This is a genomic window from Niallia laureatilytica (genome assembly GCF_046613985.1).
GTDB lineage: Bacteria > Bacillota > Bacilli > Bacillales > Cytobacillaceae > Niallia.
Genome location: NZ_JBKKHP010000010.1, coordinates 115344 through 168210 on the forward strand (window position 1 = coordinate 115344; position 52867 = coordinate 168210).

The 52867-nt window shown below is 35.1% G+C and carries 55 protein-coding genes, 2 pseudogenes and 1 riboswitch (1 of these 58 running past the window's edge); of the genes and pseudogenes, 10 read left to right on the forward strand and 47 right to left on the reverse strand.

Annotation, left to right across the window (positions count from 1 at the left end):
• The 6 genes from ACLIJJ_RS20855 to ACLIJJ_RS20880 all read right to left on the reverse strand — a co-directional run.
• Positions 1–12, reverse strand: the 5' portion of a protein-coding gene (locus ACLIJJ_RS20855) for a hypothetical protein (RefSeq protein ID WP_411411545.1). 321 nt of this gene lie to the left of the window's left edge; the window shows 12 of its 333 coding nt (coding positions 1–12); the start codon lies at positions 10–12; the stop codon falls past the left edge of the window.
• Positions 13–25: 13 nt separating this feature from the next.
• Entirely contained in the window at positions 26–1138 is a 1113-nt protein-coding gene (locus ACLIJJ_RS20860; RefSeq protein ID WP_411411546.1) for a DUF2599 domain-containing protein, read from the reverse strand.
• 320 nt (positions 1139–1458) lie between these two features.
• Positions 1459–2772 carry a glycosyltransferase family 2 protein gene (locus ACLIJJ_RS20865; RefSeq protein WP_411411547.1) on the reverse strand — a complete coding sequence of 438 codons (1314 nt, stop codon included), beginning with the start codon at positions 2770–2772 and terminating at the stop codon, positions 1459–1461.
• Between the two features lie 15 nt (positions 2773–2787).
• Positions 2788–4314, reverse strand: a complete 1527-nt coding sequence (locus ACLIJJ_RS20870) for a polysaccharide biosynthesis protein (RefSeq protein ID WP_411411548.1) — start codon at positions 4312–4314, stop codon at positions 2788–2790.
• A gap of 12 nt (positions 4315–4326) precedes the next feature.
• Complete coding sequence (locus ACLIJJ_RS20875) at positions 4327–5439, reverse strand: polysaccharide pyruvyl transferase family protein (RefSeq protein WP_411411549.1); 1113 nt, start codon at positions 5437–5439, stop codon at positions 4327–4329.
• Positions 5440–5461: 22 nt separating this feature from the next.
• Positions 5462–6439, reverse strand: coding sequence for a glycosyltransferase family 2 protein (locus ACLIJJ_RS20880; protein ID WP_411411550.1), 978 nt, complete (start codon positions 6437–6439; stop codon positions 5462–5464).
• 268 nt (positions 6440–6707) lie between these two features.
• Between ACLIJJ_RS20880 and ACLIJJ_RS20885 the strand changes: the two genes are divergently transcribed.
• Complete coding sequence (locus tag ACLIJJ_RS20885) at positions 6708–6836, forward strand: hypothetical protein (RefSeq protein WP_282581406.1); 129 nt, start codon at positions 6708–6710, stop codon at positions 6834–6836.
• 37 nt (positions 6837–6873) lie between these two features.
• Here the strand turns inward: ACLIJJ_RS20885 and ACLIJJ_RS20890 are convergent, their stop codons facing one another.
• Positions 6874–7671: a hypothetical protein gene (locus ACLIJJ_RS20890; protein ID WP_233315771.1), complete on the reverse strand. Its 798-nt coding sequence runs from the start codon at positions 7669–7671 to the stop codon at positions 6874–6876.
• A 333-nt stretch (positions 7672–8004) separates the two neighbouring features.
• Between ACLIJJ_RS20890 and ACLIJJ_RS20895 the strand changes: the two genes are divergently transcribed.
• The 3 genes from ACLIJJ_RS20895 (at position 8005) to ACLIJJ_RS20905 (ending at position 9386) form a co-directional block, all read left to right on the forward strand.
• The gene (locus ACLIJJ_RS20895; RefSeq protein WP_233315772.1) at positions 8005–8250 is read left to right on the forward strand and encodes a helix-turn-helix domain-containing protein; all 246 of its coding nucleotides are present in this window, start codon (positions 8005–8007) and stop codon (positions 8248–8250) included.
• Positions 8251–8416: 166 nt separating this feature from the next.
• On the forward strand, positions 8417–8899 hold the full coding sequence (locus ACLIJJ_RS20900) for a competence protein ComK (RefSeq protein ID WP_233315773.1): 483 nt from the start codon (positions 8417–8419) through the stop codon (positions 8897–8899).
• Positions 8900–8963: 64 nt separating this feature from the next.
• Positions 8964–9386 (forward strand): hypothetical protein, encoded by a 423-nt coding sequence (locus ACLIJJ_RS20905; RefSeq protein WP_285109891.1) that lies wholly within the window; start codon positions 8964–8966, stop codon positions 9384–9386.
• A gap of 41 nt (positions 9387–9427) precedes the next feature.
• Here ACLIJJ_RS20905 and ACLIJJ_RS20910 read toward each other — a convergent pair whose 3' ends face one another.
• Together ACLIJJ_RS20910 and ACLIJJ_RS20915 are read right to left on the reverse strand one after the other, a co-directional pair.
• A complete protein-coding gene (locus ACLIJJ_RS20910) occupies positions 9428–10783 on the reverse strand; it encodes a zinc ribbon domain-containing protein (RefSeq protein ID WP_233315775.1) in 1356 nt (451 codons plus the stop codon).
• A 68-nt stretch (positions 10784–10851) separates the two neighbouring features.
• A complete protein-coding gene (locus ACLIJJ_RS20915; protein ID WP_233315776.1) occupies positions 10852–11661 on the reverse strand; it encodes a zinc ribbon domain-containing protein in 810 nt (269 codons plus the stop codon).
• A gap of 474 nt (positions 11662–12135) precedes the next feature.
• Between ACLIJJ_RS20915 and ACLIJJ_RS20920 the strand changes: the two genes are divergently transcribed.
• Positions 12136–14964 (forward strand): Ig-like domain-containing protein, encoded by a 2829-nt coding sequence (locus tag ACLIJJ_RS20920; RefSeq protein ID WP_411411551.1) that lies wholly within the window; start codon positions 12136–12138, stop codon positions 14962–14964.
• A gap of 125 nt (positions 14965–15089) precedes the next feature.
• Here ACLIJJ_RS20920 and ACLIJJ_RS20925 read toward each other — a convergent pair whose 3' ends face one another.
• The 6 genes and pseudogenes from ACLIJJ_RS20925 to ACLIJJ_RS20950 all read right to left on the reverse strand — a co-directional run bounded on the left by ACLIJJ_RS20925 (position 15090) and on the right by ACLIJJ_RS20950 (position 19317).
• On the reverse strand, positions 15090–15767 hold the full coding sequence (locus ACLIJJ_RS20925) for a class D sortase (RefSeq protein WP_233315778.1): 678 nt from the start codon (positions 15765–15767) through the stop codon (positions 15090–15092).
• 3 nt (positions 15768–15770) lie between these two features.
• Positions 15771–16949: a processed acidic surface protein gene (locus tag ACLIJJ_RS20930; RefSeq protein WP_411411552.1), complete on the reverse strand. Its 1179-nt coding sequence runs from the start codon at positions 16947–16949 to the stop codon at positions 15771–15773.
• A gap of 229 nt (positions 16950–17178) precedes the next feature.
• Positions 17179–17451 (reverse strand): annotated as a pseudogene (locus ACLIJJ_RS20935) (DUF4304 domain-containing protein); the annotation flags it as partial.
• Positions 17452–17819: 368 nt separating this feature from the next.
• The gene (locus tag ACLIJJ_RS20940) at positions 17820–17960 is read right to left on the reverse strand and encodes a hypothetical protein (RefSeq protein ID WP_233315781.1); all 141 of its coding nucleotides are present in this window, start codon (positions 17958–17960) and stop codon (positions 17820–17822) included.
• Between the two features lie 374 nt (positions 17961–18334).
• On the reverse strand, positions 18335–18622 hold the full coding sequence (locus tag ACLIJJ_RS20945) for a hypothetical protein (RefSeq protein WP_233315782.1): 288 nt from the start codon (positions 18620–18622) through the stop codon (positions 18335–18337).
• A gap of 146 nt (positions 18623–18768) precedes the next feature.
• Positions 18769–19317 (reverse strand): hypothetical protein, encoded by a 549-nt coding sequence (locus ACLIJJ_RS20950; RefSeq protein ID WP_411411553.1) that lies wholly within the window; start codon positions 19315–19317, stop codon positions 18769–18771.
• Between the two features lie 284 nt (positions 19318–19601).
• Here ACLIJJ_RS20950 and sinI point away from each other — a divergent pair, with 284 nt between their 5' ends.
• Positions 19602–19718: a DNA-binding anti-repressor SinI gene (gene sinI / locus ACLIJJ_RS20955; protein ID WP_233316137.1), complete on the forward strand. Its 117-nt coding sequence runs from the start codon at positions 19602–19604 to the stop codon at positions 19716–19718.
• A gap of 311 nt (positions 19719–20029) precedes the next feature.
• On the opposite strand, the gene ACLIJJ_RS20960 is transcribed toward sinI, so the two are convergent.
• From ACLIJJ_RS20960 to ACLIJJ_RS21045, 18 genes are all read right to left on the reverse strand, one after another.
• Positions 20030–20929 carry a ketose-bisphosphate aldolase gene (locus ACLIJJ_RS20960; protein ID WP_233315784.1) on the reverse strand — a complete coding sequence of 300 codons (900 nt, stop codon included), beginning with the start codon at positions 20927–20929 and terminating at the stop codon, positions 20030–20032.
• Between the two features lie 26 nt (positions 20930–20955).
• Positions 20956–21810: a class II fructose-bisphosphate aldolase gene (locus ACLIJJ_RS20965; RefSeq protein ID WP_237941986.1), complete on the reverse strand. Its 855-nt coding sequence runs from the start codon at positions 21808–21810 to the stop codon at positions 20956–20958.
• Between the two features lie 18 nt (positions 21811–21828).
• Positions 21829–22911 (reverse strand): PTS fructose transporter subunit IIC, encoded by a 1083-nt coding sequence (locus tag ACLIJJ_RS20970; protein WP_233316138.1) that lies wholly within the window; start codon positions 22909–22911, stop codon positions 21829–21831.
• Between the two features lie 16 nt (positions 22912–22927).
• The gene (locus ACLIJJ_RS20975) at positions 22928–23245 is read right to left on the reverse strand and encodes a PTS fructose transporter subunit IIB (protein WP_411411554.1); all 318 of its coding nucleotides are present in this window, start codon (positions 23243–23245) and stop codon (positions 22928–22930) included.
• Between the two features lie 15 nt (positions 23246–23260).
• Positions 23261–23731: a PTS sugar transporter subunit IIA gene (locus tag ACLIJJ_RS20980; RefSeq protein ID WP_396953783.1), complete on the reverse strand. Its 471-nt coding sequence runs from the start codon at positions 23729–23731 to the stop codon at positions 23261–23263.
• Positions 23732–23768: 37 nt separating this feature from the next.
• Positions 23769–25271, reverse strand: coding sequence for a BglG family transcription antiterminator (locus ACLIJJ_RS20985; protein ID WP_411411555.1), 1503 nt, complete (start codon positions 25269–25271; stop codon positions 23769–23771).
• Between the two features lie 224 nt (positions 25272–25495).
• Entirely contained in the window at positions 25496–26515 is a 1020-nt protein-coding gene (rfbB, locus tag ACLIJJ_RS20990; RefSeq protein ID WP_411411556.1) for a dTDP-glucose 4,6-dehydratase, read from the reverse strand.
• Positions 26516–27370 carry a dTDP-4-dehydrorhamnose reductase gene (gene rfbD / locus ACLIJJ_RS20995; protein ID WP_411411557.1) on the reverse strand — a complete coding sequence of 285 codons (855 nt, stop codon included), beginning with the start codon at positions 27368–27370 and terminating at the stop codon, positions 26516–26518.
• Positions 27367–27933 carry a dTDP-4-dehydrorhamnose 3,5-epimerase gene (rfbC, locus tag ACLIJJ_RS21000; protein ID WP_411411558.1) on the reverse strand — a complete coding sequence of 189 codons (567 nt, stop codon included), beginning with the start codon at positions 27931–27933 and terminating at the stop codon, positions 27367–27369. The genes rfbD and rfbC overlap by 4 nt, the downstream gene beginning before the upstream one ends.
• 14 nt (positions 27934–27947) lie before the next feature.
• Positions 27948–28826: a glucose-1-phosphate thymidylyltransferase RfbA gene (gene rfbA, locus ACLIJJ_RS21005; RefSeq protein WP_411411559.1), complete on the reverse strand. Its 879-nt coding sequence runs from the start codon at positions 28824–28826 to the stop codon at positions 27948–27950.
• Positions 28827–28867: 41 nt separating this feature from the next.
• Positions 28868–30025 carry a beta 1-4 rhamnosyltransferase Cps2T gene (gene cps2T / locus ACLIJJ_RS21010; protein WP_411411560.1) on the reverse strand — a complete coding sequence of 386 codons (1158 nt, stop codon included), beginning with the start codon at positions 30023–30025 and terminating at the stop codon, positions 28868–28870.
• A 17-nt stretch (positions 30026–30042) separates the two neighbouring features.
• Positions 30043–31281 (reverse strand): glycosyltransferase family 4 protein, encoded by a 1239-nt coding sequence (locus ACLIJJ_RS21015; protein ID WP_411411561.1) that lies wholly within the window; start codon positions 31279–31281, stop codon positions 30043–30045.
• Positions 31278–32777, reverse strand: a complete 1500-nt coding sequence (gene murJ, locus ACLIJJ_RS21020; RefSeq protein WP_411411562.1) for a murein biosynthesis integral membrane protein MurJ — start codon at positions 32775–32777, stop codon at positions 31278–31280. The genes ACLIJJ_RS21015 and murJ overlap by 4 nt, the downstream gene beginning before the upstream one ends.
• Before the next feature lie 36 nt (positions 32778–32813).
• Entirely contained in the window at positions 32814–34121 is a 1308-nt protein-coding gene (locus ACLIJJ_RS21025; RefSeq protein ID WP_411411563.1) for a polysaccharide pyruvyl transferase family protein, read from the reverse strand.
• An 18-nt stretch (positions 34122–34139) separates the two neighbouring features.
• On the reverse strand, positions 34140–34766 hold the full coding sequence (locus tag ACLIJJ_RS21030; protein WP_411411564.1) for a sugar transferase: 627 nt from the start codon (positions 34764–34766) through the stop codon (positions 34140–34142).
• A gap of 154 nt (positions 34767–34920) precedes the next feature.
• Positions 34921–35685, reverse strand: coding sequence for a tyrosine-protein phosphatase (locus tag ACLIJJ_RS21035; RefSeq protein ID WP_411411565.1), 765 nt, complete (start codon positions 35683–35685; stop codon positions 34921–34923).
• A gap of 53 nt (positions 35686–35738) precedes the next feature.
• The gene (locus ACLIJJ_RS21040; protein WP_411411566.1) at positions 35739–36443 is read right to left on the reverse strand and encodes a CpsD/CapB family tyrosine-protein kinase; all 705 of its coding nucleotides are present in this window, start codon (positions 36441–36443) and stop codon (positions 35739–35741) included.
• Positions 36444–37175, reverse strand: a complete 732-nt coding sequence (locus tag ACLIJJ_RS21045; protein ID WP_411411567.1) for a YveK family protein — start codon at positions 37173–37175, stop codon at positions 36444–36446.
• Positions 37176–37417: 242 nt separating this feature from the next.
• Here ACLIJJ_RS21045 and ACLIJJ_RS21050 point away from each other — a divergent pair, with 242 nt between their 5' ends.
• Both ACLIJJ_RS21050 and ACLIJJ_RS21055 read left to right on the forward strand, forming a co-directional pair.
• Complete coding sequence (locus tag ACLIJJ_RS21050) at positions 37418–38194, forward strand: SGNH/GDSL hydrolase family protein (RefSeq protein WP_411411568.1); 777 nt, start codon at positions 37418–37420, stop codon at positions 38192–38194.
• Positions 38195–38727: 533 nt separating this feature from the next.
• On the forward strand, positions 38728–40410 hold the full coding sequence (locus ACLIJJ_RS21055) for a methyl-accepting chemotaxis protein (protein WP_411411569.1): 1683 nt from the start codon (positions 38728–38730) through the stop codon (positions 40408–40410).
• Between the two features lie 97 nt (positions 40411–40507).
• Here ACLIJJ_RS21055 and ACLIJJ_RS21060 read toward each other — a convergent pair whose 3' ends face one another.
• The 3 genes from ACLIJJ_RS21060 to ACLIJJ_RS21070 all read right to left on the reverse strand — a co-directional run bounded on the left by ACLIJJ_RS21060 (position 40508) and on the right by ACLIJJ_RS21070 (position 44756).
• Positions 40508–41650, reverse strand: coding sequence for a glycosyl hydrolase family 28-related protein (locus ACLIJJ_RS21060; protein ID WP_411411570.1), 1143 nt, complete (start codon positions 41648–41650; stop codon positions 40508–40510).
• Positions 41631–43094 carry an O-antigen ligase family protein gene (locus ACLIJJ_RS21065; protein WP_411411571.1) on the reverse strand — a complete coding sequence of 488 codons (1464 nt, stop codon included), beginning with the start codon at positions 43092–43094 and terminating at the stop codon, positions 41631–41633. Before ACLIJJ_RS21065 ends, ACLIJJ_RS21060 begins: the two co-directional genes overlap by 20 nt.
• A 1251-nt stretch (positions 43095–44345) precedes the next feature.
• A complete protein-coding gene (locus tag ACLIJJ_RS21070; protein ID WP_411411572.1) occupies positions 44346–44756 on the reverse strand; it encodes a VOC family protein in 411 nt (136 codons plus the stop codon).
• Between the two features lie 181 nt (positions 44757–44937).
• Between ACLIJJ_RS21070 and ACLIJJ_RS21075 the strand changes: the two genes are divergently transcribed.
• The gene (locus ACLIJJ_RS21075; RefSeq protein ID WP_411411573.1) at positions 44938–45240 is read left to right on the forward strand and encodes a hypothetical protein; all 303 of its coding nucleotides are present in this window, start codon (positions 44938–44940) and stop codon (positions 45238–45240) included.
• Between the two features lie 26 nt (positions 45241–45266).
• Here the strand turns inward: ACLIJJ_RS21075 and ACLIJJ_RS21080 are convergent, their stop codons facing one another.
• Positions 45267–46136 (reverse strand): PhzF family phenazine biosynthesis protein, encoded by an 870-nt coding sequence (locus ACLIJJ_RS21080; protein ID WP_411411574.1) that lies wholly within the window; start codon positions 46134–46136, stop codon positions 45267–45269.
• Between the two features lie 271 nt (positions 46137–46407).
• Here ACLIJJ_RS21080 and ACLIJJ_RS21085 point away from each other — a divergent pair, with 271 nt between their 5' ends.
• Entirely contained in the window at positions 46408–46890 is a 483-nt protein-coding gene (locus ACLIJJ_RS21085; protein WP_411411575.1) for a hypothetical protein, read from the forward strand.
• 358 nt (positions 46891–47248) lie between these two features.
• Positions 47249–47330, reverse strand: a riboswitch (cyclic di-GMP riboswitch).
• Between the two features lie 508 nt (positions 47331–47838).
• Here ACLIJJ_RS21085 and ACLIJJ_RS26945 read toward each other — a convergent pair.
• From ACLIJJ_RS26945 to ACLIJJ_RS21130, 10 genes and pseudogenes are all read right to left on the reverse strand, one after another.
• Positions 47839–47898 (reverse strand): annotated as a pseudogene (locus ACLIJJ_RS26945) (hypothetical protein); the annotation flags it as partial.
• A gap of 337 nt (positions 47899–48235) precedes the next feature.
• Positions 48236–48580 (reverse strand): Imm6 family immunity protein, encoded by a 345-nt coding sequence (locus ACLIJJ_RS21090; RefSeq protein ID WP_411411576.1) that lies wholly within the window; start codon positions 48578–48580, stop codon positions 48236–48238.
• A gap of 93 nt (positions 48581–48673) precedes the next feature.
• Positions 48674–49357 carry an SMI1/KNR4 family protein gene (locus ACLIJJ_RS21095; protein WP_411411577.1) on the reverse strand — a complete coding sequence of 228 codons (684 nt, stop codon included), beginning with the start codon at positions 49355–49357 and terminating at the stop codon, positions 48674–48676.
• A 301-nt stretch (positions 49358–49658) separates the two neighbouring features.
• A complete protein-coding gene (locus tag ACLIJJ_RS21100) occupies positions 49659–50054 on the reverse strand; it encodes an immunity 22 family protein (protein WP_411411578.1) in 396 nt (131 codons plus the stop codon).
• A gap of 120 nt (positions 50055–50174) precedes the next feature.
• Complete coding sequence (locus ACLIJJ_RS21105) at positions 50175–50660, reverse strand: immunity protein YezG family protein (protein WP_411411579.1); 486 nt, start codon at positions 50658–50660, stop codon at positions 50175–50177.
• Positions 50661–50870: 210 nt separating this feature from the next.
• On the reverse strand, positions 50871–51602 hold the full coding sequence (locus ACLIJJ_RS21110) for a DUF4261 domain-containing protein (protein ID WP_411411580.1): 732 nt from the start codon (positions 51600–51602) through the stop codon (positions 50871–50873).
• A gap of 68 nt (positions 51603–51670) precedes the next feature.
• Positions 51671–52054, reverse strand: coding sequence for an Imm30 family immunity protein (locus tag ACLIJJ_RS21115; protein WP_411411581.1), 384 nt, complete (start codon positions 52052–52054; stop codon positions 51671–51673).
• Positions 52026–52148, reverse strand: coding sequence for a hypothetical protein (locus ACLIJJ_RS21120; RefSeq protein WP_411411582.1), 123 nt, complete (start codon positions 52146–52148; stop codon positions 52026–52028). Before ACLIJJ_RS21120 ends, ACLIJJ_RS21115 begins: the two co-directional genes overlap by 29 nt.
• A 30-nt stretch (positions 52149–52178) precedes the next feature.
• Positions 52179–52343, reverse strand: a complete 165-nt coding sequence (locus tag ACLIJJ_RS21125) for a hypothetical protein (protein ID WP_411411583.1) — start codon at positions 52341–52343, stop codon at positions 52179–52181.
• A 181-nt stretch (positions 52344–52524) separates the two neighbouring features.
• Positions 52525–52867: hypothetical protein (locus ACLIJJ_RS21130; RefSeq protein ID WP_411411584.1), on the reverse strand; the 343-nt coding region annotated here is incomplete at its 5' end.

A 52867-nucleotide genomic window follows, 5' to 3' on the forward strand; every position in this document is an offset into this window, starting at 1 on the left:
AATTAGCCCCATTGATTTACTCCTGTTAATAATTTTTTTTCGGATTACATGCATCTAAATATGTGTTAAGTAGAGACTTATCAGGTCTCCAAGGTTCTAAGTTCCATGATGTTTTCCAAACAGTACCTGGATTTATCGCATGACATATAAATTGATCTTTCATCCTACCATGTTTTGAGCTCGCTATACTTTTCTTGAAATTTGCATCTGCGGTAACCTCAGACCACATGTCCTTTGCAATAACAGTTGATGCAAATGTCCCTGTTAATGGTGAGCCTAAAACATAGCTTGAAGTTACGAATAATTTTGCACACGTTCTTGTATAAACAGAGAATTTACCACTGCTACTATTTCCAAAATACTTTGAGTCAGTATTATTTATGGTATCTGAACAGAACAAAGGATCAGCTTGGAGAGGGTAACTATCGCCTGTATATTCTACTGTTTGATAGATTGCATTATCCTTGAGAGTATACTGACTTTCTATAAAATCACCTTCATTATCAACAGCCCAAGGCTTCCCAATACTGAATATTATTTCTCCCTTATCATCTTTAACATAATATAATCCGTCTTCTTCAACTAAATATTGGTTTTTCTCTAACTCAATGTCAATTTTAAATTCTTTAGGCGATTCTTCAGATTCCAGTGTATAAATTTGCCTGAAACCTCCATCCAATATTTGGTTTTTCACCTGATAATCTTCATCTTCATTTTCATAAACTATAGTTCCATCATCATTTTCTTTAAACTCTAACTCTTCATCATCTAAAGAAATCTCAATACTATTTCCATCTTCATCTGTAAATTCTATACTACTTTTATCAAAATCTATCTCTGCACTGTATTCTTCTTCCTCCGATATGATACTATCCCTATTTTCTTTATAGTCACTTGTTTCAACATCTTCGATTAAATCGAATGGTAACTCCTCCATATTGGCTGCAAATTCTTCAGGAGATTTGATATTAGAATTATCCTTCGTCTCTGCTCTTGTAATTGGCAGATTAAACATACCTACAAACAGAACGGTAATTACAATTAGACTAAATATTTTTTTAAACATAAGAAATTCCCCCTCAATATTTGTAATACTTAAAGTGAAACATCTTGCTTCATGGATTTTTTTATATTTCATCTGCCCTCCTCTCTTCTTTTTTGGGTTTCTTTATTGAAGCATCCGTTTCCTTTGAGTTCACAAAATGATCATGGAAGATGGGTTATTCACATTAATTAGCACATAGTAGTATTTCTCTAAAATTGAAAGGGAAATTTTTCATTATATTTCTACCTAAGTTAGAAGGAGAATTAATACAAAGCACTCTCTATTAATTGATGGACACAACTAACATAGAGTGCTTTTTTGGATATTTGTTCAAAAGTAAGGATTAACTATCTAAGAATAAATGCTTAGACAAAAAAGATGAGCCCAATAAAAACCGGACTCACCCTTCCTTGTTAACTTTTCTGCACGACAGCTTTCCTGCCCAGATTACGAAGTCTGGACAGCCGTCTTTTAATGACAAATTTCAGCGCTGCATATCGCATCTTTTTATAAATACTTCTGCAGTTTTCCTTTGTCCAATTTAACATCACAAAATAATCATTTGCGTTTTTAGCGGAATATTTTAAGAAGTACATAACTGTAACGTACACACTGTTTCCAAACCAGTCCTCTACTTCTTTGGCATTGTAGTTGAAGTCATTAACAGCCATATTTTTGATTGTCTTTTTTTCGTTTAAATTCTCAATGATAAAGTCACTCTTTAAGTTAAAGGTGATATTATTGCCGTGAATTCGATACACACCTGCGACTGTATCAAGAAAGCCGGCATCGCCAACGAGCAGGGATCTTAAATAGATAGCAGAATCATTGACCATTTTCATGTTTACAATGTCCATCTCAATGAGCGCAGACCGCTTAAAAACAGTTGTTAGTGTGGATGCTGGCTTCGGGTAGCCTTTTTTTTCAAAGTTAATAAAATAATCATATTTTTTGACGATGGTGTTTAGCTTAAGGTCTGAAAGTTTTAATTCGGATTTGTTCGTTTTATCTAAGAATACATTAGCTGCCACAAATGAAACTTCTGGATGCTGTTCATGAAAATGGACTGCTTTGCTTATATAATTCGAATCAATCAGATAATCGTCATCATCTAAAAAGAAAATATACTCGCCGTCAGCATTTGTAACAAAGGCTTTCAACCGGTTCGTGCCTGGTCCTTCATTCTTGTTATTTCTCATATAAATGACATTGGACGTACTAGCATATTTCTTCTCCATTAAAGAGCTTGTTCCGTCCTGGGAGTTATCGTCTATGATGATTAACTCAATATTTGGATAATCTTGCTTTAGAATACTATCAATTACTTGTTCTAGAAATCTTTCTCTATTATACGTAGTAATAATAACATTCACTTTCGGTCCTGATTGGTTTTGGAACGTAATTTCATCATGCAGCGAGCTTTCCTTAAAAGCCTGAAACCTCGTTATATGAGTGAATATTTGTTTAGCAGCTGCTTCATCTAGAAAAAATTGCGCTTCTAAATAGAAAAGAAACACTTCTGCAGACAGCTTTCCTTTTAACAGTGCAAGTAACACTTCGTTAAAATTCTCTAAATAATCCTTTTGTTCGGCAGAGTCAGCTAGTTTTTCACTTAAAAACTTTTGAAGTTGTGCTATATCCACTATAGTGCTCATTTCTTGCTGATTGGTATGGAAAAAGTCAGTAATCACAGTGCCAGTTTGTTTTAGTTCATGCTCCGAATTCATAAACATCCTCCTCTCTTATGTAGAGATAGATTTTTTGCGCTTTTGTTGATTAATAAGTTTAACGATAATATCTCTTGTATATTTAAAAGCCTCTCTGTCGATAACAGCATTAATAGATGCAAATATCACAATCGTTAATCCTAATAAAATAACGGCGCTAAGAATTGTAGTTATATAAGAAGTTGGATGAATGCTCATCGCTTTGGCTGCAGTTACGATGATTGAGAATATCACAATATTTGTCAGCCATCTTCTTATTGTCATCCACGCATTTCTTTCCAGTATCTTTTTGTTCGCATAAAGGACGATATCGATAGAGCGATATAATAATGCTGCGATTGTGCCAAGCAGCACACCATATATTCCTAAAAACTGAACAAGCGTGATGGAGCAGACTAGATTAATCGTACATTCCAATATCGCCCGGCTTTGTGTCTTCTTGAAATGCCCTGCAATATTTATGACATTATTAGAGGTTGCTCGCGCATTCACTAATAATTTAATGATGACAAATAAGGTCGGTATCCAAAAATCAATATAGTTTATATCCTTAATTCCGCTCGTATACAGCTCCATAAATGGCAAGATGAATATATAGGCGACCGTAAATAAGGAGAACACAAAGGACATGAAACAAACTTCGTAAGCATTAAATAGTTTTAAGAACTTATCTTTGCCTTCATGAAAGGTTTGTCCGAGTGCAAATGTGACACTGCTGTTGACGGTGCTGATGACTTTATCTAATACAGAAAACAGCATATTATAAAGCACATAGACACTTACAACCTTTAAATTCGTAAAGATAGTCAGAATAAGGACATCCGTATTGTTAAAGATTAGAGAAGATATTTGGTGAACCATCACTGATTTTTTTTGCGAAATGGCGTCAAAATCTGGTTTAACCTTTAAATCTAGCCATTGATAATTTCTATTAATATAGATTTGATAAATGATAATTTGCACAATCATTAACACAAAATGTGTCGATTGAATCGCAATAAGATTATAGCCTTTAAGGATAAATAGAATCTTTAATCCACTTATCACAATATTAATAAGTGTTGTGATTGATGTATCGACATAGCTTTTTCCTTCTGCAATTAAAAAAACTTTAAAGGTTCCTTGAAAATAGAAATTAATAGCTCCGCCCATACCCGTAACGAGAATTACAAACATAATCGTCATTTTATCGATGGATGAATCAATAAAAAGCGGATAGAAAACGGAAAGCAGGATAATACAGATAAAATAGTAAATACCCGTTTTTTTATAGTAGCTTGATGTAGCTGACAGGATAGAATTTATATTTTCCCGATTTGCACCTGCCACTTGTTTATATAATGCTTGTAAGGAGGCAGCTCCTACCCCTGCTTCTAATAGGGACATATAAATAATAATTTGCCCAACAGAAGATAATAATCCATTTACCTCAGAACCAAAGTTCACCAAAAGTAAACGCGGAATTAAAATGCCCAGTGCTATGATTAGTAACTGACTTATTAACCCTAAGGCTAAATTGATCAGACTTCTTTTGGCTTTCATATTTACTCCTTTTTATTTCCAGTCATTCAACAAGTATTTATCCAGCTGTAGAAACTGCAGGTTAGAATCCTTGATAATATGCTCCATATCCAGTTCTCGATACTCTACCTGTGCAAGTTCTGTAATATCAAGCTTGCCAATATCCTTGATTTCACTGTATTTTCCTTCAAAATTTATATCGTGTAACACATTGGTCATTTTTTTGCTGTAAATTATCGGAAACACTTTTTTCTTAAATAACAACCCAAGAATCATCGCGTGAAATCTTGTGGCATACATTATTTCGACTTTATGAAGCTCCGCCAATGCTGTATCTAAATCATTTTTATAGTTAACTACTTTGATGTTAGGCTTGTATTTATCGTCCATTACTTGCAGCAGCTCAGCGATTGCTTTTTCATCACCTTCATATTTACAGAAGGAAAATAACGTGACTTGATAATCATTGTTAATAAATGATTCACAAATTTCTTTCATCTTCTGTAAATAAGCCGCTTTAAATGGTGCTAGGTTTTCCCGGTTACTCACATCTATCAGTGAAATACCAACCCTTTTCTCCACCTGAATTCCTTGTGCTTGATAATCCAAATTAAACACAACATCTTGTGCTAAGCGGACATTGGGAAGCTCTTTAAACAACTCATATGATTGATTATCTCTAAAGCAAACATCATCATAGTTTGAGAAGATATGTTGATAGCTTTCAAAAAAGCCGCTATTTTCATATGGCCCAAAATTGCAGCCTAACAAAAAATTAGACTTATTATTTAATAGCTTCGCTTTATCCTTTTTTATCTTCATTTTCCAATTCTCTTTTTCGATAAAAAGAGAGCCGCCAATATATACATGTGCGTCCATCGTTAAACCAAGCATCGTTCTAATAAAGGATTTGCTGAATAGTTTATTAGGAATCTTATCAATCACCTTATATAGGATATTCGGATAAATCACATGTAAGTTTTTTATTCCTGTGAAAGCACTAAGCTTCCCTTTATTTTCATAAATATAGAATTGTGTTTGAGGGTATCGCTCACATAAAACTTTAACGAATAAATCATCTCCTAAGTTGTTGTTTAAATATGCTGATATTAAAACCCTTTTCAAAGAAACACCTCGTTTATCCATACAGTTAAGTTAGTTAGCTTTTTTACACAATCTTCTTTTTAAGCTGTTTCGGGTACTTTAATAAAACATCGCCTAGGAGAAACTGACCCTTTAAGTATTGATGAATTACAATTCTTTTCATTAATTTTTTTATCCCTTTATTGTTATGCTTTACGGAAGCTTCCCATTTAGGGAAGTAGCGGTCCATTGTTGTCTTTATATTCACGGCTATATTCATTCTTACAGTCGTATCTTCTACGTACATGAGTTTAAATAATAATCCATTCAAGAGATGGTCGATAAACAAATATTCAACCTTATTTAGATTCTTATTAAGCTTCCCTTGTTTTTCTAATTCCTTATACACATTTTCAACCATATAAATCTTATCGTTCAGTTTTAAAGGATTAATTGTGTTCGTTTGAGAAGTATCTCTTGAAATATCATAAAAATAGAGGGCTTGATCAATTTTTGCTATATTACTAGCATTCGCAACAACCACTGGGACAATCCCGAGATCTTCATACCAATAACCCTCAGGAAAACGATAGTTCTCCCATAACTTTCTGCTAAACAGTTTATTACAAGGTCCGGCACTGCAGGTATGCAGTTCTGTGCCAAGATGAATATGCTGTTTCTGGCCTTGTTTATTCACTTTGTAATAGTCAAACACAATCAAGTCACATTGTTGGCTGTTGACTATATCCACACATGCTTGAACGGCATTATTGTCCAAATAATCATCGCTGTCCACAAACATAAAGTATTCGCCTTTTGCGATACTTATCCCTAAGTTTCTAGCGCTGGCTTGACCGCCATTTTCTTTGTTATAAATGCGGATTCTATTTTCTGTTTTGCCGATTTCCTCTACAATGCTTAAAGAGTTATCAGTCGAACCGTCATTTATCACTACTATTTCTATATGTTTATACGTTTGATTTTTGAGTGAATCCAAACATCTCGTTATATATGCTTCTACATTATAAACAGGTATGATAACACTTATTAAAGGATTAATCATGTCTTTGTTTGTCCCTCCGCTATGTTGTACATTAGGGTAGCTCCTCTTTCGTTCATTATACTAACAATTAGAAAAGCAAAGATAATAATGGAATTTAATTAGCAGAAATAACACTAATTCTTTACAGTAACTTAAAGTTTTTCCTGTTGCTTTTAATGAACTCCCTCTCTTTATCCATCAAACTATTACAACTCTTAAAATAATTCATGGTTTAAAAAAATTCACAGCGTCTATATATAAAGTACAACACTAAAGGAGGCTGTCCAAAATGGTTAAACCGAATGATTTAAAAGACAAAACAGTGGACCGTCCACTTGATGACAAGAAAGTTGAAGAACAGGTAAAGAATATTAAAGAAGACAACAACGAGTCTGATGAAAAGAAGAATAAAGAATAAAAAATAAGCCTCCAATAAATGGAGGCTTACTTTCCGTTTATCCAAAAATCTCGCCGTCGTTTTGGTCGAGGTCCATAGCAGAGTACATATAAGCTTGATTAAAGTCAGGAGTATATTCCGGTTTATCTGACAGCTTTTTAAGATGTCTGCCTATTAAGTACTTCGTCTCACTGGAGATGAAACCAAACGGCAATTCTGCTGCTCTGCCGAAATAAATCGATGACTGCTTGCCGCTGCTTAACACAACCTTCTTGCTGTTTACCAAATATGGGCGGTCCATTTGTGTTGTATAAACGGTCTCCCAATCATTGACTGTCTCAAAGGCAATTTTGGAAAGATGACCGCCGGAAACAGATAATAGAATAATATCTGGCTCCAAATAATCTACAAGCTTGTGCCAAGCTGGAACACCGCTTGATTCAAGGTTTTTCTGTTCACTTCTGCTGAGCGATTCCCATGTCTGATTCGTCGCAAGGGAGGAACAGATGTCTGTATGGATGGCCGTGTTTACCATATTGCCATAGAAGCTGGCATCAAGACCGTTCAATAACGGCTCATAGGCTGGATCAAACCATTCTTTGTATGGCTTATCTTGGAAGTATTCATTTAGGGCAGCCAAATATTGCTGATTAAAATCATAAAAATGATCTTTTTTCATTGACTGAAAACGAAGGAAAGGGTCTGGGTCAGGGAACTCCTTCTTGGAAGGATTCAAACCGACTGTAATGATACGGATCGGGGATTCAAAATATTTTTTGATATTGCCAAAGTACAAAATTGGCATAGAAGATTTCACAACATAGGATAAATCTTTTTTTGATTCGAAGTTTTCCAAACACTCTTTTGCTAGACTGGTTAGTTTTGCAGGTTGAATAACAATAAAAATCACCCTTTCAAGAATTTTAAAAAAGTATTGCTCTACTAAATATTTCGCCCTCTATTTCAGTTTTCCCTTCAAAACGATTTAACACATCCAAACTTTTTTTAAAAGAATGATTCAAAATGCTTTAGACGCACGCCTTGAAACCTGCCATAATAGGAAAACCAGAGAAAGAGGAGCGTTCAAACTTTTTTTAGCAATCATTTACTATAAATGTAAAAAAGCAAACTCTTGGTTGTGGAAACGCCTTCTTTTTTAATGGATAATAATGCTAAAAGAAGGTTTGACATGATTAATGAAAAATTTTTTGCAAGTTCATTAGGAAAACAAATCCGCTATGCAAGAATGAAGAAGGGTTTATCCCTTGAACAGCTCGGCGAACGGACAAGCATGAGCCCCAATTTCATCGGCAGGATTGAACGCGGCACATCTATTCCAAAATCCTTTACTCTATATAAGCTATGCAAGGAATTGGGCATCAATCCTAGTTTTCTGTTCATTCAAGCAGAAAAAGAGTACAAGGAGCAAATTTAGCTTACTAACTCCTTTCCCCTCCCCATTTATATTCTCTCTAAATCCCTGTAATTTTTACTGTATCCAAGAAACAACAGACAATACCTCTCGCAAAAAATTTTTCCCTTCTTAAGATTAACTGCATGCAAACCTCCCTTTTCACCTACTAAAAAAGGAGTGCATCGCAATGGCTAATTTCTATGATGATTATGAAATAAGCGAAAAAACCCTCGCCTTGAAACCTGCCTATAATCTGGAGTACAGCACGATTGTCCTTGAAGGAACAGAAGAATATTATGTAAAGAAAACTCCGCTTGAGCTGATCAAACAGGCCTCCCTTTTCGGCGGGGCTGAATATGACGGACGGCGCTGTGCTGTTTCCTTTCTGACCGGCATTAAAAAGAAAATCCCCATTCCCATCAATCCGCAAAAAAACATCTACGCTTTCCCAACACAATCGCCAAGCCAAATGGACTGCCACTGGATTTTTTTCTCCCATGTTAACCTCATTTCAGGAGCATCCTCTGTCAGCAATAAAAGTACAATGATTGTTTTCCAAAATGGCAGGAAGCTGGAGGTTAAGGAATCGGCTCATATTCTCGACAAACAGATGTACAGAACCTGGATGTGTGTGAAAGCATTGAGCGGTGATTTTCCTGTCAGCACATAATCTCTTGCCAACAATAAGAAAATCGGGTATTAATGAAGAATAAAAGTTGTTACAGGAGGAAGATATGGCAGAAATTATTCGATTCATCGCCGGGATTGTCAATGAAATACATGATATTATCATGCAGGCTGCGGCCCATTTCGGCTGGCAGGCTAGTGATAAAGACTTGCATCTATGGATTATTGGCATCATTGGCATCCTCTCCTTTTTCGCGGTTCATGCCGTTTTCAAACTGCTTGCAAAATGGAGCATCACGAGCATCTCCTTCATTTATACCTTCACACTCATATTAGTACTCGTTTTTGCGATTGAAATACAACAAGGCATCACCGGCCGCGGCAATATGGAGTTTCAGGATGCAGTCGTTGGGATTTACGGATTTTTGCTGTTTTTCGGTGTTTATGTGCTGTACAGGGTTATTCGGTATGGTTTTCTGCGAATGGCACGAAAAAAGGCTAAAGCTGGACGGACGAGAAGATCAGAGTAAAAAAAGGAAGAACCTTTTTTAGCGGTTCTTCCTTTTTCTATTTATTTGTCTTCTGTGCTGATAAGCTCATTTATTTCCAACGCACCATCTTCAAGCTTATTCACTTTATAGGAGGATTTGTACTCCTGCCTTTTTGTTGTTCCATCTTCATAAGTAATGTCATACACATCTTCTGTATCAACAACATAGCCTTCGTCTGTTTTTTCATAATCTGTCACCTCGACAGAGACAACTTCTTCTGTAATGCCCTTTTCGTAAATATACTTTACATAATCTTTCGACTCTGTGTACGCTTTGCCATTCGGATCTAAATACGGACTCACAAAGGAGAATTCCCCTGCATTCATAGCAGAAACACTAGCATAGTAATAATCTTCCATGAATGAGTTCAAAGCCTCTTCTGTTTCTTCTGGTGTATCCTCCGTAAATTCTAAATCAATATAGTTCGTGTTAATAACTTTTTGAGCAGCAGTTTTCATTACGCCGTCCTTTGTTTCATACTCTGCATGAAGACTGATAGAACCGTCTGTAGGAATTGGACCGAAATCATATACATCTGCAACCTTTTTGCCAGTACTCTTTCCATTCACAAACAGGATACTGTCATCAATATTAGAATAAATATCTACATATTCCCCTTCAAAATCAAGATAGATATCCAGTACATTAGCATAAGCATCATCAAAGTCGAGCTTTTCTGTGTGTGATAAAGAGGCATAGTCGCCTTTATAACTGCCTGCAAGCTCCGTGTCACCTGGCAGTACATCCTTTATGGTCAGATCTTCGTCCACCTTCTGCTTGCTGTCTCTATATTCTACTTCTGCTCCGTCCAAATTGGCACTGACAGTTAGCTCAAATGGAATTGCCTCGATTTTGTATTGCTGGTAAAGGCCGAATTTCTTATCTCCCTTTACAAGACGCACAATTTCATTGCTGCTGTTATCTGTAACGGTCGCCCCGGCTGTGACACCTTCATAGGAAAAGGAGCTGGATATTTCGGATTGATAGTCTTTCAGATAAGCTAAGTAGCTTTTAATGTCTTTCTCTTTGAAGTCACCATCAAATTGCTCAAAGGAAATAACCTTCTTCGCCTCTTTTACATCCTTGCTTTTGACAGCTTGTTCAAATGCTTCTATTGTCTTTTCCGGTGTATATAGACTAGCAATGAACTTATGCGCACCAAACAGAATTACCACAGCCAGCGCAGCTGAAAGGATGATAATTTTATTTTTTTTGGACATTGGCTCTCTCTTAGCTTCTGCTGTTTGATGATTAGCATTGCTGGAAGGAGCTTGGACCGTTTTGCCGGTTTGTGCAGCTTCAAATGGCTGTCCACATGAATTACAGAAATTCTGGCCTTCCTTTCTTTCCGTACCGCAATTTTTACAAAATTTCATTTTTCTCTTCCCCCATATTTTAATAAGAGGCCTGAAATACGACAGGCCCCCTAAGTTCTCTCTTTATGTTAAAAACCAAATGGATTCATCATATCGAGCATTTCCTCGATGTTTTCCAATGCTGCATCACCAATGATCATAAATACAATCGCAATCGCAATATAGGATAAAAGAATGCTGTAGAAAGCATCCAATCCACCGTTACTCTGCTTTTTATAGCTGTAAATAATCAATGGAATCACAAAGGAGAATGCCGTTAATCCCAACAACAGGAAGAATACAAAAGAATAAGAACCAATTAAGGAAATAATTAGTGCAATCACAAAAAATGAGGCTGGAACTACTAAGAATGTACCAAATCTCGCTAGTACATCAAGAAAGCCGGCAGAAGATTTACCAAGCTTGACCGCTCCGAAGATAATTAGTACTACTAATGCAAGTATAATTAATAAAATAAATAATGGTTTAATTACAACAGCACCGAAGCTGATATCTGGCGAAAACCAGCCACTGTTATAGCTGCTAAATGCACTCTTTAATGCAAAATAACTCATAAGCGGAATCATCAAAGCAAATAAAACAATTGTAATGATTCCATTGATGAAATTCTCTTTCCCTGTATTTGCTGCTGCTTGAACAGGATTTTTTAATGCTGTTAAAAAGTATGAAAAGTATTGCTTGGAAACAGTCTTCGTTTTCTCTATATATGCTTGACTGCTTCCTGTCTGTCCAGCAGTTGTTGAAGCCGCTGCAGCTGCTTCCTCTTTGGACAATACTGGATTTGGGTGTGTCCCGGTTTCTGTCTGCAGATTTGCTCCGCATGATTCACAGAATCTAGCATCCCTATCATTAGGATGCCCGCACTTTACACAATTCACTGTTAAGTCTCCCCTTTTTTCTATCTATATATTGAAAATAAAGAAAAAGCTGTATTCTCATACAAAATATTCAATTCCCTAAATTTCCTCACTTATTGTAATAGGTAAATCAACTTAACACCAGTAATAATATGGTAAATAAATAATCCATTATACTCATTATCCCTTTTGAAAAATACCACTCTAGTTTTTAATGCAATCCTTAACCTCCTGCTAATACAAGGTTTAAAACAATTAAAAAAATACGGATACCCTCGTAAATTTTTCTCTGAACTTTCGTTCGACAAATTTCGAGGGTATCAGCGTAACAAATGGAATCATTTACTATTTCATCCTGCTAAAACACTACCGATATAAAGCCGATATCATTAAAAAAAGAGATTCATATAAGGACATGATGTCCAGTTGACGGCTTATCGGCCAAGGGTCTATGCCGATAAGCCGGGCTACTTTTTTCGGGAAGGATGAACACTTGTGGGGAAAATAATTTCTGGATTTTCTGCTTTTCTATTACTCTTTTCTATACCTTTAAGTACTTTTGCTCAAGAGGAGAATGTATCTTTAAAGGCAGCTAACGTTAATACAAACTTAAACACAAGTTTGGTACCTCGGCTTGATATAAGCAAGCATCTTAACTTTGACAATGTGGAGGATTATCCGCTTATCAGGGACGGTGCTGTGGCGGGAAGCTTGACCGACAGTGTCGGCAGTACCAATACAGTTACCTATATTGGCACCTCTTCCTCTGAAACCGCAGATGAAGCGATGAATTTGCTGCTGGCTGTTCAAAATGACAGCACAAATAAGGATGCTTTTTTGGATATAGAATTTTACACAGACAATAATGGGGCCCTTGACTATATCGGCGGCATTTCAAACGATATGTCTTCCTCTTTCGGAAACATGAAGCTTGGAATAACGCTTCCAAAGTCACTTTATAAAAACAGTGCCTACATATACTTGCGTCTTGGCACCTCTAAAAGCCAGTCTGATTTATATTATTCTGATACAACTTATTTCAAGGTAGCAAACCCATTTTACACAGGAACTGCTTTAAACATAAGCAGCGGGACAAGCTATTACAGCTTAATCAGCAATGAATCTACCAATGCTTATCAAAGCGAAAATACTGGGTCATTAGAGATTAACAATGACGAATATACGTTCAACAAAAACATGGAAAAAGAAGCCTATATGCTTGATTATGTCGTTCCGTTCGAGCCAGAAGATGCGGACAAAGTAACGACTAAAAGCACCAATTCTGTAATCGCCTCCTATGATGAGGGCGACAGCAAAGCATTTTGGGTAACAAATATTGAGACAAATGAAGATTACCAGCTGACTGCAAAGCTTCTGTACAGTGGCACCTACGCAGATGTGTGGGTAAATAACAATGAAATTACGGCAGATGCGGCTGCACAGCTCGGCAAGGAATTCGATGATTCTATTCACCTTTCTGTGGCAACAAATTTCGGGAAGGAATCAGATGTTAATAATGACGGAAAGGTTAACATCCTTGCCTATGATATTAAGGATGGGTTTACTGGTAGCGGCGGCTATGTGGCTGGCTATTTCTCGCCTGTCGATTTATATAATGATACAAACTCAAATAAGTCAGAGATTTTCTATATTGATACGTACCCGCTCATGTATGACGCAGGCGATATCGATGTGTCTGAGGCTTATATGACACTTGCCCATGAATTTCAGCATATGGTCAGCTTTAACCAAAATGTGTTTATCCAAGGATCTACACAGCTGGACACATGGCTTGATGAAGGGTTGGCGATGGCAGCCGAACAAATCTATTCAAAGGATATCCTGCAAAGCAGGATTGATTATTATAATTACAGCACAAGCATCACAGCAGGGCAGTCCTTACTGAATTGGGATTATTACGGGGACACGTTAGCGAATTACTCCCTTTCCTACTTGTTCCTGCAATATTTGAAATACCAGGCTGGCCAAGGGGACAGCATCTTTAAGGAAATTATCGCAGACACAAACAGCAATTACAAAGCAGTCGAGAACATCATTCATAAATATATTGATCCTAAACTAACATTCGGACAATTTATGACGAATTTCCGGGCAGCACTTGTCTTGAAGAAGGATTCTGGTCCGTATGGCTTTAAAGGCGTTTCCGCTTTTGATTCCCTTAAAGAGAAGCTGTACAGCGGGACAACAACTTTGTCTTTAAAAGGCGGCGGTGCTGTTGTAAAAGGATTAAGCTCACCAGAAGACTTTTCTGTACCATCAACGAAGGGTGCCGATATTACGTATACCATGCTGACAAACAGCAGCGGCACAGATGTGCCGACAACGCCGACTGTGTATGCAATAGGTGACAGTGATACTGCTTTAAGCGGGATTGCCGACCCATACACAACCATCTTTATTACAGCAAATGGAACAACAATCGGCAGCGGCGCAGCAAGCAGCAACGGGACGTTCCAAATCACAATTCCGAAGCAAAAGGCTGGCACAAAACTAGCCGTCTATTCAATTGATACAGCTGGCAGCCGCAGTGCAGAGGCAGCTGTTACCGTGCAGGATAAAACAGCACCATCCAAGCCGAAGGTTAACACTGTCAGTGATTCTTCCACAAACGTCACTGGAACTGCTGAAGCAGGTTCGACTGTTCAAGTTCGATCAGGCTATTCAACTATTGGAAAAACAACAGCTGACAGTAAAGGTGCTTTTAAAATAGCAATTACGAAGCAAAAGGCAGGCACAAAGCTGGTTGTGAATGCAACAGACAAAGCTGGCAATAAGAGCGGTGACACATCTGTCACTGTTGTCGATAAAATAGCACCAACAAAGCCAAGTGTTAGCTCGATCAGTGATGCGACAACATATGTGACAGGCAAGACAGAAGCAAAAGCAAAAGTGTATGTAAAAAGAGGCAGCACAACAATTGGCACAGCAACAGCCGACAGCAAGGGCGCCTATAAAATCAAAATAGCGAAGCAAAAGGCAGGCACGTATTTAACGGTGTATGCTGAGGATGCTGCCCATAATAAGAGTAATTCTGTTTCTATTAAAGTTGCCGACAAAACAGCACCAGGCGCACCTAGTGCTAAAACGGTCACATCGAAATCAACAAGTATTTCTGGCAGTGCAGAAAAGGGAGCTACCGTTTATGTGTACAGAGGCAGCAAATATTTAGGAAAAGCGACTGTCAGCTCAAACGGAACATACAAAGTAAAATTGCGCAAACAGAAAAAAGGCACTTCCTTGAAGCTGTATGCGAAAGATAAAGCAGGCAATAAGAGTTCTTATCGAACCATAAAAGTAAAATAATAAAAACGGCGTCTCTGAAGGTGAAAACCGCTTCAGGACGCCGTTTTTTGCTAGTTAAACAAACGTTTGATTAAAGCTAACTGCAGAAAAAAAGAAGCTTCCATGGCTGGAGCTTCTTTTTTTCATCAGCTGTTCAGCTGCTTATCTACTAAATCAGCAACTAAAATATACCGTTTCGGAGCATCTCCGATATAGTTAAACGGATAGCAGGTTGTAACAGTTAATGTTGCTTTCGGTTTTGGAACGATAACCGTTCTATCATCCTTATCAACAATTCTGACCCGTTTCACTTTATACGTAAATTCCCCAGCAGCTGTCTTCACTGTTAGAAGATCACCTTTGCCAACTTCCCCAAGTCTTCTAAACACAGTATCTCGATGGCCGGAAAGCACCGTATTGTCCTCTTCACCAGGCATAACACTGCCTGCAAAATGACCAACGCCCTTTTCCAGCTCATCTTCATCTGTGCCATGAATGATTGGAAGAGTCGCCTCTAGCTTCGGAATAAGCAGATCCCCCATATAGTCCCCTACTGTTGGCATTTCTGCATAAAGCGGAGTCTCATCTGCTGGCTCTTCCGGCTCTTCCTCCACTGCCGGAGGAGCTTCCGTTTTCTCCTCTTCTTCCTTCGGCAAATCATCTGCTTTCACTTGCTCTGTCTTATAAAGGAAATAGCCCTTTAAAAAAGGATAAAAGTTGGAGCTGGTAAACCAGACTCCAACTATAATGACAGCAGCAGTCAATGAAAGAAGAATCCATTGCTTACGGCTATTTCCTCTTCTGTTTTTATTGGCTGCCCGCATTTTTTATTGTCCTTTCACCCAAACACGTCTAAACAACACAACACCAGCAAGCACAATCACAAGTCCAATGATTGTATTTTGCAAGTAGTCAGAAGCAGTGTTTGGCAGCTTTCCGCCTTTTACAGTCTTTTCAACCGCTTTAGTAGCTGTTTTTACTGGAATTTCTTTTACGATTTGTTCTGCCTCTTGAAGGTCTTTACCAGTCTCTTTGATTATTTCAGAACCGAACATTTCATTCGTCAGAATGATATCTGCAAGGAAATCACCTTGTTTATTGTAAAGCTCAATCAGCAAGTCTGCACCGTCTGTTGACGTCATCGTCATCATGCTTTGTACAGATAATGGTTTTTTCACACCATCTTTAACAAGATAATACTTCACATCAAGCTGCAAAATATCCAGCATGTCGTTCGAGATATCCAATAGCTCAGCAATTTGCTCTGCTGTCAGGTCATCTGCAGAATCGAATTCACCAAATGCCATCATTCTTTCGCTCAATGTATATAGTTGATCCTCAAAATCAGGGTTTTCTTCATAAATTGTTATAAAATGCTCAAGCAATCTGTCCATTTCTTCTTCTGTCAGGTCCATGGATAGGAACAGCTCATCAATCTCTGCTTCTAAATCTGCTCCACCATTCATGTAATAATCTACAGTAGAGTCAAGGTCTTCGATAAATTCATAGTGATCGATAGACTCATCAAACTGCTGAAGATACTCTTCTAATTCATCAGCAGATGCAAAGCCATATCTTTCTACAAGCTCCTGCAGGTTCTCATCATTGATAAGTGTGCCATAAGTATCATCTAAATAGTAGCCAACATAATCATAAACCTCTTCAGCAAAAAGAAGGTATTCGCTATCAAGAACGTCTTGTCCCACTTCAATATCACCATAATCAGCAAGAAGCTCATTTAACTCTTCTCTTGTTAGATCATAGTCTGTCAAAATTGGCTCGATAGATTCTTCTGTTAATGGTGTGCCCAGCTCATCAGCAGATTCGAAATCTTCCAAATACCAATCTTTGCTTTCTAAGTAATCGATATAATCCTGCTTTTCCCAGCCGATTTCTTCTAAAAATGCTTCGAAATCCTTATCATTAGATTCCATTGCAAACGAAGTTACAGGCAGAAGGCTTAAAGCCAGTAAAACAGCTGTAAACAAACAAAGTAAACGCTTCATTGGTTCCCCCTACTATCTCTATTTTTAGTTTTCAATTTATTATACTTGCAGAAAAAGGGATTAGAAACAAAAATATTTTTCTAAAATAAAATATTTTTGTTGCTTTTTTACTAGAAACCCATACTGAGTAAGAAAAGTAACTATTTTACAATAAATGCATTATACAAAGGGAGATTAGCTTGAAAAAAATCACTTAAATAAGGAAGATATTCAATCTACATCTGCCGTGTTAAGCAGCTTCAGCATCCTTTCTGCCACTTTTTGATACGGCATTTTCATAATCAAACCAAATGCCCTCTTGATCTATTGATTTACTTCCCAGTCTGTACCGATTATTCATATGATGAGCTGTAACCTTATTAGGCAGAATCTCTTTTCCCCAAATCATGGTTGTTGCCTCTTTAGGACAAACAGCTAACTCCACAATAAATGAACCTCCCCATTTATTGAATTGGAAGGTAATTAAATCAATATTGTTTTTATTCCTTCTTCTGAAATGGTTAAGAGAACCTTTAGCCTTGTCGCCTTAAAACAGGAATGACTACCTCTTTTAACGCAGTGAGCATTTCTTTTCTTTGATTTGAGAGCATTCCATTACTCCATGTCGTGTAGTTAAGTTAGATTGCAGTACTGCTTTCCCTCAATCTTAGCAGCTGTCCTACGCTGAAAAAAACAATTTATTTCTAACACTGTAAACATTTCAAGCAAACAAGCATACTCTAACTCTTGAACAAAATAAAAAGCCCTAATAAAATTAGGACTTTTCCTCAAAAATCTTTCACCATATATGCGTGAATAACATAAGATACATCCTGGGCATAGGCAAATGCCGTTAAAAAAACACATAGAGCTCCCTTTTAGCAGGTAAGCTTACCGGCGGCCTACATTGGTATTCAGCTTTGCCAATTCAGACTCTAACAGGCTCATCAATTCCTTCACTGTAGCACCCTCATTGCCTTTATTGTACACACTCAGCAATAATGTCTTGAAGTCCTCTTTATTGTCAGCCATATTATCGCTCCATTTTTTATTTTTTTATTTCAACAAACCATCAGTTCATGAACATGAAAATATTTTATATTATATGCCTGATTTCCAAGAACGTTATTTAGTGTTAAGCCCTTTCTAAAATGAAAGAGCACAATCCCTGATTGATTCCCATTTTTAACGGCTGATAAACTGGTTAGCTTGGACTAATTTACATAAATGAATAAAGCAGCTAATAACGCTTTGTTATTAGCTGCTTTTAGTTAAATGTTCTGGATAGAGAGTTTTTCATGTATATGATTAGAAGCAGAGGGTTACTTGCCGTGCATCTAGATGAATCAATATGCTATTTGATACTAAATATTTTCAAGAAGAGAAAGATATTGAAGTGAGATTTTTTATTGTTTTCTCCATTTTTTCCGCTGGAGAATAACAAATAGGGAGGATATCGTGATGCCCATCAGCAAAGCAAGCACAGCAGCGCCAATATAAAACGGGGCAGACGGCCAGTAATGGTTTGTATAGAAGATAAAACAGGCAAAAATAAGAAGAACAGCTAAAAACAGTTCAAACACTAACGTAACAAACAGAAACGCTAAATAAGGCCTGACAATTGCTTTATGCGACACATGTTCTAACGTCATGCCTTGCCACCAAAGCTCCCCGAGACGGCTGAGTTTCTTCATCCCCCATCACCTCAATTATATTGTTAATTCATTGTATGTTGGGGGTGAGGGAGATTTTCATCGTTCCTTTAAATATTGTCAGCTACATAAATATTAGGATCGAGAAAAGAAGTATTGACCATTAGCAGCAAGTAACCATAAAACTTTTAATTCATTTTTATCTTCACTATTTCCTCTACGCTATTTTTATTTGTATTTAATATAAGATAGACTGCTTTAATATCTTCTACAGCAGCAGTTGCGTCTACTTCATTAAAGGAACTTTTTTCAGTTAATTCTTTAAGTGATGTTAATTTATTTGTCACCTTAACAATGGAGTCATACTCCATATATTTATATACAATTTCTAAATCAGATCTTAATAGCTTATGATAAAAATGCTGCACAGATTGTTGTATATCAGTATTCCTTACAGGAGATTTCTTAGCAATTTCATCTAAAGTATTTTCACATGTATAAATTAGCTCCTCAAGAACTTCCAATCTTACTTTAGACGCTTCTAAAAAAAGCATAAAGTTTCGCCGGTCTATTCTTTCCTTCACTATGTAGCATGTTAATAGTGTTCCAATACAAGCCACTATAACTCCAGTTATTCCTCCAATTATTTCATTAAGCATGTAGAAAAGCAGCCATATCCACAACAAAAGAAGCGCAAAAATAATTATATATACTTTATAAGATTTCATTTTTCTCAATTTACCGCCTCCTACGCCTATTATTAAGAAAAGAATATTGCTTTAATACAAATTATAACATTTTTGTATATTTATCTTAATTTAATTCTATTAAATTAAAAAACTAAAGTCGATTTCGATAAATTATATATTTATTAACTGAGCTACCAAAGATGACACTAGCTACTATAGTACTATGCTTCTGTAGAAAATTGTCGAACTTTTTTTCTTTATCTAAGTAACTATTTAAAGTAATATTAAAAATGCGACAAAATACCTATACAGGAGTTCATATGTTACATTCTATGATAGACAATCAAGAGCTAGATACAGATTGGATAGAATTGATTTCATATGCTAAGGAGATAGGTATGTCCATAGAGGAAATTAGAAAGATTCTCACTATACTTAAACCTGCTTAAGGTTCTTTTTAGCATAATAATCATTCATCATTAACTTTCTCTCCCTTCCATAAGGAAAGGAGAGTTTTTTATTACTTTCCACTATCTCTTCTCAAATACTGGATTAAAATTTCATCCAGTCATGATAAATTCTTTATAAGATGTTGCTGCAAGTTCCCTACCCCAATGTGTCTACAACTAATAAAAATAGCTGTTTCGCTTAGTGTTTAATGAAAAAAAAAACAGGAGATTATCTCCTGCTTTTAGTGCTATCTTTTATGTGATTGTTTTCACAAATATCCATTGCTCTATTCAAGCCTTACTATAACTTTTTACAGCTGTGCCGTTCTCCAAGCCCGCACATTCTCCCGTCTATACACATCTGCTTTATCCACTGACTGGAACAGATTCATTTTATATTGAACAACCTCTTTTGCAGCGTCAATGCAATCAGGATAAATAGCATTTGGATCCCACAGCTCTGTTTCAGCAAGTATTTCACGACACTTTTTGTAGAAGGCGTATTTATAATCTGAGGAGATATTAACCTTCTGAATGCCGATTTTGACTGCCTCGGCAATCTCCTCATCTGGGTTGGCAGAGCCGCCATGCAAAACTAGCGGGATATCAACAACTTCTTTGATTTGGCGCAAAATATCCATGCGCAGCTGTGGCTTCATGTCTTTTGGATAAATACCGTGACAAGTGCCGATTGCGACTGCTAATGTGTCAACACCAGTGCTTTCAACGAATTCCCTCGCATCTTCTGGTCTTGTGTAAATAACCTCAGTTACGCCACCTTCAATTGTTGTGCCTGTATTGCCAATTGTTCCTAGCTCTCCTTCTACTGACACGCCAAGAGGATGGGCGATATCAACGATTTGCTTTGTAACTCTGATATTTTCTTCAAGAGGTAGAAGCGAACCGTCAATCATGACAGAGCTGAAGCCGACGTGGATAGCTCTCATAATACTTTCCACACTATCGCCATGATCAAGATGAAGCACAAATGGCACATGACTGTTTTTGATCCGGGCAAGCACATAGTGAAAGAAATCATCCTTTGTGAAATCTAGCTCTGTCGGGTGCACGGCGATAATAGCTGGTGAGTTGTTTTTCTCTGCCTCTTCGACAACCACTCTTAAGAAATTACTGTCCGCTACATTAAAGGCTCCTACCGCAAATTGGTGCTCCTGTGCCACTTCTAATAATTGCTTCATGTTTACTAACATTGTCTCTCCCCATTTCGATTAGATTTTTATAAAGACTTGCCTGTTGACTCAGATAAATCCATATAATATTTAACCATTTCCTTGCCAGCATCGACTGTACCTTGGATAAGGCGAACATAATCGACAGTCTCATTTTCCTTTAAGTATTCTTGAATGCTGTTGACTTGAGCCTTCATAAAATCAGAACCAACATTGATTTTATTGATGCCAAGAGCAATTGACTTTTTAATATTTGCTTCTCCGCAGCCTGAGCCGCCATGAAGGACAAGGGGGATATTTGTTTCTGCTTTGATTTTCTCGACTATATCAAAGCGGAATGGCGGCACATAGCCGTCTGGGTAGTCGCCATGACTTGAGCCATAAGAAATCGCTAAAGCATCAATTCCTGTTCGTCTTGCATACTCAATAGCTGCATCCGGGTCTGTGTACATATCATCATTGGTGAGATTATTGCGGGAAACAGAGCCGATATTGCCAATCTCGCCTTCCACACTGGCATCATAGGTTTGAGCAAATTCAACCATCTTTTTGGTAATCTCAATATTCTGTTCAAGCGGATAAGCAGACGCATCCATCATCACACTTGAAAAGCCGTCTCTTAAGCATCTTTTCACAAAGCCTACATCCTTGCCATGGTCGAGATTAATTGCAACCTCAACACTTGCGTCGCGTGCCATTTCGATAATCGGCTGTGTCAGCAATTTACTGCCAAGATGTGCTTGTAAATGGTCTTGCAGAAGATCAATGATAACAGGCGCTCTTAATTCTTGAGCTGCTAATATGACGGCCTTTGCTGTCTCTAAATTGAAGCAGTTGATAGCCATCACAGCGTATTTTCCTTTGTTGGCACGTGCGAGCATGCCTTTCATGGAAACATACATAAGCCTCTTCCCTCCTGATTAAAATGAGATTTTCACATCAGATAAGTCCATATCTTCTTCCTCTGTTGTTTCCTCCGCTTTCTCGACAGGCTCCTTCTTCCAGAAGAACAGCATCAAGCCTGTTACAACAGAACCAATCAGCAATGCCAGACAGAATAGAAATGGATGATTCATGGCTGGTACGATGAACATGCCGCCAGATGGGACAGGTGAGCCTACACCCCAAAGCATGGAGAAACCGCCGCCAACTGCTGCACCGAGTGTACAGGAAACAACTACTCTTACGATATCAACAGCAGCAATAGGAATAACACCTTCAGTGATCATACAAACACCCATTGGAAAAGCGATTTTGATATTATCTTCCTCTGATTTCGTATATTTCTTTTTCTTTAATGCTTTTGATAATACCCATGAGATAGCAACACCGAATGGCGGCACCATAGATGCGAGTATTTTAACGGCTTCTGGTTCATATATGCCTTCAAGCAGCAAGCCGTCGGCAAAGAGGGAGGCGACTTTATTAACAGGACCGCCGAAATCAAATGCTGCCATGCCGCCTAAGATTGCCCCAAACACAAACCTCATCGAGCCTTGCATGCTCGTCAAGAACGATGTTAAGCCATCTGTCGCCCACACAATCGGCACCCCAAGTACAAAGAACATGAGAAGCCCGACGACGAGACTGGAGATGAGAGGAATAATCATCATTGGCATAAGCCCTTCCGCCCATCTTGGCACCTTCAAGTTATTCTTTAAGAAGAGTACAAAGTAACCGACAATAAAACCGCCAAGCATGCCTCCTAAGAAGCCAGCACCAATCGCATTAGCAATCAACCCCATCAGCAAGCCAGGTGCAATACCTGGACGATCAGCAATCGAGTAGGCAATCGCCCCGGCAATGACCGGAGCAAGCAGGCCCATTCCTAGTACACCTAATGACACAAGAGCAGATGGAATCGAGAAGGCTTCTTGATAGTTTTCAATAACAGTCCCGCCTGTCAGATTCCCAATCGCAATTAGTAAACCTGAAGCCACTACTAATGGCAGCATATAGGAAATTGCAGTTAACGCATGCTTTTTAATTTGCAGTTTTTTCAGCATATAAAAGACCCCTTCACTGGTTTTTGTTTATTTCAGCTTCAATCTTTTTGTATAGCTGCTTAGGTGCTTTAATAGCAATATGTGTCGGCACCTCCACAATTCTTTTGCCTTTAAATCGCTCCTTTCCGCTCACCTTTATATCTGCGGCAATGATGACAAGATCAGCTGCTTTTATTTCATCCGCTGTCAGCTCATCCTCAATCCCGATTGTTCCTTGTGTCTCAATCCTGACTTTATGGCCAAACTCCTGTCCTGCCTTAATCAGCTTTTCCTTCGCAATATACGTATGAGCAATTCCAGAGGTACAAGCAGAGATTCCAACAATGTTCATAAGATATTCCTCCTGTCAGTTGTTTTCAGCAAAGATCTCAATGAATTCTTTTCTTGTCTTAAGGGACTGGAACTTTTCAATTTTCTCCTCATCAGCAAGCAAGACAGCAACCTTCTGCAGGAGCTTAATATGGGTTGTTGTCTTGTCGCTATTCTTGACAGCAAATAAGATAATAATATTAATCGGTCCCCCATCCAGCGACTCCCACTCTATCTCCTTATTTGTCCTGCCGATGGCAATTGATGTTTTTTGAACAAAGTCTGACTTACCGTGAGGAATGGCAATCCCCTTTTCCAAGCCAGTCGGCCCGGCATTTTCACGAAAAAGGACATCTTCTATAAATGCTTCTTCATCTGTTACGCAACCGTTTACAAATAACAGGTGGGTTAATTCAGCAATAACACCAAGCTTAGTTGTCGCCTGTAAATCGAGATTAATTAACTCCTCTGTCACAACTTTTGTAAAGTCTAAGTCATCCATTTTCACATCCATTTTGATCCTCCTATTTAATTTTTTATAGCCATCATCTGTTATAGATGATTACTTGATTTTTGTAGTAATCTTTAATGAACTGATCAATCTTGTATTTATCATCTTCATTTAATATCGGGCTGACCAGGATTGTCGGCTTGTCGCTGATGCTGTGTGTTTTCACTGTGGAAATGACCAGCTCAACATCCTCATAATCAGACTGCTTAATGCGCTCTTGAGCGATGATTTTATTAATGTGAATATTCGGAAAGTTTTTCCTGATTTTTTCACTCAGCATATGAGACGTGCCAACTCCACTCGTACATTCAATTAAAATCGGAATCTGGTTCACAAAACGATCATCATAGGAAATTTGAAAATACAGCGTAATATAACCAATTTCTTCATCTGTCAGATGCTTATCATAGATACCTTCTTCCATTAATTCATTTGCCGAAAATCGAACAAGCTGAAAAATATTAGAGAAATTCGTTTTAATTGATTTCAAGATTGGATTAATAATATAAATCTGATGATTAAGGCGATAAACCATAGAGTGAAGATGCATCGTCAATCTTTCCCGCAGCTCTCTGTCCTCTGTAAACCGGTAGCCGCTGTTTCTCGAGACTCTGGAAATAAGCTGGTCTGCGAGAGCAATAACCTGGTTATTCAACAATACTTCAGACTGCTGGTTAAGCAGAAATCGGGAGTTAAGCTTATAAGCCTTTAAAATATAGTAGAGATTCAGCATTTCATAATGCTTTAATTGGAAGGAAAATTGCTTTTCAAGCTTTTCAGCTAAAGAACGAACCATTGGATAGATGGCAGAGCTGTCGTCAATCTGTTCATAGATGATTTCCTCATTAGGAAACAGCTGGAGATGATGCGCTTGCTTTTCAATAATGGATAAAAGGGAGCAAAACAAAGTTAAATAATAGGGCTGATCTAAAAACAAGTCCTGTTCCTCCTGAAACTCATGGAGAATCTGCTTTATTTCTGCTAATCTCCCATTCTTCACCTGAATGTCCTTAATGGAATCAGGAATATCATACTGACAGAACGGATCGCCAATCTGCGTTAAATAGCTTTCAATAATAACAGCCATCAGCCTATACAAAGAGAATTGATCACCACTGATGAAGGTTCCCTCATTCGTCCGAGATAAGCGGATGCCATATGGCACAAGCTTCTTCTCAATATGCTTAAAATCATTCAAGATAGAGCTCTGACTGACAAAATAACGCTCCGAGATTTTCTGAATAGAAGTCTTGCATGGGGCAATCGAAAGGAGAAATAACAACAAATCTAAACGCCGCTCATTAGGATGCTCGAACTGATCAGAATGTGCTGACTCCTCTTCTTCCAATATCTCCAGCAAATAACCATTATTCTCTTTCTTCGTGAGCCGATAAGCAGAGCAATGATTCCCAATATCCTGCATATCACGATAAATCGTCTTCCGTGAAACAGCCAGCCGCTCCGCCAACTCAGAGGCCGTCACAAACCTCCTCTCTCCCAGCAGAATTTCAATAATTTCACATTGACGCTTATTCATGAACTTTCATCACCTCGTTTCTATGCTCTTATCTTACCAACGTGTAAGCGGATACACAATTACAATTTTGGGGTGGATTTTGTGTCCTTATTGGAGGGATGTTTGGGTTAAAATGGAAAGAGCCCCCCTAGTATTACTAGAGGGGTTTTTTCCTTTTAATAGTTAAATATACTTATATTGAAACTATAGTATTTCTTTATTCTTTCTTGAGGGATATCTATTATTTATAGTGTATATTGCTTTTCAAAATAATTTTGATATTCGCCACTAATAATTTGCTCCCACCATTCTTTGTTATCTAGATACCATTGAATAGTTTGATTAATACCTGTTTCAAAAGTATAGGTTGGCTTCCAACCTAATTTTTCTAGTTTAGTAGGATCAATTGCATAACGTTTATCGTGTCCTAAACGGTCTGTTACAAATTCAATAAGTTCTTCAGATTTTCCTAGTGCACTAATGATTGTTTTAACTACTTCAAGATTTGTACGTTCATTATGTCCACCGACGTTATAAACTTCGCCATTTTCTCCCTCATGAAGCACTAAATCAATTGCTGCACAATGATCAATTACATGTAGCCAATCACGGATATTTTTCCCGTCTCCATAAACTGGTATCTTCTGCTCATTTAACACACGAGAAATTGTGAGTGGAATTAATTTCTCTGGAAAATGGAAAGGACCATAATTATTGGAACAACGTGTAATATTAATTGGTAGACCAAATGTCTCATGGTATGCACGTACAAGCAAATCTGAAGATGCCTTGCTGGCACTGTAAGGGCTGTTAGGCTGTAATGGTGTGTCTTCTGTAAAAAATGTTGTCGGATCAAAATCTAGTTCTCCATAAACTTCGTCAGTTGAAACATGAACGAATTTACTAATAGAGAATTCTTTTGAAGCATCTAACAATACTTGTGTACCCAACACATTTGTTTTCACAAATATCCCAGGATCAGTGATTGATCTGTCCACATGACTTTCTGCAGCAAAATGTGTAACATAATCAAATCTTTCCTCTTCAAAGAGTCTGAATATTGCCTCACGATCTGCAATATCTGCCTTTACAAAACGATAATTCTCTTTCTCCTCAATTGACTTATGCTTTGTTAAATCTCCTGCATACGTTAATAGATCGAGATTATATATATCATACTCTGGATATTTGTTTACCATATATTGAACAAAGTTTCCCCCAATAAAACCTGCTCCACCAGTAACTAATATTTTTTTTCTCTCCACTTATTTCACCTCTTCTTGTAATACGGCTATATATCTTTGTAAAGCATCTTGCCAATCTGGCAGTCTATTAAACCCGCTATTTTCTAATTTATCCTTAGACATCCTTGAATTCTTTGGTCTTACCGCTTTAGTAGGATATTCTTCAGTACTTATATTATTTACTTCAACTTCTTTTCCTGCTACCTTAAATATTTCCTGTGCAAAATCAGCCCAGTTTGTAAATCCCTCGTTAGAGGCATGATAAATACCATATTTATCAGTAGCAATCATATCAAGCAATAACTTTGCTAAATCTACAGTATATGTTGGTGAACCAAACTGATCCCCCACAACATTTAAATTTGTTCGAGTTTCAGACAGTCTTAACATTGTTTTAATAAAATTATTACCATTAATCCCGAAAACCCAGGATATTCTTACAATGAAATACTTTTCAAGTATTTCCTGCACTATTTTTTCACCGTGATATTTTGTCTTACCATAGTATCCTTGAGGATTTGCTTTATCTCCCTCTGTAAATGGAGTATCTCCTGTTCCCTCATATACATAATCGGTACTTATATAAATAAATTTAGCATCTATTGCCTTTGCGGCTTCTGCCAAATATTTGGTCCCATTAACATTTACGTTCCAGCAAGTTTCTTTATCATCTTCAGCGGTATCTACTGCTGTATACGCGGCACAATGAATGATTGCATCAGGACTTGAGTTATGTATGTATGTTTTTACACTTTCTTCATTTGTTATATCTAACTCGTTACGAGTAAGGCCTGACATTTCATAACCACGTGTATTTCCTTCAAGTACAACATCATATCCAAGTTGGCCATTGTAACCAGTCACAAGTATTTTCATTTACCTTCACCGTAAACAAAATTATTATCTGCTTTTTCAATACCTGGAGCGTTTTGGTCCTTTTCTGAAAGTACTGGTGTTATATCTAACGGCCATTCAATATTAATAGAAGGATCATTCCAAATAATACCCCTATCGCACTCTGGAGCATATAAGTTATCCACTTTATATTGAACCTCTACATCATTGGTAATAGTCATAAACCCATGTGCAAAGCCTTGTGGAATCAATAGTTGCTTTTTATTTTCTGAAGAAAGCTCTATGCCAAACCATTTCCCAAAAGTAGGGCTTCCCTTTCTAATATCAACTGCAACATCATATATAGCTCCTTTTGTACAACGGACTAGCTTTGTTTGAGCTTTAGGATTGAGTTGATAGTGTAATCCTCTTAAGGTTCCTTTTGCTGCAGAGAAGGATTGATTATCCTGAACAAATTTAATGTCTAAACCAGCTTTTTGAAAGTTTTCTTCATTGAATGTTTCCATAAACCAGCCTCTATGGTCTCCAAAAACCTTGGGTTCTAATACCTTTAATCCCTCAATGAAAGTATCTATAATATTCATATTTATCTCCCATTCTAGTATTTGATTTCACCATTTGCCACTTTAAGCAAGTATTGTCCATAGCCTGTTTTGGAATAAAAATTCCCTCTTTCAACTAATTGGTCCCGAGAAATCCAGTTGTTTATATAGCCGATTTCTTCTAATGCAGCTATTTTAATTCCTTGATAATCTTCTACTGTGCGAACAAAATTAGATGCATCAACCAAGCTTTGGTGTGTACCAGTATCTAACCATGTAAATCCTCTACCTAGAAGTTCAACGTCGAGTTCTCCCAATTGAAGGTACGCCTCATTTATCGAAGTAATTTCTAATTCCCCACGTTCCGATGGTGCTACATTTTTTGCAATGTCTACAACTCTGTTGTCATAAAAATATAAACCTGTTATTGCATAGTTAGACTTTGGTACCATAGGTTTTTCTTCCACGCTTATGACCTTTCCATTATCATCAAATTCAACTACCCCAAATCGTTCTGGGTCTTGAACATGATATCCGAATACAGTTGCACCAGTTGGCTTTTGTGCAGCCCGTTGCAGTATCTTCCTAATTCCACTTCCATAATAGATATTATCTCCCAATATCATAGCTACGGAATCTTCACCGATAAACTCTTCCCCAATAATAAAAGCTTGTGCAAGTCCGTCTGGAGAAGGTTGGACTTTATATTCTATGGTTATGCCATATTGAGAGCCATCTCCTAATAGTGCCTCAAATCTCGGAGTATCTTCTGGAGTTGAAATTATTAAAATCTCTTTAATACCTGCCAACATTAGAGTAGATAATGGATAATAAATCATAGGTTTATCATTAATCGGTAAAAGCTGTTTGCTTGTTACTTGAGTTAATGGGTATAGCCTTGTTCCACTTCCTCCAGCAAGAATTATTCCTTTCATATTAAACACACTCCAAATATTACAATTTTTTGTACTTATAATTAACTTACAAATAGATCTTCATAATCTTTTACTATTTTTCCCCAAGAATATTCTTCTCTTATACGATTTTTCGCAAGTTCTGAAAGCTTGTTAATTTTAGTAGATTCATACTCATCTACTTTATTAATTAACCCTGAAAGACTTCCAGTATCTTTCGAAAAATAAACTGCAGCATCTCCTCCAACTTCTTTATTAAACACTACTCCAAGTAGTAGATTTAAATCTGTTGATGCTAAAGCTTCTAACAAAGACGGGTTTGTTCCACCTACTTCGTGACCATGAATATATGCAAAAGCATTCTCTCTTATGGCCTTCAGAACTTCCTGATTATATACTGTACCTACAAATTTAATTCGTGGATCACTCTTAAAATTCGTTCTTTCTAATAATTCATCGTAGAATTTATTTTCTTCAACATTTGATATAATAACAAGATCTTTAGTTGAATTTGATTTCATAAATTCCGAAATCATTAATTCATAATTATTTTCTGGTACAAATCTACCCACAATTAAGTAATAATTTTTGAGGGTTATATCATGTTTGTTATTCCATTCTGATAATATCTTTTCGTCGTCGCTATTAAGATTGGAAGATGAAACATCTGCTCCATAAGCAATAAAACAAGTTTTAGGGTTGTATTTCTTATAGTCTTCATGAATATATGCTTCAATTCCTTTTGAGTCACAAACGAGTAAATCAGAATGTTTAACCATAAGATTTTCAGATAATTTCCAATACTTACGGATTGCATAATTCCATTTACTTCTCTTCCATTCATGTCCATCAGGGTTTACAAATACTTTTACATTTAGCTGCTTTAGTATATTTTTATAATATGAAAAAACTGGTCCTATTCTACATGCTAGTATATAAACTATACAATCATTCAGTTTATTTTTTTTAATATAATCTATTGTTTCTCTAAGACTATAAATATCGTATAGTACAGCTCTAGCACTACCTACATTTGGTACCTTTACGTTAAAACATCTTACATTATTATGGTAGAACTCATTATTATTATCATCCATACATGATACATGATAGTGAATATTTTCATTTACTCTTAGCCTTGTTAAGTTATCAACAAATGTTTCAAAACCACCATACTTTGCTGGGATTCCTTTTGAACCAATAATAAATACATTCATCATCCAATTCTCCTCTTAACTCATAGTACATATTTCTTAGAAACTAAATTGTATATTTCCTGTAACTTCTTCATATGGTAGGAACTATTATAAACAGACTCAACCTTGTTTCTTGCGTTTTCCCCCAGCTTTATTATTTCTTCTTTAGCTAAATTATCAAATCTATTCACTTTTTCTGCCAAATCTATAGGGTTACCAGCTTCAAATAGAAAACCATTTTCCATATCATCAATATGTTCAGGTATTCCACCTATATCACTTCCAATAACTGGTTTACCATATGCAAACGATTCAATTAATGATAGTGGACCATTTTCATACCATTCCGAAGGCATAATTACTGATTTTGAATTTCTTATTAGTCCCTTTAATTCTTCACCTTGTTTAAATCCTAATAGCTCAATTTTTTCTTCTAGTTTGTTACTTTTAATATGGCTATGAATCTCATCCTTAAGGGGACCATCACCAACAATTTTTAATTTGGTGTCTTTAGTCCAATACTTAACCGATTCAATCAAAGTTAAAATGCCTTTTTCATTAGATAATCTACCTAAATATAAAAAGTAATTTCCAGGATTAAAATTTGGCTCAAAAGCTGTTGGATCAATAAAATTTGGGATATGTGTTATTTTTTCCTTTGGCATTCCCCACTCAATCATTTTATCTCTATAGAACTTACTGGGTGTGATAAAATGATCAATATTATTATCATATACTCTTAAAAACTTATGAATATATGCCTCAAACATACTAAGAGCACTAGCTAAGAGTGAATCTTTTGTGCACTTATTTAAAAGAACATTATAATATTTGTTTCCTTTACACATTTCGCAAACCTTATTATTAGTTAACATTTTATAATTTGGACATAATGGTTTAAGATCATGTACAGTATAAACTACTGGTATTTTTCGTTTCTTCAGTGGAAATAAAATAGATGGTGACAACTGATGTTGAAATATATGAAGATGAGCAATATCTATCTTATATGATTTTAATAAATCATTTATATTTTTATACGCTTCATAAGAAAAAATTAGCTTAGGTGCTAATTTTAATTTTTCCAGTATACCAGCATTGTTATAATCAATATTTCTTACAAAGTATCCACTAGTTTCAGAATCATTATTCTTTTCATCCTTCATTGCAAATTGATAAACATTGGTTCCGTTTCTCTTTAATTCTTCTTCTAAGGCAAATAGATAAGTTTCACTTCCACCTTTTATATAATAAAATTTATTAACCGATAATAAATTCACACTGATTCTCCTTGTTCTTTTGATTGTATTTTCAAGTCTTTAATAGTCACAATTCTTAGGAAAATACATAAAACTAGATAAAGTAAACAGCTAAGGATTGCAAAGCATATTAAATACACATATGAATTATTGACTAACTTTAACGAATAATTCATAAATACACACATGCATGTAGTCACAGCAATTACCTTTGCTATTAAGACCACATATTGTTTAATAATATGTTCTTTGCTCTGCTCAATAAAATATATAGTGAACAGCACTAAAAAGTTCAATGTGTAGGCAATACTATTTGCAAGTGCTAACCCCTTATGCCCATAAAATTTCACTAAGAAAAATGCTAAGATGACATTTACTATTGCTGAGCCTATGTTTGACAAAACAACTATTTTGACTCTTTTTGATGATAAGAAAACTCTTGAAATTATCATCGTTAAAGAAGAGCCAATAATTCCTAATGAATACATTTTCATTGCTTCTACAGTTAAATTAATAGCTTTATTGTCAAATGCCCCTCTTCCATAGATGAATTCTGTTATTGCCTCTGAGTATATGTAAAACATTAATACTAAAGGTAAAGTTATAATAGTAGTTACTTTTAATCCATTAAAGAGAGTATTGTTTATTAATTTATATTCTTTAGTAGCAACATATTCTGCAAGCTTAGAGAAAATAATTGTTGATATTGTTGTTGCGATTATTCCCATTGGAAGTTGTGTAAGTTTTTGAGCGTATCCCAATGAAGATATACTTCCCTCTGGCAAATTTTTCGCAAAAATCTTATCAAAAATAGTGAATGATTGAACGGACATAGATCCTAGAAAAATAGGAAGTGCCAGTATTAGAAATTCTTTAAGTTTACTATCAAACTTAAATTGTAGCTTTGGTCTAAACCCTTGCTTGACAATAGTCCAATAGAGATACAATAATTGAAGAATTGAAGAGATTATACTTGCTAATAATAAAATATAAATATTTGAACTAAGTAAAAATACTATTGCAATAAAAGCAACATTCATTACAATTGAAGAAAACTGCGGTAAAACGTACTTCTTATTTGCGTTAAGGTATGAAGTGAAAAATATAGATATACTCATAAAGAAAGTGACAGGTAGAATAAACATTAACACCGGGGTATCAATATTTTCTCCAAATAGCCATTTCTCGAGGTAACTGTTTCCTAAGAGTAAAAATATTAACAATATGAATAATACACTAGTGAGAAAAGTAAAAAGTCTACTAGCAAATTCTTTAGCATTTTGTAATCCTTCTTTTTTTTCAACCTCAACAAATAATGGTATAAAGACGGAAATAATAATTCCGCCTATTATGTTTGATATATATACAGGAATTGAGAATGCTGTCATAAATATGTCCGCAGTATTACTTGCACCATATTTTAGCGCAATTATTTGCTCACGAACAAAACCAGTAACCTTACTAACCACTGTAAACAGCATTACTAAAAGAGTGATTATCTTTATATTGTCTTTCATATACTACCTTACTCTCTTTTTTATTCTTTTTATGGTTTAAAAGCCATTAACCCTTTTATTCTCAACGCTTTGATTAGCTGTCATATTCTTAATAATATATGCAGGCTTTTCAGCTTCTTTCTGCATTAAAGGTATCTCTTTATTAAGATGCATTTTATACCAATCGAGATTAGAAAGTGTTAATTCCAAAGTTTTAAGCATACTATCTTGGTCAATTATATTTATATCCAAAACATAATCAGAAAGTTTCAATAATTTCATAATCCCAGTAGTTTTCGCTTCATAAGCTATACCTATGGTTGGAACCATACCAGAAAGCGAAAAAATATTGGAGTGCATTCTTGTACCAATAAACATATTAAAATTGCTATAAATTTCTTTTAGTTCCATTGGTGTATAGTCTTCTTTCAAAAAAACTACTGATTCTCTTGTTTTAGGTGCAAGCTTTTCCCAAACATGATTACTAGCAATTCGATCATCTTCTATCGGTGTTGGACCTGTAACTTGTGGTACTAGATAAACTGTTGCATTATTTTTTTCGACTAATTTAGTTATTGCTGCAACTACAGATAATATGTATTTTTCATATAGGGCTTTAGGATTTTCCTTATTTGGGAATTCCCATTGTCTAACGGTAACTCCGACAGAAAAAGGTTTTTCGTTAATATTTTCAACTAGTTTTTTCACAGCAGGATTATTTTTACTTCCCTTCATTGTGAACGCCGAATCTCCGACAACTTCAATATTCTTCGTAACACCTATATCTGCTAAAAATTGTTTAGATAATTCTTCCCTAATAGTAATGGAATCTACTTGATTTAAAACATGCCTATTAATAATTTGGGACAATTTACTTTTGAATGGACCAATTGATTGTGCATAAGTTATGACTGGCTTGTTGATTCGCTTTCCAAAGTAAATTTGCGCTAAATGCATTATGAGACTTGCTTCTATATGGTACTTAGGATGAGAATAAATAAAACCTCCACCACAGCTTACAATAATATCTGCGTTTAAATATGCTTCGAATACGTCCTTATTACGGTGATTAGGGACTTTTTTATTTTTCACGAATTTCAGGGCTACTTTTAACTCATTTAACAAAAATGTTAGTCTTTTTATAAAGGATAAATTTTTACTTGGGAACCTAGTTAATTGATCTACTACTTTACATCCAAAATCTTCATACAAACCATCGTGTTCTGGATATCTTGTTGATACAGTAATTGAAGAATTCGGTACTATCTTTTTAATTGTTTGTATCATTGATATGATTATGGCAGCATCGCCTTTATTTTTACTAGAATGTGCATTTATTATTAATATATTTCTCAAATTATTCACCGTCTTCTCTAATTTATCTTAAAATGCATTTTTTGATCCAAATAACACCAACACAGTTTTTAGTATTATCTTAAAATCAAAAAATATTGTTCTAGACTTTATATAATTAAGGTCTAATTCAACCATTTCCGTAAAACCTAAGTTACTTCTTCCACTGACTTGCCATAATCCTGTACATCCTGGAACAACTAGTAACCTTTGTTTATCGTACTCTGTATATTCAGCAACTTCTCTTGGAAGCGGTGGACGGGGACCAACTAAACTCATTTCACCTTTTACCACATTAAATAGTTGAGGTAATTCATCTATACTAGTCTTTCTAATAAACTTCCCTACTTTTGTGACTCTTGGATCATCTTTCATCTTAAACATAGCGCCTTCAACTTGATTAAGTGCTAGTAAGTCTTTTAATCGCTCCTCTGCATTGGCAGCCATTGAACGAAATTTATAAATATAAAATTCTTCACCATTTTTCCCAACTCTAATCTGTTTAAATAAAACTCTCCCCTTTGGATCTTCTAATTTAATTAAAACAGCAACAATTAAAAATACGAAACTAAGGAGAATTATTCCTAACAATGATCCAATTAAGTCAATTAATCTCTTAAAAAAAAAGATAGCCTTTACTCGAGTTCGCAATAACATGAATTTCTTCAGCTAAATAAACCGATTTATTTTTTGCATAACCTGACACAATATACACCACCATTTTAAGAATTATTGTTTTACAAAATTAAATATACTCTGTTTACTTCCATTAACATCAAAAGTAAATCATGAGGAAACAATAAGACTTTAATTAAAATATCCCCAATATTTTTCTCCGTTTGATTTGTTCAGGTAACTCTTTATTAATATTTTCATTCCGAATTAAAAGATCCGAATTTTCCGTAAACAAATAAACATAGTCTACCCCAATATCGTTCTCAATTATATCGAAAGCTTCATTTAATTTAAAAGAACGATTATGCGTATTATGAGCATCGGATGCAACAAAGTGAGTTAAATTATGTATAATTAACTGATGTGATAACTTCTTAATCGATTTCCCAAAATACCCTGCTATACTAGCAGCAGTAACTTGTGTCAGTGCTCCATTTTTTACTAAATTATATAATACATTGGGATTTTCAATAATTTCTTTATTACGCTCTGGATGGACAATAATCGGGGTTAAACCTGCCATTTGAATTTCATAAAGCAATCTCTCTGCATATCTTGGGACTGAAGAACTTGGAAACTCTATAAACAAATAGTCCGTATTTGCAAGAGTTAAAATTTCACCATTATTATAGTCATTTAGTATTTCTCCAAAGATTCGAGTTTCCTGTCCAGGCAAAATTGTTAATGGAATGTTCTCTTCCTTTAATACAGAGTTAAGTTCTCTTACCTGTCTAGAAATAGATTCTTTCTTGTTTTCATACTTGTTATTTCGATGGTGAGGTGTAGCAATTATTGTATTGATACCCTCTACAACTGCTTCCTTTGCCATTAACAAGCTCTCTTCTATGGTAACTGGTCCATCATCTATGCCATGCAAAATATGACAATGAATGTCAATCATAATTGAACACCTCTTCCCGTTGGGAACTAATTTTGGAACAAACTAATAAAAAATTAGTTTGTTCCATAATAGTAATAACTTCCTTTTTTATCTATCTTCTTATTATTAAGTACAACGCCCAACAGCTTACCATTAGTAGAAGTCAAAAGCTCTTTAGTTTTTATTAATGCATCTTTTTCTGTTTTCCCACTACTAACTACTAAAATACTCCCTTGGCATAGATTACCTAAAATTTGCGCATCAGTTACTGCAAGTACCGGAGGAGTATCAAATATAATTAAATCGAATTCTTCTAATGCTTGTTCCATAAAATTGTGCATTGCCTTAGAACCTAACAATTCTGACGGATTTGGCGGTATTGGTCCGCTAGGTAATACAAAGAGATTCTCTTCATCTGTTTTGTTTACAGCTTCCTTAATATCTATTTGATTTGTTAAAACAGAGGTTAAACCAGTAGTATTTGTTAATTTAAAGGTATAGTGTACAGTAGGTTTCCTTAAATCCGCATCAATTAAAAGCACTGTTTTACCCTGCTGAGCAAATACAACTGCTAGATTTCCAGTAGTCGTAGATTTCCCTTCCCCAGGTCCTGAAGATGTTACCATTAATGACCGTATTTCTTCATCCACACTAGAATATAGAATATTTGTACGAATAGTTCGATATTGCTCAGAGATTGGTGATTTTGGATCATATTTTGCTATAAGCTTTCTTTTACTATCCAACAATTTTTTTTTACTGTTTGTACCTGTTACCAATTAACTTGCACCTCTCATTCTTCCATTGCTCGAACTTCTTATTTTGGCATCAAAATTTTGATCAATTGTTGTTATCGCTCCTAATACAGGTAATTCTAATAAAGTTTCAATATCTTGCTCAGTTTTAATTGTGTTATCCAAAAACTCTAATAATATAGCTAATCCTATTCCAACTAGTAATCCCACAAAAGCAGAAATAGCAATATTGAGTGGAGGATTAGGGCTTACCGGAGACTGATTTTCTTGATTATCAGCCAATGGAAGAATCGTTACATTATCTACACTCATAATGCTTTTAATTTCTTTTTCAAATACTTCTGCCGTTTTATTTGCTATATCCAATGCAATTTTAGGGTCAGAATCGGTAACAGAAACAGTCATAATCTGTGAATTTTGAGCATTTTCTACCGATATCTTATTATTTAATTCTGCAACACTGATATCTAAGTTTAACTCACTTTTAACATTGTTTAGTATTGCAGCACTTTTTAATATTACACTATATGTGCTTATTAATTGGATATTAGTTTGAACTTCATTGTAATTGTATAGAGTTTGATCATCCTTAGTTTGATTGACTAGAATTTGAGTAGAAGACTTATACTCGGGTGTGATAAAAAAATAACTAATTACACCAGTTATAATCATTGTTATTAGTGTAATTGAAAAAATTAAAAATAATCTCTTTTTTAGTGTATACATTAACTGTTTTATACTGAATGTTTCTTCCATAGCTTCCTCCTAGAAAAAATATAAAAACATGTATTATTATAGCATAATTAATTGCTAAATTTGTCGAAACTTGACATACTTTTACTATATTGCTTACATTTGCACTTTTACTTTAACAAGTATTTTGGTATTTTAATAGTATTAATTTAAAGTTGGGAAATTTTTCCCCTAAATTATCTAGGTTTCCCTTTACTTTTCTTTTTTACATACTCAAAATATCCTAATTTTGTTTGGAGGTTATAATGAAAACTTTAATAGTCATCGTACTTACTTTAATGCTTGCGGCTGTATTAGTAGTTGGCAATCTTCATTGGAATTCAAGAAGTTCTGAAAAAACTTCTACTCCAGCTATCACCAATTCTGACACTAATACAGAAGCTGAACCTGAAATCGACACGGAGTATTATTTAGAATTTGCTGCTAATTGGCCAGAGGAAGCTAAGGAGCAATTACAAAAGAAATTAAATAGCAATGAAACATTTCAAATTGTCCTGCTTGGATCTGATTCAATCGGCAGCGATACTCTTGGTTTGAAAAGTAATTTAAAAGAAGCTCTATCTGAAAAATATGAAAAGAATGTAGAGCTTGAAAGTATTGTTTATGAAAACACAACTACTGATTATGTACTTAATAGTGAAAATGAAAAGCTAGTTGATTTAAAGCCTGATATGATCATTTTTGAACCATTTCTCTTAAACGATAATAATGTCGTGGCAATTCCTAACACTATTTCTAACATTTCCTCCATTATTGAGGAAACGACTGTGGTTCTGCCTGATGTTACGTTTATCCTGCAACCGCCAAATCAAATATATGATGCAAATCTATATCCTATGCAAGTTACTGCGTTACAGGAGTATGCACATGAGCAAAATCTTACATATTTAAATCATTGGGAAGTGTGGCCAGCAGGTAATGATGTTGCAGTTAACGAATATCTTAATGCTGATGCACGACCTAATGAATCGGGATTTAAATTATGGAGTGATTACCTCTCCGAATATCTAATTTCTGAATAGCGAGCTTTTAGCTCGCTATCTTACTGATCAACCGTTCTATATAACGCACATTTATAATAACACCCGATATATCTTTCGTAAATAGAATTTTTGTAAATTTATTACCTGTTTTTCTCCCAATAAAATGTAAACGCTTCCTAGTTTCTTCTATTATATATACTTATATTTAAATGATGTTTATATAAACATATCACTATTTTTTTCAAAGCACCGCTATGTTACACGAATATAACTTTATCCTTACTTTCCCGTTATACTCCCACATGAATTGTAATTAATTAATAAAGTTATTATAAAAATTTTAAATTTAGGTTTATAGGCTAAAACACTTGGGTATTTAGTCTCTATTATGTTATTCTCTTTTTCTATTCAAGTTACAATGAGGTGATAAACAGGACTTAAAGCATAAAAATAAGCTTTTCTAATGTTCTTTGAAGCGTTATTGAATAAGGACGTTTTTTATACAAATATATTTCAGATTCAAAATTCTTAAATTCAAAAAATATAAATTAAAGTTATTGCGAGGGGCAAAAATGGGAATTAGAAGAAAAGTGTTTATTGGTTTCGGTGCGATATTATTATTTATTATTGGGTTTGCTGTTGTTGGCTATTGGGGCAATGATCGTACTGATAATCAGATGACCAAATTAATTGATAGTGATTATAAGCTGGTTTCTTTGGCAAATAATCTGGAGGAAAATGTAGCTGAACGTGTCATTATGGCTCGCGGTTATGTGTTATATGGAAATGAAGATTATAAAACACAGTTTACCCTGAAAACAGAGGAAGCTACAGTATTGATGGAGGAAATGAAGAAGATATTAGGAGATAATGAAGATCTTGCTGATGCTGTTGCAAAAACGGAAAAGTGGGAGAATCTCATTACAGATCAAGTTATCCCTGCATATGATGTAGGCGGATTTGACGCTGCAATTCCGTTAATGGAGCAATACTGCCAAGTTTGGTCTGCGGATGCTATGAATGCTTGGGATAAGATAAAGGATACAGTAGATGAACAATTATTGAAAACAAGTGATAACATCATTTCAGAAAATCAAGCCCAGAAGAATGTCTTCATGGTAATAGCCGTTCTCACAGCTGTTATTACGCTTGCTGTAGCTGCATGGATAATCTACACTGTCGTCAAACCAATTAAAGTGATTGAAGGAAGGCTTACACAAATCAGTAATAATGATTTATCGGGAGAACCACTTTCAATTAATAGTAAGGATGAATTCCAGCAGCTTGCTAATGCTGTGAATACGATGGCCACAAACTTAGTCAGCATGATTGACCGAATTAAAGCAACAGAAGGACGCTTACTGGACACCTCAAGCCAACTGCTTGGTGCAAGACAAGATTTGGAGGTACAATCAGGCGGAATTCTCGAGTCATTTGAGCAAGTATCTATTGGTTCCCTACTCCAAAAGGATACGGCCAATGACATGGCTGCGACAATGTCTGATGGGGCAAAAGGAATTGAACTTATTGCAAGCTCCTCTTCTTCTGTTGCCGACTACTCCGTACGTGTAAATGATGCGGCAAATGAGGGTAATAAAGTTATTCAAGAAACTTTGGACGAGTTGAAAGGCTTGAACACTACTGTTACGGAAACAGTAACAGTCATGGAAGGTCTTGGAGAAAGAACAAACAGAATTGGTGCAATCTCAGAGGTTATCACAAATATTGCAGAGCAGACGAACCTACTTGCACTTAATGCGACAATTGAAGCAGCAAGAGCTGGCGAACACGGTAAAGGGTTTGCTGTTGTTGCGACAGAGGTTAGAAAACTTGCAGAGAATTCGAAGGAATCTGCGGAGGAAATTGCTGATTTAATTGCAGCAGTAAAACATGATACCGAAACAGCAGTTACTTCTACTATAAAAAGTAAAACTGAGATGGAAAGCAGCTTATTTGCTGCTAATAACGCTGGATTAGCTTTTAAGAATATTCTTGCTTCCATTGAAAACATTGTCGCTCAAGTTCAGGAAATTTCCACAACATCTGAGGAGCTGTCCGCAAGTATTGAAGAAATAACAGCCTCTGCTGATGAACTAGCTGCAATCGCAAGTGAAAATGTCGACCATGTTAATGCTGTAGCTTCTGCTTCTGAGAATCAAACTGCAACTAATGAACAAGTCGGCAGGTTGATAAATGACCTTAATAAAATGTCTAAGGAACTTAATGATACGATGGAATCTTTTAATATGTCATAGAATATATAGGATTAAAAACATTATTAATATCGTGGTAAGGCAAGCTCTTTTGCTCTGTCTTACCACAATATTAATATTCCAAGTTATGTTAATCCCACTAAAAATCCCCCATGTACTGCTTAGCTTTTGAACCGTTTGTTAATTCAGCTTTCTGGAAGAGTGAATTCCCATCAAGTTCCGCACCCTCATTTGCATAAATGGCACCCATCAATCCATTAGCCTCCACACCTAATATGTTCACCTTTTCTGCTTTCCCTTTAAAAACAAATCCACGGTTATCACTCTCTTTAAAACCTATAAGAGAAGTTCCAAAAAAGTTAACAGCTACTACATTATATATTTCAATTAAATTTGTTCGTTCATCATTTCCTCTACCTTCTATATGAATACCTGTAAAATTTATATTTCTCACTACAGAGTTTTTCCCTAACCTTATTGGTAATTGACCTCCAAAATAGCATCCTGTGAAAGAGTATGTATCCAAGTTAACTGTTCCATCTATCTCCATGCCAACTGTTGTAGAATCTACCCTTCCAAAAGTCGAATCTTCAGCAGTTAAGACTCCACTATTAAGTTTATCAGCAAATATAAATAAACCATGTCCTCCTGTAGTATTACCGTACCCTGAACTAACATCTAGAATATTTATATGAGAAACATTAGAGAGTTTGATGCCTATTTGGTTTACCCCAATCCCCCCAACTGTAACATGCCTAATACCCATATGTGCTGGGAAAGTACTATTAGATAACCGCTCTCCTATATCCCCTAAATGAATACCACTGTTTTTCCCACTAAGTTCTAATCTCAAATTCTCAATATTAATCCTCTTATGTTCACCAGTAGATTTTATAGCAAACCCTTTACCACTAAACTGAATAACAGTAGATTTTTTTCCCTGCCCCTCCCCTATTAAAGAGGTATCATCAGGTAAGTATAATGTCTTTGTAATTTTATATTCTCCATTAGGAAGATAGACTTTTCCTCCTCCTTTACTAGAGACAAAGTTAATAGCTTCCTGTATAGGATTTGTATCGTCTTGAATTCCATTGCTAGAAGCATTAAAAGGCTCCTTCTTAACATTAGTAGACAAAAAAGAATCAGTATTTACAGAAGAGCTTTTAATACTATTAAACTTTAAACTTATATTTTGATCGTGTTTTCCAATTAAAAAGAAATTTAGTGAAATACTAATCAACAATAGAACCGCATAAATATACTTATACTTTTTCTTCTTCACAATCTCCCTCGTTATAAGTCAAATTTTTTAAAGATAAACCTAAAAATATCCAAAAAAACATCGCATTTGATTTTATCTCAAAATTAGGACCAAACAAACCACTTATAGCCCAAGTAATAGTAATAGCTGCTGTAATAATCAATAAACCATCTTGTTTTTTTATTCCCTTATAGAACAAGGAAAAAAACACAAGGGAAAAGAATACAACAAATCCTACTACTCCTACTACTCCTAATTGACCTAATATTGATATCCAGTTAACATCTGCAGTATAGTTAAGAAAGTTATCCGTTAGCCCTAAACTTCTATAAAGCCATTCAAATTGATCAAATGAAAATGTTGCACCAAAAGTTCCTAATCCCATACCCCAAAAGTGATTGTGTATCAACCAACTGCCTATCTGCGTAATAAAATACAATCTAAAGTTCTGATTTTTTTCTGTACTATATGTTGATGCATCAAAAAGAGAACCTATTAACTCAAAAGGGTTTCTCCCTTCACCAGATAATAATTCATCAGGAAGAATGAAATATCCTATTAAACTAAGGAGTGCAATTATATAAACCCCACTAAATAACAGTCTTCCTTTGTTAGAATTTTTTAAAGGTGAAGCAAAAATAATTAAAGCTCCTATAACTGCAACAACTAAAGCTTGCCTTGACGTTGAAGTAATAATACCAAAAATTGATAAAAAGAATGCAAATAAATATAGTTTTTTATGCTCATAGAAAACAAAGAAACCTAAGAGAATAATTGAGGAAAAACCAAAAAACATTCCTAATGCATCATACCTATTAAAAGTACCTTGCGCTCCAAAAGTACTACTACTCATTACTAGATTATCCCCAAAAGTGTTCCATGTAGAAGGACCAATAAGATTCTTCCCAATAATCTGAAACAAGACTACTCCGAATTCAAATAATACTAGAATCACTAGAAGAGTTACTAATTTTTCAAGAAGGATTTTTCTAGAAAAGCCTATTATCCTAATAATCCAATACATTAAAATTAAGCGGAAGAATGATCTGAAACCAAAAGCTAATAAATATGGGTCTGAATGTTGTATAATACTTATCAATAAAGACCAAAGAATTATTATAAATAATATATAATCATAAATTTTAAGACTCGGTAGGGAAAATTTACTTTTAATAATAAGAAGTACTAGTACAATAGAAAAAATTAATTCTGGAATTAAACCTATTACGTTTTGTATAAGTTCACTAGTAAAAAAACTTGCAATAAAACCCTCTAATACTATAAATAAAATACCGAGAAAAAAAGCTTGATTAGTATATCTTACTGTAAAGAATAAAAAAGAAACAGAAAGTATTAAAATCAAAGTGAAAATTGGTTGGATAGATGTCAAAACCCCTAAAACAACACCTATAATAATTACAAATAAAAATCTAATATTTTTATATTCTAAATTACCACTAAACATTTTTTATCTCCTGTCAAAAAATTGATAAATACATATTACCATTTTTTTTAATTAAGTGGGTGTGTATATTTAACCTTTTAAATAAAAACACAGATATACTGTATTATTTTTTATGTTAAACCTTAACCATTTTTAGTGAATTTCATTTTGTTAATTTCTTTTTCTCCCTGTTATTTTTAAAGTTTTATACTCTATATAATATTTGTATGAGCTTCCCGCTATTCATATGGTAAAAACAATAATACAAATTTTATTAGTTGGGTTTTATATAAATATTTACTACTTAAGCCCTTTTTTCCAAATAATCCCAAGTATTATAAATAAGATATTTTCACCTGTTCTTAGTAGGAATAATAGAACAACCTTTCTCTTTGAATATTATTGCTAGCTACAAGGAATGGGGTAAAATGTAATTCTTCATATAAACAATACATTTTACCCATACTTGCTGACACAAATTTGTTTCCAAAAGACTGGTTTTTACTCTGTTTTTCCTAAAATTTTATTTCTAAGAGGAATATCCCTTCCTCGCTGCGGCGCTATCCATCTATTCGATATAACGAAACCATCTCCCCAAAATTCCAATGTTTCCAAATCATTATAATCATCAACTTTATTAAGGGAAATTATTTTAAAAAGAGTATTTATTGCATTAACTGGTATTAAGTAAGGCTTTTGTGCCTTATTCCACTAAGTTATGCTAATATTAATGCCCATCATTTAACTGTGTCTGCTGCGTTTTCTTATATTGTCAAAGACTAGTCCAAAATTCCGGCAAAAATCATTAACTGCTGTAACACTTTTTAAAGTAAAGACACGATAGCACTTAATACTTGGCACTTATTTATTTAATGTTATTGAAAACGGACTGAAGACTTTGAAGCACCTCATTACTTTTTAAGGATTAGAATATCTTTTAAACTTGCGAAAACAATAATGAAGTGACTAGACAAATTCGTTTTGTTCATGTAGGCTACCATCTTATCAATTATCAAGATTACTTTATCACAGGGATAAATTAAGGATATTCACCTTTTTATTATCAGTAAATTAAATTTTCAATAGACTATTTTAGTCGAAGCTATTACATCTATTACTAAATTGAAAGTACAAAACCATCTAAAGTTAAGATGAAATTCATCCTTGTTACAAATCCGGCACAATACCAGACTCAACGTTCAATAGCTTTTTTAAAAATTACTGTATTTAACTTGTAGGGAATCCTTCACAAGCCAAAGCCTTAAATTTCACTCAATAAATCAACTCAACCTCCCGATGCTCCCAAACATCAAACAAATTCCCGTCCAAGTCCTCTAATGTGAAAAAGTTTCCATTATGCCCTTCATAGCTGATTGCGCTCACCAGCACTCCTTTTGCTGACAGCCTTTTATGTAAAAATTCAATATCATCGGTGAAGAAGGTGATGACCCAACGTTTTCTGCCTTCGACTCGAAAGTGAGCACGGGACATGTCATCACTCTGCAAAAGATGCAGGATAGGCCGGTTGTCTCTGAATAGACTAATGGAATCTTCTTGATGATGTCTTGCATTAAAGCCAAAGTTTTCTGTCCACCACTCTGCTGCTCTTTCTATATCTGCTGTCGGTATGACATTATAAGCGATGCCTAATACTTTTCCCCTTGTACTGATGTTAGCTGTCATTTCACTTCACACTCCTTGAATTAATCGGTTATTTTTCCCTATAAATTTGTTATTCTATCTTCAAAATGAAAATACCTGTCGAATGTACTAAGATATGTAAATGTTTCTGAACCGATTAATTGAATGCGCTTTCCTCGGATGTTATAGTTAGGATATAAAATAGGGAACGGAGATGTACTGTATGCTAAATGTCAGAGGGTTATCATACAAAGATGTTAATATCAGCCACTTAAGCTCCTTTGATGGCTATCAGATAAACTTTCGCATTAATGATCATTTCTATCAGTTTTTAGTGGGAAATAAGAAAAGACCTTTCCCTTTGAATGTGATGCATATCTTCAAGGAAAAGGATGTATGTGCCTTCTGCAACAAGACGATCTATCCGTACCCTGCTGGGCAGCAAATCTGCTTTGAGTTTCAGAAGCATTTACCGTCCTTGTTGAATCACTTCCAGACAATGTATCCGAAAGAATTTATTGCTTAAGGAGGGAGATTGCTCCCTCCTTTTTCTTATGATAATTCTATCCATTTAGAGGAGATATAGATGCCCTCTCCCCCAACCTCCAATGCTTCCACGTTATTATTAGTATCCACCTTAACATGAGAGATAATTTCTGATGGAGCCTCCATGGCATGTCCTTGTTCAAAGAGAAGGCTTGTAGAACCTGGCTTCACTACATTATGTTTATAAAGATAGCCTGTTAACGCTCCACTTGCCGTGCCTGTTGCGCTTTCCTCATTGATGTCATATAGCGGTGCAAAATTACGGCAGAAGGCATCAACTCCAGAATCTGTATCTAAAGTAAAGACATGATAACCGACTACTTCCAGCTTGGCGCTTATTTCTTTCATTCTATTAAAATCTGGTTGAAGCGTTTGAAGCACTTGATTATTTTTGACTGGAATTATGATATCCTTTAATCCTGTTGAGACTATCTCAATAGGAAGAGTTGTCATGATATCCGCCTCATTTATATGCAGTGACTCGGCAATTTCCTTTTTATCCAACTCTTGACCAAATTGGGGATTATTTTGTGTTAGAAAAACCTTCTCCCCTTCTATTCGAACTGGCAGGATGCCTGCTTTCGTTTCAATTGTAAAGTTGTTTTTGCTGACAGCCTTTCTTTGCACTAATAACGCAAAAGAAGCAATTGTTGCATGGCCGCATAAGTCCACCTCAGACACCGGTGTAAAGTATTTAATTTTATAGTCTGCTGCAGAAGAACTTTGAATAAAGACTGTTTCAGACAGACCCATTTCAGAAGCAATGTACTGCATGTCTTCTGCACTCAGTCCATCTCCATCCATTACAACACCTGCGGGATTGCCTCCTGATTTGTTTTTTGTAAAAGCATTTACTATAAATACTTGGATGTTCATTGGATATCATTTCCTTTCGGTATTTATGCATATATAATTATTATAAATCTATCAATTTATTCAAGGTTTCTTTCTAATGACCTTAAGGAAAAGAAACTCAGCAGCGTTGATATGCAACCCACGTTATTTTTGCCAAAAGTAACCTTTCGAGCTTTATTAGCAACTCTATAGAAATGTCTGTAGCTTTATTACGATTGATAAGGGTAAATAGTTTCCCTTCTAATTAGCTTATACCTATATTAATGAAGAAAGAAGGCGTGACATATTGAAAATGCCAGAAGTATACCTAATTGGCGAACTAAGAATGAAAGACTTCGAAATCTTTAGACTTATGCAAACAAAAACAGATGGATGGAATTATGTAATTGGCTTTCTTGTTATAGAAGACTGCAAGAGGGAAACCCGGTTATCAGATTATCCCTTCTTAGAAGCAGTATATAAAGATAACCCAGAAGAGTTTGAGGCATCTGATAATCTAATAAAAGTGCAGGCAATTATCGCAGAGCCACTTGGTGAAGAGGATACAGAAGTGTTAGAGCATATTGGTGTCAGTTTAGTTGAATTCAAGGAGCATACTGATGTTACGTTTGCTGTAATCGTGAAGGAAAATCTCGACGATTTAATTGATAACTTGGATGAAAAGCCGTTTGAGGTATATACAGAACTGTTACAGCATACCGAAGCAAAACCTAATGTTTCTCATTTTAAGAGGGAATCTTTGCGAAGGCTTTGTCAAGATGAATCTTCTTCCTAACACAGAGAGCCCCTATCAATGAGATAAGGGCTTTACTGTGTTGTATGGTTAAAAGAACCAAGGTATCTGTCGGTGTGTGAGTGTGTGAATATAACAAGATACCTCAGATAGGAAATAAGACCTATAATTGGTATTATATTACCAAAAGCTATAATGGTAAAGAGGTAAGTAATTCCAGATTATATAAAACAAAAAAGTCCTTCTCAAAATGAGAAGGACAATAAGGTTAGTTTTCAAACTTTCTTTTCTTTCCACATCGTACACACTTGTCAGTATAGTAACTGAACTTATGCCTACGTTTACATAGGCAAATAATTGCTTTGAAAAACATGTTAGCACTCCCTTGATGATTTTCAATCGAGGTAGTCCAGCCATCATAGATTTCCTTAGACCTGTGACTTTGCGTCCCATTTTTTCAAGATGGTTTGCCTTTGTCTGATTGGAAAGATATATGGATATATTAACAGTATAATGATAGTTTTTCCATTAACAGCTCATTACATCTTGTTAACATCTATTACAGAGAAGACAGAACAACTGTTTATAAAACTTCACATTATTTACCCTTAAACAAAAAAAAGACCCTAAAAGCACCATTGGACATCAGGCTCTTAAGGCTAGAAAAGAAACTCCACATCAACACAATAGTTTAGGGTTGGGGTACTATTTGTGTGATGGGGGAACTTACACTTATATATCGACAGATGTTTGTGTAGGTTTAATGAAGTTTTACTAATATATTTTCCAGTCCAACTTCCTAAATATCCGTAACAACCGCTCATTCAAGCAGTGTCCTCTCCTCCCAAACATCCTCCACATCCCTTCTCATAATCCACTTCTTATACAGCCCTCTTTCCCAAGGCAGTTCAGATAGCAGAAATCCCACACTTCCTTAGCAATAAAGAAATCTCCTTCGCCTAGTAATAATTGATTTTCTTTCATCTTCCAGATTGGAAAGGTATGGCCTTTATACTTTGCATACTGATTAAGATAATATAAACTACTGATTTCCTCTCTTTTTACAAGCTTCTCGTAGTTTCATTTTCATTGAGTTCAAAGTCTGCAGGTGCTGAGGCAGGGTCTCTAACAATTAATTGAAATGTTATGTTATCCTTTTGTATATATTCAAACTCCATTCCCTTATTTATATAAGGCTCTCCTGCCGCTCCACATTTGTCTCCTCCGTTCTCTAGCTATCTTTCTTTTATAGTCTATTAACTGAAGATTAGCTTTAAGAAATCTTGTCTATCTACTTTATCTGTGTCAGTGAAGTTGGTAACAGTTAGAGCTAGCTTCATTTGCTCAGCCTCTTCTATTAGGATTAAATCATTTTCAACCGCACTGTTTAAAATAATTGTGATACTATCAGCGGCAAAGCCTTCAGTGCTTGCGGTAAATATTTTACTTCTTCTCGTTTGTAGGCTGCCCATGCTGTATAAGCAACAGTATCAACTAACAGAGACCACATCAAAGCAATGTTTAAGTTTTCTTCTTCCTCCATATATTCCGAGATGCCTGTATAGTCAGCATTATCAATAAGCTCATACAGCTCATCTCCTGTTACTGCCCCAGATTCTACCCAAAGCCAGCACTTATCCAAAGCATCTCTGCCAACTGGATATCTTTCATCTGATTTATTGATTACAGAGAATACTATTTCAGTAGTAACAACGGTCTCTATTATATTCACTGCAATATTGAAAATAGAATTCATTTGTTTTGTATGCTGACCCCTTAAACAAAAATCTACAATGCAATTAAATTAAATTATTAGGAAGCTTTTTTAATTATCTTGCATCCCAATCACAATCCATTCATCCACAACATCCCAAAAACTCACATTATATTCTGGCTGATCATTAGTAAACCACAGTGTTGCTGTGTCATCCATACTGTTGTCTAAATCTATAGCAACATAGCCTCCCATGCCACTCTGAAAAAAACCATAAGTCTTTTCCATATTAATCCCTAATGGTTCATCTAATTCCTCAAGTATTCCCCATTCATAATCATCAAAACGAGTAACGTGCTCAAATGGCACAAGTCCCATAGCTCTACTTGCGAAATAATAGAAGCCATTATGTAACTCTTCATAAAAAGCCTTAATCACTTCTGGGAATGCTACCCAATCATTTATTACTGACTTGGTTGAAATACCGCCTTCATAATAGTGAATTTCTTCATCTTCACTTTTAATACTATAAAGTACTGCATATTCTCCATTATCTATAATTAATTCAAGTTCCACTAAATTTTCTTTTATGTATGAAATTGTATTGCTTAATTCCTTCTCACAAACACTTTTCCATAAAGCTATTAATTTATCCTTTTGAATAAATTTATCTGCTTCTCGAAAGATCTCTAGCCATTTTCCCGGTATTTTTCCGTTTTCTATATGCAGCAAGTCTTTGTCAGATACAAACTCAATACTCTTTCTATATTGTTTAAGAAAAGCTATTTTATCCAATAAAATCATTCCTTTTTATTATTCTAAAAGAAAAGGTTCATGTTATTTACTATCCAACTACTATTACTGTTCGGCTGAAGGATCATATCTGATAAATCATTAATTTCTTCTTTTGTTAGCTCACCTACGGCATCAATTGCATTAAATGAACTTAAGCACTTTGTTATATATTCAACACTTCTTAGTCTATTAATTACGGAGAATCTGCCCATTCACGTGGCACAGACTTTAGATATTTTTTTATATTTTTAGACATTCTCCTTATATATAATCAGCAAATTTCCAATCTACCTGGATTATCCTACTCCTCATAATAAACGGAACCTAAATAAGTTAAATTTCCATCCTTAAATTTAACTTTTTCGATATTCCCTTCGTATTCGAAATCATATAATTTAATGACAGAATCATAGGTTTCTGAAAATACTTCCCCATAATGTTCAACAAATTGCAATAAAATTACAGATTCATAAGAAGATCCACTTAAAAGGGTAGTCAACGATGCAGTTGAAACCGCTCTAAAAGAGATTTCTAAAAGATCTTGGTTATAGCTAGTAAAATCCATACCAAAATCGTTCATAAATTCTGATTGAATTCTATCTCCAACTTCATCAAACTTAATTTCAATATATTCTTTTAGATTATTTTTTGTTTTAAAATTACCTATCCATAACGACATAACACCTGGATTTTCCATGATGTCACTCCCAACTAAACGAAATTTGTAACACTCATCTTTCAAAATATGATTATATCCTTTTATAAATTATTCTCCCAAGGCTATATCTGTTTCCACTGCCTAATAGATACCGTAATGTTAGATAGGATTATTCGGAAAGTCTTGAAGATACTTATTAATTAAAGCTTTACTATTTTCTTCTGGTACATTGCCTAAGTACTTATTTTTCCAAATAATCATTTGGTCACTAAAACTATAGTCCGTATCGAACCAATTTGTATAATCGTAATGTATCTTAAATTCACCATTATTCTTTAGGGACATTGTAAAAGAGTACCAAAGTTCTTGCTGATTATCCTTAAAAGCATTCCTTAGTTTCTTACTCAATTTATACAAAATATCTTCTTTCTTCTCGAATTCCTCTTCATCGATGTCATATTTACAAGGAATTTGTAAGCTGTAATTATACACTTGCTCACTATTAGGGGTATTATAGAAAAAATAGGTTCCTCCACCAGTTTCTGATATTTGAGCATAAAAATAACACTTAGCCCACTCTTCCGGAATTAAACCATTAACCGTTTCAGCTATCTCTCTATAGAGTCTATTCATTTCTAGTTCCATACTCAATCACCTTCCATTCCTTGAAAAATTTCATTAGTAGTCTTTGAAAGCTATCTGGATTATCCATCTTTTATTTCCCTTATATGCTCAAACTTGCTATTCAGGGTTAAAATCCATATTACACCTCAAAAAAAGAAAAGTCAGTAATGTTAAAAGCACTTGCTGTATCATACAAGCAAGTGCTGAAGTATTTGAGTGTTAATTTTTTGGTCATTGGTGAGAAACTAGATTCCACATCCCATATGGATTATAAAATAGGTCACCTTCCTCAAATATTGTACAGCTTTCTTGCCTCAATAAGTATATAGGGGAATCCGAATCCAAGCTAAATGTTTCACCACTAGTAATCTTCGGTCTTTCTATAAGATTATATAAACAAAATACTCTAAACAATGACTCGACCTCTATACCGGTTATAGTATCTGAAGTTGTAATAACATCTGGGTATCCGAAACTCTGCATACCAGTAGTGTAGAATGTATTGTTTTCACGAGACATTTGAACAAACGCTGTAAATATTCTTGTAATATCTTTGCTCATCGTTATTTCCAACCAATCCGCTTTTGTGCGAGCTCTTCCAGAAGATTCAACATTTACTGCCACTCCACCAGCATGTAATACTGCACTAGCAACCTCCATAATTTTTATAACCTTTTCTAAAGAACCTCCTTCTCCAAAAATATAAACAATACTTTTATGATTTTCCAGACTGATTATGTCTTCTTTATCAAATGATCCATTTCCTGCTATTTCAAAAGCTTCAGCTACATAGGGGTTAAACTCACTTATTTCTACATCAAAGAATTCCCCTGGAGCTTCGAGGCTTCCAATATGATTACCCATATATACATAACCATTACCTTTTCTAGCCATAGCCTCTATAAATTCACTTCTAGTTTCCCAATTTCCAGTTATACCCAAAATGATTTTTGGTAATTCCATTATATTATCTCCCTATTGTTTCAATAATTATTTTTAACTTCTGTTATGTCTTAGTATTGTTCCTTTTTCTAACTTAATCTTGCTAAGATGAAATTAACTTTTTCTAAATATAAATCTTGATCCTCTTCTTTTATAGTAACAAGAATGTCATTAATCTTTTTTTTTGTTGTTGGGCTATTAACATTTTCTAATGCCTTAATATAAGGTTCCACTAAGTCCTTTGAATTTAAAATTGTCAGATGAATTCTTTCGGCCCAAAACTCTGCATGAGGTAACATTTTTGGAATGCTGATGGCTAATTTATTAAGCCCTTCTTCTAGACCATTATTCTTGGAAATATAAAAAATGGTTTCAATAAGATAATCACCTGCTGATGGTTCCGCGATATCATCTTCAAAAATAGTACACAGTTCAGGGATTATTTCATTCGTTCCATGCTTTTGATAATTCATTGAGAATATTTTCAAAAACTTCAATATCATCTCCATCATTTTCAAGAAAACGCATCTTATGTAAAATAGAAATCTCTTCCTTAAAAGTAGCCATTGTGTTTTCCTCCCCTTCCGTCTCTCACAATTACTCAAGCTCATCAAATATCTTCACATCATTATGTTCATACGTTCTATAGTAATTAATATATTCTTCAATCTTCTTTCTAGTTTCTTGGTTATATAAACCATCTTCTTTAAGAATCCGTCTTAAATCATTAATATCGAATACTAAGGCGTCTCGTGGTTTCAAAGACATATATAAATCGAAGTCCTCTTTCCTTGTTGTTTTACTCAACCCATAAGTAAATGTTCTTCTATGTCTACCACCTTGTCCTGGATGAGGATGTTCTAAGAACATAGCATAACTATCTCTAGTTTTAATACCAGCATATATTTATTGGATGGCATGTGATGCCCCGTTATATTGTCGCCTATTTCATTAGGTAACCATGATTCAACTCATTTGGTAGCAACTCATTACTCGTCTGTGGTATATTGTGTTTTTTATTCTCCACAAAATGTTTATAACACTCTTGAATTTGCTCCTTTATTTTATCATAATGAGAATCCGTAACCTTAACATGAGTGGTCGTACCAGATGTGCCTATTACATGATCTGCACCACCTTCTTTTACAACTTCTTTATTCTTTATTCTTAATCCCACTACACGCCCACTCAATCTATTCAAATAACTTTCCTTATCCCCACTAACCTTCCCAACATCAGCCCTGCTCTCAGCTTTCAAGTAGGAACTCATATTGCCAACTCCACCT

Bases quoted from the DNA above. Each gene is read 5' to 3' on its own strand.
- ACLIJJ_RS20860 (WP_411411546.1), bottom strand. From the start codon at position 1,138: ATGAAATATAAAAAAATCCATGAAGCAAGATGTTTCACTTTAAGTATT.
- ACLIJJ_RS20865 (WP_411411547.1), bottom strand. From the start codon at position 2,772: ATGAATTCGGAGCATGAACTAAAACAAACTGGCACTGTGATTACTGAC.
- ACLIJJ_RS20870 (WP_411411548.1), bottom strand. From the start codon at position 4,314: ATGAAAGCCAAAAGAAGTCTGATCAATTTAGCCTTAGGGTTAATAAGT.
- ACLIJJ_RS20875 (WP_411411549.1), bottom strand. From the start codon at position 5,439: ATGGATAAACGAGGTGTTTCTTTGAAAAGGGTTTTAATATCAGCATAT.
- ACLIJJ_RS20880 (WP_411411550.1), bottom strand. From the start codon at position 6,439: ATGATTAATCCTTTAATAAGTGTTATCATACCTGTTTATAATGTAGAA.
- ACLIJJ_RS20885 (WP_282581406.1), top strand. From the start codon at position 6,708: ATGGTTAAACCGAATGATTTAAAAGACAAAACAGTGGACCGTCCACTT.
- ACLIJJ_RS20895 (WP_233315772.1), top strand. From the start codon at position 8,005: ATGATTAATGAAAAATTTTTTGCAAGTTCATTAGGAAAACAAATCCGC.
- ACLIJJ_RS20900 (WP_233315773.1), top strand. From the start codon at position 8,417: ATGGCTAATTTCTATGATGATTATGAAATAAGCGAAAAAACCCTCGCC.
- ACLIJJ_RS20905 (WP_285109891.1), top strand. From the start codon at position 8,964: ATGGCAGAAATTATTCGATTCATCGCCGGGATTGTCAATGAAATACAT.
- ACLIJJ_RS20910 (WP_233315775.1), bottom strand. From the start codon at position 10,783: ATGAAATTTTGTAAAAATTGCGGTACGGAAAGAAAGGAAGGCCAGAAT.
- ACLIJJ_RS20925 (WP_233315778.1), bottom strand. From the start codon at position 15,767: ATGCGGGCAGCCAATAAAAACAGAAGAGGAAATAGCCGTAAGCAATGG.
- ACLIJJ_RS20930 (WP_411411552.1), bottom strand. From the start codon at position 16,949: ATGAAGCGTTTACTTTGTTTGTTTACAGCTGTTTTACTGGCTTTAAGC.
- ACLIJJ_RS20940 (WP_233315781.1), bottom strand. From the start codon at position 17,960: ATGGCTGACAATAAAGAGGACTTCAAGACATTATTGCTGAGTGTGTAC.
- ACLIJJ_RS20945 (WP_233315782.1), bottom strand. From the start codon at position 18,622: ATGAAGAAACTCAGCCGTCTCGGGGAGCTTTGGTGGCAAGGCATGACG.
- sinI (WP_233316137.1), top strand. From the start codon at position 19,602: ATGATAGACAATCAAGAGCTAGATACAGATTGGATAGAATTGATTTCA.
- ACLIJJ_RS20960 (WP_233315784.1), bottom strand. From the start codon at position 20,929: ATGTTAGTAAACATGAAGCAATTATTAGAAGTGGCACAGGAGCACCAA.
- ACLIJJ_RS20965 (WP_237941986.1), bottom strand. From the start codon at position 21,810: ATGTATGTTTCCATGAAAGGCATGCTCGCACGTGCCAACAAAGGAAAA.
- ACLIJJ_RS20975 (WP_411411554.1), bottom strand. From the start codon at position 23,245: ATGAACATTGTTGGAATCTCTGCTTGTACCTCTGGAATTGCTCATACG.
- ACLIJJ_RS20985 (WP_411411555.1), bottom strand. From the start codon at position 25,271: ATGAATAAGCGTCAATGTGAAATTATTGAAATTCTGCTGGGAGAGAGG.
- rfbD (WP_411411557.1), bottom strand. From the start codon at position 27,370: ATGAAAATACTTGTGACTGGTTACAATGGCCAACTTGGATATGATGTT.
- rfbC (WP_411411558.1), bottom strand. From the start codon at position 27,933: ATGAATATTATAGATACTTTCATTGAGGGATTAAAGGTATTAGAACCC.
- rfbA (WP_411411559.1), bottom strand. From the start codon at position 28,826: ATGAAAGGAATAATTCTTGCTGGAGGAAGTGGAACAAGGCTATACCCA.
- cps2T (WP_411411560.1), bottom strand. From the start codon at position 30,025: ATGATGAATGTATTTATTATTGGTTCAAAAGGAATCCCAGCAAAGTAT.
- murJ (WP_411411562.1), bottom strand. From the start codon at position 32,777: ATGAAAGACAATATAAAGATAATCACTCTTTTAGTAATGCTGTTTACA.
- ACLIJJ_RS21030 (WP_411411564.1), bottom strand. From the start codon at position 34,766: ATGTTATTGCGAACTCGAGTAAAGGCTATCTTTTTTTTTAAGAGATTA.
- ACLIJJ_RS21035 (WP_411411565.1), bottom strand. From the start codon at position 35,685: ATGATTGACATTCATTGTCATATTTTGCATGGCATAGATGATGGACCA.
- ACLIJJ_RS21045 (WP_411411567.1), bottom strand. From the start codon at position 37,175: ATGGAAGAAACATTCAGTATAAAACAGTTAATGTATACACTAAAAAAG.
- ACLIJJ_RS21050 (WP_411411568.1), top strand. From the start codon at position 37,418: ATGAAAACTTTAATAGTCATCGTACTTACTTTAATGCTTGCGGCTGTA.
- ACLIJJ_RS21055 (WP_411411569.1), top strand. From the start codon at position 38,728: ATGGGAATTAGAAGAAAAGTGTTTATTGGTTTCGGTGCGATATTATTA.
- ACLIJJ_RS21065 (WP_411411571.1), bottom strand. From the start codon at position 43,094: ATGTTTAGTGGTAATTTAGAATATAAAAATATTAGATTTTTATTTGTA.
- ACLIJJ_RS21070 (WP_411411572.1), bottom strand. From the start codon at position 44,756: ATGACAGCTAACATCAGTACAAGGGGAAAAGTATTAGGCATCGCTTAT.
- ACLIJJ_RS21075 (WP_411411573.1), top strand. From the start codon at position 44,938: ATGCTAAATGTCAGAGGGTTATCATACAAAGATGTTAATATCAGCCAC.
- ACLIJJ_RS21080 (WP_411411574.1), bottom strand. From the start codon at position 46,136: ATGAACATCCAAGTATTTATAGTAAATGCTTTTACAAAAAACAAATCA.
- ACLIJJ_RS21085 (WP_411411575.1), top strand. From the start codon at position 46,408: ATGCCAGAAGTATACCTAATTGGCGAACTAAGAATGAAAGACTTCGAA.
- ACLIJJ_RS21100 (WP_411411578.1), bottom strand. From the start codon at position 50,054: ATGGAAAATCCAGGTGTTATGTCGTTATGGATAGGTAATTTTAAAACA.
- ACLIJJ_RS21105 (WP_411411579.1), bottom strand. From the start codon at position 50,660: ATGGAACTAGAAATGAATAGACTCTATAGAGAGATAGCTGAAACGGTT.
- ACLIJJ_RS21110 (WP_411411580.1), bottom strand. From the start codon at position 51,602: ATGGAATTACCAAAAATCATTTTGGGTATAACTGGAAATTGGGAAACT.
- ACLIJJ_RS21115 (WP_411411581.1), bottom strand. From the start codon at position 52,054: ATGAATTATCAAAAGCATGGAACGAATGAAATAATCCCTGAACTGTGT.
- ACLIJJ_RS21120 (WP_411411582.1), bottom strand. From the start codon at position 52,148: ATGGCTACTTTTAAGGAAGAGATTTCTATTTTACATAAGATGCGTTTT.